General features: G+C 45.2%; 54 protein-coding genes, 4 tRNA genes and 1 pseudogene (2 of these 59 running past the window's edge). 36 read left to right on the top strand and 23 right to left on the bottom strand.

What is annotated here, in order from left to right; translation table 11 throughout:
- Both B9T34_RS09860 and B9T34_RS09850 read left to right on the top strand, forming a co-directional pair.
- Positions 1 to 613 carry the 3' portion of a transglutaminase-like domain-containing protein gene (locus B9T34_RS09860; protein WP_086212982.1) on the top strand. The gene continues 185 nt to the left of window position 1, outside the view, so only the last 613 of its 798 coding nucleotides appear in the window; its start codon lies beyond the left edge, outside the window; the stop codon is at positions 611 to 613.
- Between the two features lie 224 nt (positions 614 to 837).
- Complete coding sequence (locus tag B9T34_RS09850) at positions 838 to 1,953, top strand: HPP family protein (protein ID WP_086212980.1); 1,116 nt, start codon at positions 838 to 840, stop codon at positions 1,951 to 1,953.
- Between the two features lie 74 nt (positions 1,954 to 2,027).
- On the opposite strand, the gene B9T34_RS09845 is transcribed toward B9T34_RS09850, so the two are convergent.
- The gene (locus tag B9T34_RS09845) at positions 2,028 to 2,288 is read right to left on the bottom strand and encodes a PspC domain-containing protein (protein WP_086212979.1); all 261 of its coding nucleotides are present in this window, start codon (positions 2,286 to 2,288) and stop codon (positions 2,028 to 2,030) included.
- Between the two features lie 333 nt (positions 2,289 to 2,621).
- Here B9T34_RS09845 and B9T34_RS09840 point away from each other — a divergent pair, with 333 nt between their 5' ends.
- A complete protein-coding gene (locus B9T34_RS09840; RefSeq protein ID WP_228147436.1) occupies positions 2,622 to 3,278 on the top strand; it encodes a hypothetical protein in 657 nt (218 codons plus the stop codon).
- Positions 3,279 to 3,384: 106 nt separating this feature from the next.
- Here the strand turns inward: B9T34_RS09840 and B9T34_RS09835 are convergent.
- From B9T34_RS09835 to B9T34_RS09810, 6 genes are all read right to left on the bottom strand, one after another.
- A tRNA-Lys gene (locus B9T34_RS09835) sits at positions 3,385 to 3,460 on the bottom strand.
- 259 nt (positions 3,461 to 3,719) lie between these two features.
- Positions 3,720 to 3,795 (bottom strand) — tRNA-Lys (locus tag B9T34_RS09830).
- A gap of 48 nt (positions 3,796 to 3,843) precedes the next feature.
- Positions 3,844 to 3,919: transfer RNA gene (locus tag B9T34_RS09825), tRNA-Lys, on the bottom strand.
- A gap of 20 nt (positions 3,920 to 3,939) precedes the next feature.
- Positions 3,940 to 4,015: transfer RNA gene (locus B9T34_RS09820), tRNA-Lys, on the bottom strand.
- 131 nt (positions 4,016 to 4,146) lie between these two features.
- On the bottom strand, positions 4,147 to 5,988 hold the full coding sequence (locus tag B9T34_RS09815) for a long-chain-acyl-CoA synthetase (protein ID WP_086212977.1): 1,842 nt from the start codon (positions 5,986 to 5,988) through the stop codon (positions 4,147 to 4,149).
- A gap of 182 nt (positions 5,989 to 6,170) precedes the next feature.
- Positions 6,171 to 9,506 carry an Rne/Rng family ribonuclease gene (locus B9T34_RS09810; RefSeq protein ID WP_086212976.1) on the bottom strand — a complete coding sequence of 1,112 codons (3,336 nt, stop codon included), beginning with the start codon at positions 9,504 to 9,506 and terminating at the stop codon, positions 6,171 to 6,173.
- Between the two features lie 758 nt (positions 9,507 to 10,264).
- Between B9T34_RS09810 and B9T34_RS09800 the strand changes: the two genes are divergently transcribed.
- The 7 genes from B9T34_RS09800 to B9T34_RS09770 all read left to right on the top strand — a co-directional run bounded on the left by B9T34_RS09800 (position 10,265) and on the right by B9T34_RS09770 (position 18,172).
- The gene (locus B9T34_RS09800; RefSeq protein ID WP_086212975.1) at positions 10,265 to 11,224 is read left to right on the top strand and encodes an RluA family pseudouridine synthase; all 960 of its coding nucleotides are present in this window, start codon (positions 10,265 to 10,267) and stop codon (positions 11,222 to 11,224) included.
- 96 nt (positions 11,225 to 11,320) lie between these two features.
- Positions 11,321 to 11,989 (top strand): HAD-IA family hydrolase, encoded by a 669-nt coding sequence (locus B9T34_RS09795; RefSeq protein WP_086212974.1) that lies wholly within the window; start codon positions 11,321 to 11,323, stop codon positions 11,987 to 11,989.
- A gap of 506 nt (positions 11,990 to 12,495) precedes the next feature.
- Positions 12,496 to 13,293 carry a fumarylacetoacetate hydrolase family protein gene (locus B9T34_RS09790; RefSeq protein WP_086212973.1) on the top strand — a complete coding sequence of 266 codons (798 nt, stop codon included), beginning with the start codon at positions 12,496 to 12,498 and terminating at the stop codon, positions 13,291 to 13,293.
- Between the two features lie 36 nt (positions 13,294 to 13,329).
- A complete protein-coding gene (locus B9T34_RS09785) occupies positions 13,330 to 14,226 on the top strand; it encodes an acetaldehyde dehydrogenase (acetylating) (protein WP_086212972.1) in 897 nt (298 codons plus the stop codon).
- 11 nt (positions 14,227 to 14,237) lie between these two features.
- A complete protein-coding gene (gene dmpG / locus B9T34_RS09780) occupies positions 14,238 to 15,257 on the top strand; it encodes a 4-hydroxy-2-oxovalerate aldolase (protein WP_086212971.1) in 1,020 nt (339 codons plus the stop codon).
- Between the two features lie 507 nt (positions 15,258 to 15,764).
- Complete coding sequence (locus B9T34_RS09775) at positions 15,765 to 17,006, top strand: OprD family outer membrane porin (RefSeq protein ID WP_086212970.1); 1,242 nt, start codon at positions 15,765 to 15,767, stop codon at positions 17,004 to 17,006.
- Positions 17,007 to 17,311: 305 nt separating this feature from the next.
- Positions 17,312 to 18,172, top strand: coding sequence for an alpha/beta fold hydrolase (locus tag B9T34_RS09770; RefSeq protein ID WP_086212969.1), 861 nt, complete (start codon positions 17,312 to 17,314; stop codon positions 18,170 to 18,172).
- 64 nt (positions 18,173 to 18,236) lie between these two features.
- Here B9T34_RS09770 and B9T34_RS09765 read toward each other — a convergent pair whose 3' ends face one another.
- Positions 18,237 to 18,908: a DUF1345 domain-containing protein gene (locus B9T34_RS09765; RefSeq protein WP_086212968.1), complete on the bottom strand. Its 672-nt coding sequence runs from the start codon at positions 18,906 to 18,908 to the stop codon at positions 18,237 to 18,239.
- 307 nt (positions 18,909 to 19,215) lie between these two features.
- Positions 19,216 to 20,121: a DNA-binding transcriptional regulator HcaR gene (gene hcaR / locus B9T34_RS09760; RefSeq protein ID WP_086212967.1), complete on the bottom strand. Its 906-nt coding sequence runs from the start codon at positions 20,119 to 20,121 to the stop codon at positions 19,216 to 19,218.
- Positions 20,122 to 20,400: 279 nt separating this feature from the next.
- Here hcaR and hcaE point away from each other — a divergent pair, with 279 nt between their 5' ends.
- The 12 genes from hcaE to B9T34_RS09700 all read left to right on the top strand — a co-directional run bounded on the left by hcaE (position 20,401) and on the right by B9T34_RS09700 (position 33,101).
- Entirely contained in the window at positions 20,401 to 21,768 is a 1,368-nt protein-coding gene (hcaE, locus tag B9T34_RS09755) for a 3-phenylpropionate/cinnamic acid dioxygenase subunit alpha (RefSeq protein ID WP_086212966.1), read from the top strand.
- Positions 21,765 to 22,283: a 3-phenylpropionate/cinnamic acid dioxygenase subunit beta gene (gene hcaF / locus B9T34_RS09750; protein ID WP_086212965.1), complete on the top strand. Its 519-nt coding sequence runs from the start codon at positions 21,765 to 21,767 to the stop codon at positions 22,281 to 22,283. Before hcaE ends, hcaF begins: the two co-directional genes overlap by 4 nt.
- Positions 22,283 to 22,609 carry a 3-phenylpropionate/cinnamic acid dioxygenase ferredoxin subunit gene (gene hcaC / locus B9T34_RS09745; RefSeq protein ID WP_086212964.1) on the top strand — a complete coding sequence of 109 codons (327 nt, stop codon included), beginning with the start codon at positions 22,283 to 22,285 and terminating at the stop codon, positions 22,607 to 22,609. The genes hcaF and hcaC overlap by 1 nt, the downstream gene beginning before the upstream one ends.
- 2 nt (positions 22,610 to 22,611) lie before the next feature.
- Positions 22,612 to 23,427 (top strand): 3-phenylpropionate-dihydrodiol/cinnamic acid-dihydrodiol dehydrogenase, encoded by an 816-nt coding sequence (hcaB, locus tag B9T34_RS09740; protein WP_086212963.1) that lies wholly within the window; start codon positions 22,612 to 22,614, stop codon positions 23,425 to 23,427.
- Between the two features lie 69 nt (positions 23,428 to 23,496).
- A complete protein-coding gene (locus tag B9T34_RS09735; RefSeq protein ID WP_086212962.1) occupies positions 23,497 to 24,459 on the top strand; it encodes a 3-carboxyethylcatechol 2,3-dioxygenase in 963 nt (320 codons plus the stop codon).
- A gap of 18 nt (positions 24,460 to 24,477) precedes the next feature.
- Positions 24,478 to 25,707 carry a 3-phenylpropionate/cinnamic acid dioxygenase ferredoxin--NAD(+) reductase subunit gene (hcaD, locus tag B9T34_RS09730; RefSeq protein ID WP_086212961.1) on the top strand — a complete coding sequence of 410 codons (1,230 nt, stop codon included), beginning with the start codon at positions 24,478 to 24,480 and terminating at the stop codon, positions 25,705 to 25,707.
- A gap of 313 nt (positions 25,708 to 26,020) precedes the next feature.
- Complete coding sequence (locus tag B9T34_RS09725) at positions 26,021 to 26,929, top strand: DMT family transporter (RefSeq protein WP_086212960.1); 909 nt, start codon at positions 26,021 to 26,023, stop codon at positions 26,927 to 26,929.
- A gap of 493 nt (positions 26,930 to 27,422) precedes the next feature.
- Positions 27,423 to 28,478: an MBL fold metallo-hydrolase gene (locus tag B9T34_RS09720; RefSeq protein WP_086212959.1), complete on the top strand. Its 1,056-nt coding sequence runs from the start codon at positions 27,423 to 27,425 to the stop codon at positions 28,476 to 28,478.
- A 508-nt stretch (positions 28,479 to 28,986) separates the two neighbouring features.
- Entirely contained in the window at positions 28,987 to 31,173 is a 2,187-nt protein-coding gene (gene katG / locus B9T34_RS09715) for a catalase/peroxidase HPI (RefSeq protein ID WP_086212958.1), read from the top strand.
- Between the two features lie 134 nt (positions 31,174 to 31,307).
- Entirely contained in the window at positions 31,308 to 32,207 is a 900-nt protein-coding gene (locus tag B9T34_RS09710; RefSeq protein ID WP_086212957.1) for a multidrug effflux MFS transporter, read from the top strand.
- Positions 32,161 to 32,505, top strand: a complete 345-nt coding sequence (locus B9T34_RS09705; RefSeq protein ID WP_139841259.1) for a hypothetical protein — start codon at positions 32,161 to 32,163, stop codon at positions 32,503 to 32,505. The genes B9T34_RS09710 and B9T34_RS09705 overlap by 47 nt, the downstream gene beginning before the upstream one ends.
- 8 nt (positions 32,506 to 32,513) lie before the next feature.
- Positions 32,514 to 33,101 (top strand): TetR/AcrR family transcriptional regulator, encoded by a 588-nt coding sequence (locus tag B9T34_RS09700; protein ID WP_086212955.1) that lies wholly within the window; start codon positions 32,514 to 32,516, stop codon positions 33,099 to 33,101.
- A gap of 18 nt (positions 33,102 to 33,119) precedes the next feature.
- On the opposite strand, the pseudogene B9T34_RS19230 reads toward B9T34_RS09700, so the two are convergent.
- Positions 33,120 to 33,710: pseudogene (locus tag B9T34_RS19230) on the bottom strand (TetR/AcrR family transcriptional regulator).
- A 92-nt stretch (positions 33,711 to 33,802) separates the two neighbouring features.
- Here B9T34_RS19230 and B9T34_RS09690 point away from each other — a divergent pair.
- The 4 genes from B9T34_RS09690 to B9T34_RS09675 all read left to right on the top strand — a co-directional run bounded on the left by B9T34_RS09690 (position 33,803) and on the right by B9T34_RS09675 (position 37,525).
- On the top strand, positions 33,803 to 35,464 hold the full coding sequence (locus B9T34_RS09690) for an acyl-CoA dehydrogenase family protein (protein ID WP_086212954.1): 1,662 nt from the start codon (positions 33,803 to 33,805) through the stop codon (positions 35,462 to 35,464).
- Positions 35,465 to 35,576: 112 nt separating this feature from the next.
- Positions 35,577 to 36,407, top strand: coding sequence for an AraC family transcriptional regulator (locus B9T34_RS09685; RefSeq protein ID WP_086212953.1), 831 nt, complete (start codon positions 35,577 to 35,579; stop codon positions 36,405 to 36,407).
- 50 nt (positions 36,408 to 36,457) lie between these two features.
- A complete protein-coding gene (locus tag B9T34_RS09680) occupies positions 36,458 to 37,075 on the top strand; it encodes a LysE family translocator (RefSeq protein ID WP_086212952.1) in 618 nt (205 codons plus the stop codon).
- 270 nt (positions 37,076 to 37,345) lie between these two features.
- Positions 37,346 to 37,525, top strand: a complete 180-nt coding sequence (locus B9T34_RS09675; protein WP_086212951.1) for a hypothetical protein — start codon at positions 37,346 to 37,348, stop codon at positions 37,523 to 37,525.
- 57 nt (positions 37,526 to 37,582) lie between these two features.
- Here the strand turns inward: B9T34_RS09675 and B9T34_RS09670 are convergent, their stop codons facing one another.
- The 3 genes from B9T34_RS09670 to B9T34_RS09660 all read right to left on the bottom strand — a co-directional run bounded on the left by B9T34_RS09670 (position 37,583) and on the right by B9T34_RS09660 (position 41,010).
- Positions 37,583 to 38,032: a hypothetical protein gene (locus B9T34_RS09670; protein ID WP_086212950.1), complete on the bottom strand. Its 450-nt coding sequence runs from the start codon at positions 38,030 to 38,032 to the stop codon at positions 37,583 to 37,585.
- Positions 38,033 to 38,135: 103 nt separating this feature from the next.
- Entirely contained in the window at positions 38,136 to 40,433 is a 2,298-nt protein-coding gene (gene ptsP / locus B9T34_RS09665) for a phosphoenolpyruvate--protein phosphotransferase (protein WP_086212949.1), read from the bottom strand.
- A gap of 97 nt (positions 40,434 to 40,530) precedes the next feature.
- Entirely contained in the window at positions 40,531 to 41,010 is a 480-nt protein-coding gene (locus B9T34_RS09660) for an RNA pyrophosphohydrolase (RefSeq protein WP_086212948.1), read from the bottom strand.
- Between the two features lie 183 nt (positions 41,011 to 41,193).
- Between B9T34_RS09660 and B9T34_RS09655 the strand changes: the two genes are divergently transcribed.
- Positions 41,194 to 41,844 (top strand): HAD family hydrolase, encoded by a 651-nt coding sequence (locus B9T34_RS09655; protein WP_086212947.1) that lies wholly within the window; start codon positions 41,194 to 41,196, stop codon positions 41,842 to 41,844.
- Positions 41,845 to 41,872: 28 nt separating this feature from the next.
- Here B9T34_RS09655 and B9T34_RS19140 read toward each other — a convergent pair whose 3' ends face one another.
- Entirely contained in the window at positions 41,873 to 41,998 is a 126-nt protein-coding gene (locus B9T34_RS19140) for a hypothetical protein (RefSeq protein ID WP_265733481.1), read from the bottom strand.
- 26 nt (positions 41,999 to 42,024) lie between these two features.
- On the opposite strand from B9T34_RS19140, the gene B9T34_RS09650 reads away from it, so the two are divergent.
- A complete protein-coding gene (locus tag B9T34_RS09650) occupies positions 42,025 to 42,495 on the top strand; it encodes a DUF2628 domain-containing protein (RefSeq protein ID WP_086212946.1) in 471 nt (156 codons plus the stop codon).
- Between the two features lie 99 nt (positions 42,496 to 42,594).
- Positions 42,595 to 42,837, top strand: coding sequence for a DUF2789 family protein (locus B9T34_RS09645; RefSeq protein WP_086212945.1), 243 nt, complete (start codon positions 42,595 to 42,597; stop codon positions 42,835 to 42,837).
- A gap of 94 nt (positions 42,838 to 42,931) precedes the next feature.
- On the opposite strand, the gene B9T34_RS09640 is transcribed toward B9T34_RS09645, so the two are convergent.
- Positions 42,932 to 43,795 (bottom strand): LysR family transcriptional regulator, encoded by an 864-nt coding sequence (locus B9T34_RS09640; protein ID WP_086212944.1) that lies wholly within the window; start codon positions 43,793 to 43,795, stop codon positions 42,932 to 42,934.
- Between the two features lie 367 nt (positions 43,796 to 44,162).
- On the bottom strand, positions 44,163 to 44,399 hold the full coding sequence (locus B9T34_RS09635) for a DUF2061 domain-containing protein (protein ID WP_086212943.1): 237 nt from the start codon (positions 44,397 to 44,399) through the stop codon (positions 44,163 to 44,165).
- 170 nt (positions 44,400 to 44,569) lie between these two features.
- Here B9T34_RS09635 and B9T34_RS09630 point away from each other — a divergent pair, with 170 nt between their 5' ends.
- The 5 genes from B9T34_RS09630 (at position 44,570) to leuB (ending at position 49,117) form a co-directional block, all read left to right on the top strand.
- On the top strand, positions 44,570 to 44,761 hold the full coding sequence (locus B9T34_RS09630; RefSeq protein WP_086212942.1) for a hypothetical protein: 192 nt from the start codon (positions 44,570 to 44,572) through the stop codon (positions 44,759 to 44,761).
- Positions 44,762 to 45,126: 365 nt separating this feature from the next.
- A complete protein-coding gene (gene leuC, locus B9T34_RS09625) occupies positions 45,127 to 46,575 on the top strand; it encodes a 3-isopropylmalate dehydratase large subunit (RefSeq protein WP_086212941.1) in 1,449 nt (482 codons plus the stop codon).
- A gap of 99 nt (positions 46,576 to 46,674) precedes the next feature.
- Positions 46,675 to 47,325, top strand: a complete 651-nt coding sequence (gene leuD, locus B9T34_RS09620) for a 3-isopropylmalate dehydratase small subunit (protein WP_086212940.1) — start codon at positions 46,675 to 46,677, stop codon at positions 47,323 to 47,325.
- A gap of 103 nt (positions 47,326 to 47,428) precedes the next feature.
- Positions 47,429 to 47,995 (top strand): hypothetical protein, encoded by a 567-nt coding sequence (locus B9T34_RS09615; RefSeq protein WP_086212939.1) that lies wholly within the window; start codon positions 47,429 to 47,431, stop codon positions 47,993 to 47,995.
- Positions 47,996 to 48,037: 42 nt separating this feature from the next.
- On the top strand, positions 48,038 to 49,117 hold the full coding sequence (gene leuB, locus B9T34_RS09610) for a 3-isopropylmalate dehydrogenase (protein ID WP_086212938.1): 1,080 nt from the start codon (positions 48,038 to 48,040) through the stop codon (positions 49,115 to 49,117).
- A gap of 79 nt (positions 49,118 to 49,196) precedes the next feature.
- On the opposite strand, the gene B9T34_RS09605 is transcribed toward leuB, so the two are convergent.
- A complete protein-coding gene (locus tag B9T34_RS09605) occupies positions 49,197 to 49,601 on the bottom strand; it encodes a hypothetical protein (protein ID WP_086212937.1) in 405 nt (134 codons plus the stop codon).
- A gap of 297 nt (positions 49,602 to 49,898) precedes the next feature.
- Between B9T34_RS09605 and B9T34_RS09600 the strand changes: the two genes are divergently transcribed.
- Positions 49,899 to 50,255 (top strand): lysozyme inhibitor LprI family protein, encoded by a 357-nt coding sequence (locus B9T34_RS09600; protein WP_086212936.1) that lies wholly within the window; start codon positions 49,899 to 49,901, stop codon positions 50,253 to 50,255.
- Between the two features lie 201 nt (positions 50,256 to 50,456).
- Here the strand turns inward: B9T34_RS09600 and B9T34_RS09595 are convergent, their stop codons facing one another.
- Together B9T34_RS09595 and infA are read right to left on the bottom strand one after the other, a co-directional pair.
- Positions 50,457 to 50,846, bottom strand: a complete 390-nt coding sequence (locus tag B9T34_RS09595; RefSeq protein WP_086212935.1) for a hypothetical protein — start codon at positions 50,844 to 50,846, stop codon at positions 50,457 to 50,459.
- A gap of 141 nt (positions 50,847 to 50,987) precedes the next feature.
- Positions 50,988 to 51,209, bottom strand: a complete 222-nt coding sequence (infA, locus tag B9T34_RS09590) for a translation initiation factor IF-1 (RefSeq protein WP_004692529.1) — start codon at positions 51,207 to 51,209, stop codon at positions 50,988 to 50,990.
- Positions 51,210 to 51,440: 231 nt separating this feature from the next.
- Here infA and B9T34_RS09585 point away from each other — a divergent pair, with 231 nt between their 5' ends.
- On the top strand, positions 51,441 to 52,448 hold the full coding sequence (locus tag B9T34_RS09585) for an AraC family transcriptional regulator (protein WP_086212934.1): 1,008 nt from the start codon (positions 51,441 to 51,443) through the stop codon (positions 52,446 to 52,448).
- A 146-nt stretch (positions 52,449 to 52,594) separates the two neighbouring features.
- On the opposite strand, the gene truA is transcribed toward B9T34_RS09585, so the two are convergent.
- The 4 genes from truA to B9T34_RS09565 form a co-directional block, all read right to left on the bottom strand.
- Complete coding sequence (gene truA / locus B9T34_RS09580; protein ID WP_086212933.1) at positions 52,595 to 53,392, bottom strand: tRNA pseudouridine(38-40) synthase TruA; 798 nt, start codon at positions 53,390 to 53,392, stop codon at positions 52,595 to 52,597.
- Positions 53,393 to 53,411: 19 nt separating this feature from the next.
- Positions 53,412 to 54,374 (bottom strand): asparaginase domain-containing protein, encoded by a 963-nt coding sequence (locus B9T34_RS09575; RefSeq protein ID WP_086212932.1) that lies wholly within the window; start codon positions 54,372 to 54,374, stop codon positions 53,412 to 53,414.
- Positions 54,375 to 54,422: 48 nt separating this feature from the next.
- Entirely contained in the window at positions 54,423 to 55,874 is a 1,452-nt protein-coding gene (locus B9T34_RS09570) for a fimbrial protein FimV (RefSeq protein ID WP_086212931.1), read from the bottom strand.
- A 64-nt stretch (positions 55,875 to 55,938) separates the two neighbouring features.
- Positions 55,939 to 57,089 carry the 3' portion of a hypothetical protein gene (locus tag B9T34_RS09565; RefSeq protein WP_086213002.1) on the bottom strand. It continues 250 nt past the right edge of the window, so 1,151 of the gene's 1,401 nt are visible here — the last part of the coding sequence; the start codon falls outside the window, past its right edge — the gene reads right to left on this strand; it ends in the stop codon at positions 55,939 to 55,941.

The raw sequence follows: 57,089 nt of genomic DNA, 5'->3' as shown, positions 1-57,089 counted from the left end.
ACACACAGCGCCTTGTGAGTTTTTTGAAGTGCATTATCAGGCCACGGTTGAACGCCATGATATAGCCATACACCTGCAATCCTGCGGTGAAGTGGCCATTCGAGATATTCCTGATGCGGTATTGCCTTATCTTTTGGCCAGCCGGTATTGTAATTCTGACCAGTTAGAAAATATGGCAATGCGCTCTTTTGCATGGATAGAAGCGGGCTATGCGCGGGTTAAAGCGATTGAACAGTGGATTTTTAATAATATTGCCTATATTTCGGGAAGTTCAAATCAATTCACTACGGCAACCGATACCTTAATTCAGCGTGCAGGCGTATGTCGGGATTTTGCGCATTTAGGGATCGCCTTATGCCGCGCGCTGGGAATTCCTGCACGCATTGTGGTGGGCTACGTCAAGATCGAAAATTTTAACCCCGACTTTCATGCTGTATTTGAAGCATATTTGGAGGGCGGCTGGAGGGTATTTGATCCGACTCGCTTGGCGCCCACCGAAAACCTGATCCGTATCGCAACCGGTGTTGATGCTGGAGGTGTGGCATTCGCAACCTTTTATGGAGACTTGGAATTGCTGCAGATTGAACCGAGGATTAGTTATCAAAGTGCGTAGGCCTGAGGCTTAGAGCTGAAAAATGCAGCTTAAACGCCAGTGCATTGCTTTTAGAGATCAGCGGGAAATAGATGTGTGCTCTGATCTCAGCTTTGATCCGTGGAAATGGCGGGCAATCTGTCTAACTATATTCTTTATGCTTAAAACATATAAAATAAATATACCTTATAAAATGCTTCAATCTATAATTGCAGCAGCTCTCAAAACAACAAATCAGGTAAACCGTGTTTAATGTCAAAGCTGACTGGCTCTACAAGCTTAAACCCAACTTTAAAGTACTGCCGCTCAAGGAGCGCTTGCTCTGCGGCTTAGGCGCATTTATTGGTTTAACCTTGTCTTCCTTTATTAGCTGGCTGGCTTTGGGAGATCTCAACGCTTGGTATATTGCTCCAATGGGCGCGTCATCAGTACTGCTATTTGCTGTACCTGCCAGTCCTTTGGCTCAGCCGTGGAATATGGTGGTGGGCAATAGTGTAGCAGGGGTGATTGGCGTGACTTGCGCACTGTTTATTCCAAATTTGACAGAAGCATTCAGTGTTGCCGTGGCGCTGGCCATTATCCTGATGATGACTACAGACTCATTGCATCCGCCCAGTGGAGCAGTGGCGATTACTGCCGTTTTAGGCGGGCCTGCGGTACGTGATTTGGGCTACTTCTTTGTTCTCTATCCCGTTATGCTGAACTCGTTATTACTCATGTTTGCCGCAATTGCATATAACCGCGCTATGGGTAAAACCTATCCGCAAAAAGCACAGCTGAACAGCCGCAGTGCAGAGCCAACACCCACGCAAAAAGTCACGATTCAGCCTGCAGATATTCAGCATGCGCTCGCACAGCAAACTCAGCTGTTGGATATTAGCCAATACGATCTGCAAAAGATTATTTTGGATGCGCAGGTGCTGGCCAATGCCCGTGCGGTCAATACATTCAGCTGCCGTGACATTATGACGCAGCATGTAATTTCGCTGCGTGCAGAAGATGACATTCAGTCTGCGCTGGAAAAATTTAAGCAGGTCAATTTAATGAGTCTGCCTGTGGTCACAGACTTAGAGCGTTTGGTGGGCACTCTGGCGCTGTCTGATGTGGTGGAGTGGTTTAAACGCGCTGCAGATCCGAAAGCGTCATGGGAAGAGCATGTCTATCAAATTATGGATCATCAAGTGGTGACGGTGCAGCCAGATCATCCCATTCAAGATTTAGTGCCTTATTTTGTCGAACGCTCTTTTAATTATATTCCTGTCGTCGAACAGCAGCGTTTGATTGGTATGATTAGCCGTGCAGATATGATTGCGGCGCTCAATCAGCAGCTGATTCAAATGCAAAGCGGACAAAAACTGTAGGCAAAAAAAAAGCTGCAGTATTTTGGGGAAGTACTGCAGCGACCAAAATAGGTCTAAGGGATAGTCAGATCCAATTAACTTAAGGGATCATCATTTACAGTGCGCACAGGGTTTTTATACCCCGCCATGTTCATCTGCGCTGGATTTTGCTTTGGCATGACCAGCCATAGAATGAGATAAACCAAAATCCCTGGAAATGCCGCGCTCATGCAAGAAATGATCACAAAAATAACGCGCAGCAAGGTCACATTCCAACCAAAACGTTCAGCAATACCGCCCATTACACCCGCAATCATATTCGAGCGGTTAGAGCGGTATAAACCAACATTGGCCATTTAAGTCTCCTTAAAATCAAAATAGGGCAGAGTCAAAATATTTGCCTCTTGAAAATAAAATGGTGATGCATCCCGCCTTTTAAAGGGTGAAATGCCAAAAAAAAGTAAAAATATGTAAAGCCAGATTAAAAATGCAGGCAGAGCTTATTAAAATGCTGTCCGCAGCAGCGCTGCATGTTTTTAAAGATAATAATGAGATATAGGAATATGTTTTATGAATAGCGGTATATAACAGATAATATCGCTGTTTAAACAATCAAGATACAGTTCTTTGGCGGTCAAAGACCTAAGCGGTAACGGTAAATGATGGATTATGCTGTAAAAAAGAATTTTATGGACGCTATAAATTGGGTTGCGCTGTGTGCAGGCGGGCTGCTTGCAGGCTGCAGTCAGCCGCCCGAATCAGCGGAGGCTCAAAAAGCCCCAGCATCAGACGCGGCATCGGCGGCCAAAGTCAGTGAGGCGCCTGTTTCAGAAGCGGCTGTGCATGGCCAGCGTTTAACTGAAGTTGCAGGACAGGCGACTTTGGCGACACAGCAGCTGAACTTAGACAACCCACTTCCAGAACAAGCCAAAGTATATGCCGGCCGTTACCATGCCAGCATTCCCTGTGATGACGGTTTTATTCCTTGCAAGGAAGGAACGGCGGAATTTATTTTAAATTTATTGCCAGATGGCACGGTGCACCGCAGCATCATTCATTACGGAAAAATTTTTGCAGACAAGCCAGTCACGCAAGAGGGCAATACCACCTATAGAAAAGATATGTGGTCGCTGGATGAAGCCAATCATGAAATTATTGTGCATAGAAAAGAAGGCGTGATTTTCTATTACCATATTCAGGGTAAAAATCATTTGGTGATGGACGTGGCGCGTATTAGTAATGATACGGTTGGCGCAAATAAAGAGATGTTTAAAAATGGCTATCCAAAGCCGGCCAAAGCGTATGTGCTGACTCGCGCTGAAGATGAAAAACTGAAAAATAAATAAAAATTAAAAAACAAATAGTTAGAGCGAGGTGATTGGAAGAAAGCCATTTTGCAGGACTATTTAAAAGCTTAAATTAAGAGATTAAATTATAACCATCCAATAAATTTGGTGGGTTGTGTGGGGTTCGAACCCACGACCAATAGATTAAGAGTCTACTGCTCTACCAGCTGAGCTAACAACCCTGAGAAAATTTAAAAATAACATTTTAAAATTTTTGCAAGACAAGCGAAGCGCGTAGTTTTGAATACGAGGGAATATTTGTCATCTAAATTTTTTCAGGTCAAATACTTAATCTAGCAAGACAAGAATAATATTTCGCAACATTGGTATAGCAAACAACGAGAATGGCGAATCAAAACCAGAGGGTATTGGCTTGTCTTGGTCGGAACTTGCAGGTTTCATCTTCTTCGCATGCTGGAAGAAAGAAGCCCTAAGAAAGAATGGTGGGTCGTCCGCGACTCGAACGCGGGACCAATAGATTAAAAGTCTACTGCTCTACCAACTGAGCTAACGACCCTTAGGGGGTATTTCTAAATTGTATTCTAAAACTGGCGCTTTAGAAAGATGGTGGGTCGTCCGCGACTCGAACGCGGGACCAATAGATTAAAAGTCTACTGCTCTACCAACTGAGCTAACGACCCATCAAGGATATCAGAGAAAATGGTGGGTCGTCCGCGACTCGAACGCGGGACCAATAGATTAAAAGTCTACTGCTCTACCAACTGAGCTAACGACCCATCTCTCTTGATGGAGCGTATTGTAGCAAGATCTCATTTTAGCGCAAGTAAAAAAACATAAACTTGCTTTTGTTTGATTATAAATACAACAAAATTGCCTGTCTTATTGATAAAACAGGCAATTGTTCAGCTTAGAAACGGTATTGATAGGCTTGAATGCTGGCATAAATATCCGCTGTCAGATCACAATAAGCATCTGTGCTTGGCAGTAAGATCAAAATGCGCTCATCCGTTTTGCTTGGATCAAAGGCCTGTTCTTTTAGCTTATTCTTTTGGTATTTAAAGGTACCTGTGGTTTCGACTTTTTTCTGAACGCGCAGGAATACAGGCACTGCATATGCAGGCAAGTTCTTTTTAAATTCGGCAGCCATCTGTTTGCAGTCTGCCTCATTCAGCATTTCATGATCGCCCAGAGTAATGGCAGCCATGCCTGCGCGGCCATTGGTATTTGGGATTTCTACGCCGTATACCACTGCTTCAGCAATTTTACTGTATTCACTGACGATGTTTTCGACTTCGGTGGTCGATACGTTTTCACCTTTCCAGCGGAAAGTATCGCCTAAACGGTCAACAAACTGCGCATGGCGGAAACCAATGTCACGTACCAAATCGCCCGTATTGAAGTATGAATCACCTTTTTTAAACATGTCTTTGATGATGACGGATTTGTTTTTTTCTGCATCGGTATAGCCGTCAAATGGTGAGCGGCGGGTAATTTTACCGACCAGCAAGCCGACTTCGCCTTTTTTCACTTTAATGCACCAGCCTTTTTTATCGCGGACAGGTTCATTTTTGTCTTTATCAAACTGAATGATGGCAAATGGCGTTGGAGAGAAGCCTACGGTATTGTCAAAGTTGAAGACATTGCTGAAACCGACATTGCCTTCGCTCGATGCATACAGCTCAAGGACTTCTTCTACGCCAAAGCGTTCTTTGAATTTGTCCCAAATATTCGGGCGCATGCCGTTGCCGATCATCTTTGTCACACGGTGGCCTTTTTCTAAAGGCGACGCTGGCGCATCCATTAAATAGCGGCACAGTTCGCCGACATAGCCAATGGCGGAAGCATCAAACTTCTGCACATCTTTCCAGAAAGAGGATGTAGAAAATTTGCGGCGCAGCGCTAAGGTTGAAGCGCCTGCAATCACGCCGCACCAGCACACCACAGTACCTGTCGCGTGATACAGCGGCAAAGTCACGTACATTACGTCTTTTTCATTTAAATTCAGCACGTGGCCATATGTACCATAAGCCAGCGTCCAGCGGCTGTTGGTAAAAATCACGGCTTTGGGTAAGCCGGTGGTGCCTGAAGTGTAAATATAAAACAGCCCGTCTTTACCCTTTACGCTTTGTGTAGTTGCAGGGTTGAACGAAGGGAAATCTTGAATGAGCTTCGCTAAGTTGCCAAAGCCTTGCGGTGCATTGCCAGCATCTTGGCGGGTGGCTTGGTCTGCAAACCAATGAAAGCGCTCGGCAGGTAAATTTAAATCATTGCGGATTTCATCTACAGCTGCACGGCATTCCTCTCCAGCAATCAGCGCAATAGGTTTAACAAGATTCACACTGTGCACCAGCACTTTGCCGGTTTGGGCGGTATTGACCAGCGCTGCAGTCACGCCAATCTTGGCCAAAGCCACAATGGTGGCGACCAGCTCGGCGCGGTTCTCAATGATGACTGCAATGACATCGCCTTTTTGCGCGCCAATAGACAGGTAATAATGCGCTATTTGGTTGGCCCATGCATTAAGCTGGTTATAGGTGTATTTCTGGTCTTCAAACAGCAGGGCGTTGCCATTTGGATTGCGGTGCACGGCTCTTTCAAAAGCGATGCCTAAGCCTGCAGAGGTATTTGGGGTGCGTAAATAGGCTTGTTTAAGACCACTTAACAGGTTTGGCACTTTACTGATAAATCCAGGCAGTTTCGCTGCAACATCAGCAATTCCAATGAGGTCGTGTTGTTTAGTTTGACTCATGATAATCCTATTTATTTTTCGCCGTCCAATGCGGTGTCTTTCTGTGCAAAAAAATTGCATTGATTGCATACTGGTTTTTAATCGTTTCGTTCTAGTGCAATCAACCTAATCTGACAAAAGTATCAAAAAAAATCCAGTCACCGAAATGACTGGATTTTTTTAATCACATGCAATTGAGCGAATTATGACTCAGATGCAGTGTTGGTTTTTTTCGGCGGACGGCCGCGCGGACGGCGCGGGCGGGCAGGTTTATCACCTTCAGCTTTGGCCTGCTCTGCAGAATCTTCTTCAGAATTTTCCGTATTTTCAGGTGTTTGAGCTTCAGTTGCAGTTTCTGTAGCTTCCGCAGCCACTTCTGGCTGCTCTGCTTCCACAGTTGCTGCAGGCTGTTCTGCTTCTACAGGCAATTCTGCTTGTACAGGGGCAGTGACTTCAGTTTGAACTGTAGGTTCATTTTCCTGTACAGGTGTTGCTGCAATAGTTTCAGCAGCGGTTTCTGCTGGAACTTCTGTTTTAGGCTCTTCAGCATGTGCTTTCTTCGCCTGTTCCAACGCTTGTTTTGCTAAACGGCGGCGTTCACGCGGGTCATTGGCAACACGGCTTTCTGACACAGGTTTTGGCGGCGTTAAGTCTAAGACTGGCGCAGGTTCTGCTTGAGGCGCCGCTTTCGCAATTTCAACATCACGAGTGACTGGCTTTTTCTCTACAGGCGCTTCAGCTGCAGGAGCAATTAAAGTGGCTGCATATTCTTCCGTGAATTTTTGCAATGCACGGTTGAATGTTGGAATTAAGCCAAATTGCTCAATCAGTACAGAGCAGTCTTCGCCATACACATGCTTAATCAAGCTGCTTACTGTGTATTGACCCAGCGTTGGCACTTGAGACGGTGCAACTTTTGGCGCTGCAGTTTGTTGAGCTTGCGCTGCACGCTGCTGGCGGCGGCGCTGGCGCGGATCATTGCTGGCGCGCTTCACTGACTCTTGAGGCTTCTGCTCTTCCTGTTTTTGAACAGGGGTTGCTGCAGGCGCTTTCGCTTCCTGAGCTGCTGGTGCATGAGCTTTAGCAGGTTTTTCAGTTTTCACTGGCGCTGCTGCAGGCTGTGGCTGTGCTTCAGATGCCAAGGCAATGATTTCACTTTGCGCTTGATCAACGTTAACAACCAAAGCAGTCGGCATGATCTCTTGACGCGGCGCGTCAATCGTTTCAACTTTCGGCTGGCGTGACGGTGCAGCTTGTGCAGCAGGAGCTTCTTGCGGTGCAGTAGCCTGTTCATTCAATACGCTTTGATCGCGGTGGCGATTTGGGCGGTTTGGACGCTGGCTGTTGCGGTCGCGACGCGGTACAGCATTTTGCTGCTGTTCGTTGTTCTGAACATCTTGCTGCTGCGGCTCATTGCTGTGCTGGCGGCGTGAATTGCGTTTATTGTCACGCGCTTCTTGGCGCTGTTCTTGGCGTGATACCTGAACAACTTCCTCATGCACTTGGCTTACATTGTCTTGAGGCGCTTGTTCACGCGGCTCTTTGTGCTTATTGCGCTGCGGCTTTTTGTTGCCGTTATTTTGGCGAGGCGCTTTTTCGTCTTTTTCTGCAGGTTTATCTGCATCACGGCTGTCTGCTTTTTGCGCAACAGTAGACGGCGTCAAATAAGCATTGTTTGCAGGAGCAATCGCAGCAGGCGCTGGCGCTGCTGAAACTTGACCCATTTGACCGCGGCTGACTGCACCGCCATTCACCATTTGTTCAATGGCTGCAGCTGCGTTGTTTGCAGTGCGTGATTGGTCAACAGTTGCTGCCTGTTTTTGAACAAACAGATTTTCTAGCCATGCGCATGGGCTTGCCGAAGCTTGCGCAGGCGCAGCTTGAACGGCTTGCTGCTGAGGCGCTGCTGCCGCTGTATGCTTATTGTTGTTGTGCTTTCTCTGGCCTTTATCTTGAGGCTGAGCAGGGGCTTGAGCCGGCTGATCACCTTCTAAATGCCATTCAGCAGATTCATAGCCCAGTTCTTTTTCGCTAGAGCGTGTTGCTTCTGTACGCTCGTAACTTGTTGGCGCAAAGCCTTCTGGATTGTACGAAATTTCGTAATGCGGTGTTTCTAAATGCGGGTGAGGCAATACAGTCACACGCACATTAGAGGTTTGCTCAAGGTAAACCAAGCTGTGGCGCTTTTCATTCAATAAGAATGCGGCGATTTCGACCGGCACTTCAACTTGAACTTCGCCATGACGCTCACGAAGTGCAATCTCTTCTACTTTACGCATAATGGAAAGTGATAAAGAACGCAGGTCGCGAACCATGCCTGTGCCATGACAGCGCGGGCAAACATAGCCAGTCGCTTCTTCAAGAGAAGGGCGTAAGCGCTGACGGCTCATTTCCATTAACCCAAAGCGTGACAGCTGGCCAAATTGAATGCGCGCGCGGTCGCTTTGAGTCGCTTCACGAAGTTTCGCTTCAACCATGCGCTGATTGCGGTCTTTGGTCATGTCGATAAAGTCGATCACAACCAAGCCGCCGATGTCGCGTAAACGCAATTGGCGGGCAATTTCTTCTGCTGCTTCCAGGTTGGTATTGAGCGCTGTTTCTTCAACGTCATGACCGCGGGTAGATTTTGCAGAGTTGATGTCGATGGACACCAAAGCTTCAGTTTGGTCGATCACGATCGATCCGCCAGAAGGAAGTTTAACTTCACGTTCGTAAGCAGTTTGAATTTGGCTTTCGACACCGAAATGAGCAAACAAAGGCTCATTTAAAGTATAGGTTTTCAGCTTGTCAATTTGACGCGGCATTACAGCTTTAACAAAGTTATACGCTTCGTTATACGCCTGCTCTGAGTCAATCAGGATTTCAGCAACATCGTCACGCAGGTAGTCGCGGATTGCGCGCGTCACTACGCCAGCTTCTTGATGCACCAGCATAGGAGATGGGCCAGAGCTTGCAGTGCTTTGGATTTGTCCCCAAAGGTCCAGCAAGTGCTGCAGATCCAGCTGAAGCTCTTCTTGAGAACGGCCGATGCCTGCAGTGCGGACAATCACGCTCATGCCGCGAGGCACGCTTAAAGATGCCAGCATTTCTTTCAGCTCGTCACGAACTGAACCTGAAATCTGACGGCTGATGCCGCCGCCTTTCGGGTTATTTGGCATTAAAACTAAATAACGGCCAGCCAGCGAGATAAATGTAGATAAAGCCGCACCTTTATTGCCGCGTTCTTCTTTTTCCACTTGAACCAAAAGCTCAGTGCCTTCAGTGATCAATTCACGGATATTGGAAGTTTGGCGAGGATCGGCTTTGAAATATGAATTGGCAATTTCCCGCATAGACAGGAAGCCTTGACGGCCAGCGCCATATTCTACAAAGACAGCTTCTAATGAAGGCTCTACGCGAGTCACGTGGCCTTTATAGATATTCGATTTTTTTTGTTCACGGGTACGATTCTCTAAGTCGAAATCGTAAAGACGCTGACCAGTGACAAGTGCAACGCGAATTTCTTCGGCATGTGTTGCATTAATCAACATACGTTTCATGGGTGTAACACCTAATAGTGATACACAGCAAAGCATCGCTATACACGCAGCAGACATCAGACATCATGGATCAACTGCTCAGACTGCAAAAACATATTGTGTTCTGAGCTTTTACCGGCCTTTTTTGATGGGCTTCGGTTTGTGATTCACGTATTGATGATGGCAATACGGCTTCAATCTTTAAACGATTAAAGTCACCTGAGCCATTCACTGGCGGACAAGCGGTGCATTGGATGTGAGTAACTTTCACTGTCACATTGCTCGAAGATCATCTCTTCATATGTAATGAAGATGTCTTGATACGGAATTATCATCGTACCTTTGCAAACTGTGCAGATCCAATGCATCAAGCGCTGTAGCCTGAATGCGGCATCAGGGTGCGACTAATCTGATGTGTATCAGTTTACGTTTAAAAGCCAAGCAAGTTGGCATCATATTTTTTTGGGGCAAGCTGCTTTTGCATCTTATTAGATGCAATTAAACGCAACAGCTTGCAGTTTTGCCGATATAATAAGCCTTCGGCGTCGGCATAATTCTTTGGGGACCTTCCCGTTTAATGTGAGTGCTATAGCGTTTGGCTGTATTCAGAAAATCTGAAACTAACCTACTTTTACTCACTTACGATGGTTTCCGTGCGCTGACTATATCAAACCTTGCATCATCTGCCTATGGGCTAAGCTTATGTTTCTTGTGTAAAGCATAGCCTAAATGATCAGTTTTTAATCAATTTCGGTATTTTTTTAGGTCACAGTAACTGTATGAATTCTACACAGCAATGGCAAAGCGTCACTTGGTTTGAAGTGGATGAGCATCAAGCCGGTCAGCGTATTGATAATTTCCTGTTTAGCCGTTTAAAAGGTGTGCCAAAAAGCCGCATTTACCGTTTAATCCGTGAAAGCCAAGTGCGCGTGAATAAAAAGCGTGTAAAAGCGGAAACCAAATTGAATATTGGCGACCAAGTCCGTGTAGCGCCAATCCGCTACGAACAAAAAGAAGAGGCGCCTGTATCTGATAAAGTGGCGCAGAGCCTACTTAGCCGTGTGGTCTATGAAGATGAAGGCCTGATGGTGGTGAATAAGCCGTCTGGCATTGCTGTGCATGGCGGCAGCGGTGTGGCCTATGGCCTGATTGAAGGCTTGCGCGCTGCAACGGGCAAAAAATACCTAGAGCTGATTCACCGTATTGACCGTGATACTTCCGGCTTGGTGATGATCTCGAAAAAACGCAGCGTGCTGAAAAGCCTGCAGGACATGCTGCGTGAGCATAAAATTCAAAAAACCTATGCGGCTGTCGTTAAAGGTCAAGTCAGCTTGGATAAGCAGCTGATTGATCAGCCTTTGCTGCGCTATGAGCTGGCCAATGGCGAACGCCGCGTTCGAGTGTCTAAAGACGGAAAAGAATCTCGAACGCAGTGGAATGTACAGGAGCGCTTTATGCACGCTACGTTGGTGTATGCTTCGCCGCTGTCAGGACGTACGCATCAGATCCGTGTGCATGGCCTCAGCATTGGCCATCCGCTGGTGGGCGATGATAAATATGGCCACGAAACGGATTATAAAGGCCCGAAACCGCGCCGCCTGTGCCTGCATGCTATGCGTTTGGAAATTCCAGGTTATGCAGTGATCGAAGCGCCATTGCCGGAAGACATGCAAAGTCTGGTCGCGCAGCTGCGTGCGCAAAAAGCGGATAAGCCGGCTGTTCAGGATTCTGAAGATTAAGTTCTAAATTAACAGCAGATTACCTGTCCCTAACCCTCTCCTGAAAGGAGAGGGGATAGTATGTCTTTAAAGCCGAATAAAATATTGGAATGACCTATGAACAACCCTGTAGAACTCATCATATTTGACTGGGACGGAACACTTTATAATTCCGTGGGGCAAATTGTTGCGAGTTTACAGTTTGCTGCAGGGCGGTTTAATCAGCCTTTAAGCTATGACGATGCCAAAGGCAGTATTGGTTTGGGGCTGCCTGAAGTTGCGCAGCGTTTATTTCCACAGGTGCCTGAACTGCATCGTGAAATTTTACAATGCTATGCAGATCATTATGTGGCAAATTCAGCTGAGGATGCGTGGTTTGACGGTGTGGCGGACATGCTGTCTTCGCTGGCGGACGCAGGTTTGAAACTGGCAGTGGCGACAGGAAAAAGCCGTAAAGGGCTGGATCGAGTGCTTCAGCAGACGCAGAGCCAAAATCTATTTATTGCGACACGCGCAGCCAGTGAAACCCGTTCTAAACCTGATCCACTCATGCTGGCTGAAATTTTAGCGGAAACTTCGATCCATGCTGAGCGGGCCATTATGGTGGGTGATACCTCGTATGACTTGGAAATGGCGCAGAATATTGCCATGCCGCGGGTAGGTGTGAGTTATGGCGTACATAGTGTAACGACGCTTAATCATTTTCAGCCCTTATATATTGCGGATACTGTCAGTGCGCTGCAGGATTTTTTATTGCAGCAGGCTGTTTTACGTCAAGCGGTTTAAGAAAAAGCAATGTGTAAAGCTGTTTTAAGCTGCTAAGGCGGCTTAAAGTCCGCGCTTTAAACAGGTCGAAAAACTTGAAATATTTATACTGAAATGATCAAAATTAAAATAAATGTAAAAAATTGAACATAGATGTAAAATCATATATTGTATTTTAAAACAGCAAACGCTCTAATCTTTTAGTCGTAGGGCAGCGGTTTTTTGCAGGGAATGCAATTTAGTGTGAAAGGTTTTATTTGGCTGTTTTGAATGAATGATTTCTAGGTGGCTGTTTTTATAAAATAAAACCAAGCTAATTTATAGGAATTAGCTATTGCCCTAAATAAAATAAGTATTGGCATTCAGGCCCTAAAATCCCGATTCTAAACCCGTTTATACATATACGCGCCCGCCTGCAGCATCTATTGATTCCGCGTGATTTAATGGAAAAAACGTCTTCTGTTTAGAACGTTTTTTAGGCAGCATGGGCAGTATAAATCCATTTTTTGCAGTTTAAGGAAACATTGATGTCGAATTCTGCTGTTGTTGAATCAGTTGCGCAGGCTTTACGCAACGCTGAATTATCTAAAACTGCGGTTGCGCCAATCCGTCCAGAGTTAGGCGGCGAAAACGCTGATGTGGATATCGCTTATGCGGTGCAAGAAGTAAATACTGCGCGTGCATTGAAAGAAGGCCGCCGTTTAACAGGCCGTAAAATTGGTTTAACGTCGATTGCGGTACAAAAGCAATTGGGCGTAGATTCACCTGACTTCGGCATGCTGTTTGCAGATATGGCATATGGCGACGGTGAAGCAATTCCTGCCGGCCTATTGATTCAGCCTAAAGTTGAAGCGGAAATCGCGCTGATCATTAATAAAGATTTAACGCAAGAAAAACACACTTATGCAGACATTATCAGCGCAACAGAATACGCGCTGCCTGCTGTTGAAGTTGTGGATAGCCGTATCGCAAATTGGAAAATCAGCCTGATTGACACTGTAGCGGATAATGCATCTTCTGCAGCATATGTGTTGGGTTCGCGTCCAGTAAAACTTGAAAACCTTGACCTTGTAAATTGCAAAATGACCATGACCCGTGCGGGTGAAGTGGTTTCTCAAGGTGTAGGCAAAGCGTGCTTGGCCAATCCATTGAATGCAGCTGTTTGGCTGGCGGATGAAATGGTGCGCCGCGGCCGTCCTTTGCTTGCTGGCGACATTATTTTAACTGGCGCATTAGGCCCAATGGTTGTAGCAAACCCAGGCGATGAATTCGTTGTTGAAATTGAAGGTTTTGGTTCTGTAACAGCTGCTTTCGCTGCTGAATAAGACCCAGCCTGATCAGAATTTTTAGAGAGTACGTTAATGAAAAAGATTAAATGTGCAATGATCGGTCCAGGTAATATTGGTACTGATTTGCTTTACAAACTTCAACGCAGCGAATGGTTAGAGCCAGTTTGGATGGTGGGTATTGACCCGACTTCTGAAGGTCTTGCCCGCGCTGCTAAAATGGGTTTGAAAACAACTGCAGAAGGCGTTGACGGTTTACTTCCTCACGTGATTGCAGATGACATCAAAATTGCATTTGATGCAACTTCAGCTTATGTACATGCTGAAAACAGCCGCAAGCTGAACGAGCTTGGCGTGTTAATGATTGACTTAACACCAGCGGCTATTGGTCCATTCTGCGTACCGCCTGTAAACCTTGAAGCATTGCTTACTGCTGGCGAAGTGCCAAACGTAAACATGGTGACATGTGGCGGTCAGGCAACGATTCCTATGGTTGCTGCAGTTTCTCGCGTTCAGCCTGTTGAATACGGTGAAATCATTGCAACGGTATCGACTAAATCTGTAGGTCCGGGCACGCGTAAGAACATTGACGAATTCACGCGTACAACTGCGGGTGCAATTGAGAAAGTGGGCGGCGCGAAACAAGGTAAAGCAATCATCATTATCAATCCGGCTGAGCCGCCATTGATGATGCGTGATACTGTTCACTGCCTGGTTGAAGGTGAGCCGGATCAAGCCGCGATTACAGAATCTGTGCACGCGATGATTAAAGAAGTTCAAAAATATGTACCGGGCTACAAGCTTGTAAACGGTCCTGTTTTTGATGGTAACCGTGTGTCTATCTACCTAGAAGTAGAAGGTTTAGGTGATTTCCTGCCGAAATACGCAGGCAACCTTGACATTATGACTGCAGCAGCTGCGCGTACCGCAGAAATGTTTGCAGAACACGTTTTTGCAAAAGCTGAAGCTTAAGGAGCAGCCACATGTCTAAGATTATTGTTCATGATATGACTTTGCGTGATGGTATGCACCCACAGCGCCATCAAACCACTGTTGAGCAAATGATTGCCATTTCAACAGCACTTGATGATGCAGGCGTACCTTTAATCGAAGTGACTCACGGTGACGGCCTTGGCGGTTCATCTGTAAACTACGGTTTTGCTGCCGCAACTGACGAAGAATACTTGTCTGCTGTTGTGCCGCGCATGAAAAATGCAAAAATTTCTGCATTGCTTTTGCCTGGTATCGGTACGGTTGACCATTTGAAAATGGCGCATGAAATTGGTGTTTCTACCATTCGTGTTGCAACGCACTGTACAGAAGCGGATTGTTCAGAACAGCATATTACTGCTGCGCGTAAATTAGAAATGGACACTGTTGGTTTCTTGATGCTTGCGCACATGGCAACGCCTGAAAAATTGCTTGAAGAAGCAAACAAGATGGTGTCTTACGGTGCAAACTGTATCTATGTCACAGACTCTGCTGGCTATATGCTTCCTCAAGATGTACTTGACCGTGTAGGTCACTTACGTCAGCACTTGGATTCAAGCATTGAACTAGGTTTCCACGGCCACCACAACTTAGGCATGGGTGTTTCTAACACTGTTGCTGCCGTTCAAGCAGGTGCGGTACGTGTTGACTTAGCATCTGCTGGTTTGGGTGCTGGTGCTGGTAATACACCGCTTGAGTTGTTCATTGCAGTTGCAAACCGCATGCAAATGGACACAGGCGTTGACTTGTTTAAAGTACAAGATATTGCTGAAGACCTTGTTATTCCAATGATGCACAACCCGATCCGTGCCGATCGTGATGCTGCAACACTTGGTTATGCAGGTGTTTACTCTTCATTCTTGTTGTTTGCTAAACGTGCTGAAGCGAAATATGGCGTTTCTGCTCGTGAAATTCTGATGGAATTGGGCCGCCGCGGTACAGTTGGCGGTCAGGAAGACATGATTGAAGACTTGGCATTGACCATGTCTAAAGCGAAAGAAGCAAATGCTTAATTTAATTTAAGTATCTGTTTAGAAGAAAGCGTCCGAAAGGGCGCTTTTTTTATGGCTGTGGAGCGGCGTAAAATATGTTCCAAAGGCTTAATTTATAAGAGGTTAGGGGCTTTTTGTGAAAGTTTTGCTGAGTTTTTAGCTCTCTGCGCTATTTTATTTATAGTTATCAGATATGGTATGATATCCAATATATATTAATATATTCAAAAGCTTAGCTTGAGAAAAGAGCCACTTAAACATAAAAGCGATCAGTATTTTCCGTTTGTCGGTAATTGGATTATTATTTTTAAATAAATAGTTTAAAAACAATGTTTTATGGTTTTGTTGATCGCTTGTTGATGTGATTTGCTTAGTGCTGAAAGTTATTAAGAAAAATTTAAGATTTTGTTCAAAGTTCCAAAAAAACTGATTAAGTACAGATCAGTTAATACTGTTGTCGGATTTATCAAAAAAGCATAGTTCAGCATGATGAGTCCATAGCTTAATCTGATCATTAGGAATTCAGCCATGCGTCGTCAAAATTTATGGATAGCGATTCTTGCTTCGACAGCAACTTTAGGGACAACTGCATCTTATGCAGCGTTTATTGACGATAGTCAGGTTCAACTGAAACTTAGAAACTTTTACTTAGACCGTCAAATTGAAGAGACTCCAAGTAAAAACTGGGGTTCATGGTCACAAGGCATTACGCTGGATGCGAAATCTGGCTATGCAGATATTGGCGGCGGCATTCAAGTTGGCGCAGACCTTTTGGTGCAGCATGCATTCAAATTGAATGGCCGTGACAAAAATCCTGATTTTATCTTGCCGCATGACGGTAAAGAGTCGAAGGACAACTTTGGTAAAGTGGGTGCGACTTTAAAAGCTAAAGTTTCACAAACTGAATTGAAGGTAGGTGAGTTGTTACCTGTATCTCCAGTTTTGGTCTTTGATCCATCACGCCAGCTGATGACCACTTACAGCGGTGCATGGCTAGAGTCGAAAGATCTAAAAGATACCAAACTGACCTTGGCTTATATTGACGGCATTAACAACCGTTATGACAATCAGTTCCGTGATTTAACGAAATTCGCTCCGCCTGCCTACGACAACGGCAAAACATCTGACGGTATGTATATCGCAGGTGTGGATCACCAGTTTACGCCTGAAGTTGGCGGCAGCTACTGGTATGCCGATGTGCAAGATATCTATCAGCAGCATTATGTGGGCGCAAGCTACAAAACCAAACTGGGTGAAAAAGCCAAATTAGACAGCTTTGTGCGTTACTTTGACAACTCAGAGTCTGGTGACAAGCTGTATGGCAAAATTGATAACCAAGCGCTGTCTGTAGGCGCGAAAGTAAATTATGGCGCGCATACTGTTGGTTTGGGCTATCAGCAAATGTTTGGCGACAGCGCATTCCCGACATTGGGCGGCTGGGTGCCACAGCCATACCTCGTGAACTGGGGTGTAGCGACATTTACCAATCCAGATGAAAAATCATGGGGCTTTACGTATGGCTATGATTTCTCTGAACTGGGCGCGAAAGGCTTGAATGCAACTGCTGTGTACTTCACAGGTTCAGATGCTAAATTTGCTGGTAAAACCAATCAGGGTTCAGATGAATTGAATTTGATCGTCAACTATACGGTTCCAGAAGGCAAGCTAAAAGGCTTGGGCTTCCAGGCGATGTATATCGATGCAAACTTCGACTACAAGTCGGATCTGGAAGAGTACCGTGTAGCAACGACCTATACCTATAAGTTCTAAGTTTTAATCCTTATTCTTAAGTAAACACTCCAGAGCAGCCTCAAACGGCTGCTCTTTTGCTTTTGGATTATTTAAATTTGAAATACCTGATGGAAAATAGGGAAATAAGTTTGGCTAAAGATAAATAAAACAATGAGTTAAATTATATATAAATTGTTGTATATGATCGTAAATATGTATCAGTTATCGGCGCGATAGCGGTTAATATGAAGATGTATAAAAGTCTAAAATCTTAATCCACTTGGCGTTTCAATCTGCACAATAGATGGTAACGCGCAGGCGCTTACGCTGTACGAGGAGTATGTATGAGCACAGTTCAAATCCCTGACTACACAACGGATTCATTCTTCGGCTTAGAAGATAAATGGATTGAAACAGCTGAAGGTGAGTTAACTCACTATCACGAAATTGGTGAAGGAACGCCTATCCTATTTTTGCATGGTTCTGGTACAGGTGTATCTGCTGCTGCAAACTGGTGGTTGAACTTGCCGCAAATTGGCGAGCAAGCGCGCTGTATCGCAATTGATACGATTGGTTATGGCCAATCTGTTGTTGCACCAGGTACTGCTTACGGTATCCGTGCTTGGGTTGACCATGCAGTACGTACACTTGATGCTCTTGGTATCGAAAAAACTTGGTTAGTGGGTAACTCTTTGGGTGGCTGGTTGGCCTTCCAAATGGCGATTGATTATCCAGAACGTATTTTAGGTATCGTTTCTATGGGTACAGGTGGTGCGGTTCAAACTGCAGCACTTAAAGCGCATGCAAACCCAGTTTTGACAGTAGAAGGGATTAAGAAAACTTTATCTATGTTTGTAGTGAACAAAGACTTGATCACTGATGAACTGGTAAAAGTACGCTTTGACTCAGCTGCAAATGACTATGCATCTGACCGTTTGATGGACGTTGTTGGCGCGCGTGACCGTGACCGCTTCGAATTCCCATTAGACTTCGATAAAATGAAAGATATTACCGTGCCTGTGCTTCTTATTCACGGTACGCAAGACGTGGTAATTCCAGTTTCACGTACTTGGGACATTCTGAACATTGTTCCAAATGCTGATGCGCACATTTTCAGCCAATGCGGCCATTGGTCTCAAGTTGAAAAATCTGACGAATTCAACACAGTAATCAAAAACTATTTAGCGGTACATGGCGTTAAATAATTCAGATTGCGGATGAAAAAAGGATGGCTTAAAGCCATCTTTTTTTTGTTTTGATGGGGCATATCTAAATAAAGCCGGCAGCGACATTAATGCTGATGGCTAAAATTGTGGTGTTGAAGCCATAAGCCAGCAGTATGTGCAAGATATTCAGTGTGCGCATAGCGCGGCTGGTAATGGAGACATCAGCTGTTTGTGCTGACGTGCCAATCACATAGCTGAAATACAAAAAATCAGGATAGGTGGGCTGAGGTGTTTTGGGAAATTCCAGTCCGCCTTCTTTAGATTCTTCGACAGCCAAATAAAAGTCATGCGCATAATGTATGGCAAAAACTGTGTGCATAAACAGCCACGCGCAGAGTATGGTTAAAAATGACAGCGCCAAATGCGCAAAGCGCAGGTGTGGATTGTGCTGCGGCAGATTGACCTCAACCACAATCGCGATAAAGCACATCACTAAAGTAATGAAGACTAAAAAGAGAATAAGCCATTTACTGGCATCCTGCTGCTGCGCGCGTTCTAAAATATGGCTGTGGTCGGCCCGCCAAAGGCGTAGCATGGTGAAAATCAGGTAACAGGAAACAGCGGCATTCCAGCTGATGAGCAGGCATGTCGACCAAGGCCACGCGCTGAAGCTGCGCAGGGCGCTATATAAAATAAGCGTAGCGGCAAATGAAATAAAAAAATATGGGCGGTATTGCAAGCCAGCTTTTATGCGGGAAAATGGCTGAAAATTCATCAGAACTCCCTGTATTTTTTGTATATTGCGCCAATCAATAATGTGTAGGCTTTAAGCCATAATTTAAGCTGAATGGCATGGGCTTATTAGACTTAAGTTGTAATTTTAATGAAAAACAAAAAATATTATGAGTCGCTAAATGAAAATTTATAAGTTATTTCCCATTAAGCCATCTTCACTTATAGATAAATTGTGTAAGACTTAAGTCGAGTATGGCGATAAAAAACACAAATCAGGCGAAAAAAAAGCGCCATTATTTTTTAAGTAAATAATGGCGCTGATTTTTATGCAGGCTTTGCGCAGGAATTTAGTCCTGATCGCGTGCAATATTTAGGTAAAAGACTTTGGTCAGTAGCTCCATAAACTTTTGCACGGCGGTTGATGTGCTGTTTTTACGGTAGCTGACATACAAGTCTAAATAGGGCAATTCAATATCCAGCGGGCGGATGACTGTATTGCTCATGGTTAAAGGCGCAATATAGCCTGGCAGAATGGTGCAGCCTAAGCCCATGCCGATGGAGTTGATATTGAATAGAATATTGTCCGCTTTTTGCACAATATTGAACTCAATATTATTGGCCTTGGCAAAGTCCAGAATCGTGTTGTGCAGCGTCATAGACTGTTCAGCTGCTGGAATAATGAAGTCAATTCCATTCAGCGCTTTCACAGGAATGCGCTCATGCTTTGCCAAAGGATGATCTTTCGGCAGCAGGAAAATCAGCGGTTCACGCAGCACAAATTGGCTTTCAATTTCTTCATTATGGAAATTGTGGCGGGTAAAAGTGACGTCCAGTTCGCCTTTTTTCAGCAGTTTCATTTGCTCAACGTTGTTCAGGCTCAGCAATTCAATCTTTAAGTCAGGATTCTGCACCCGCAGATTTGGCAGTACATACGGGAAAATTTTCATTTCCGCCACGGGTACAAAGCCGATGCGCAGCATCTGCTGTTTGGCCTGAGACACCTGACGCGCCATAGCAACGGCTTTGTCCGCTTGCGCTAAAGTTAAACGGGCTTGTTCTAGAAAGACGGCGCCTTCTTCGGTCAGTTCTACTTTGCGCTTTGTGCGGTGAAGCAGTTTAACCCCAACATCTTCTTCCAAGTCTTTAATTTGCTGACTGAGAGAGGGTTGAGCGGTATACAGTTTAAGCGCAGCTTTACTGAAATTGAGTTCTTCAGCAACAGTAATGAAGTAGCGTAAGTGTCGTAATTCCATATATTCAGCCTAGGAGTAATCCAAAAAATGTCTTACTATGGGTTTGCAGCAGTATAATCTATAAACAACTATGGCGTGAAGATGATTTTGATATTTAGAAAATAAATGGTCCTAAGCCTTGCATTGGTGTTTTAATATAAATTATAGCTATGCTAATAAGTTCTCAAAACTATTAATTAAAACAAAAAAAATATTTCCCCAAAACCCGCCAAAAACTCATCATCGTTGAAAGTTGAATCTATTTGTTTGTGACCCCACGGTTGTCGCAGGAGAACTTTCATGAGTGGAAAAATTGATGTGCGCGAAATCGACGTTTTAGTCGATGCACAAAATGGACGTATCACGCCATCTATCTATACCGACCCGGACCTTTACGAGCTTGAGCTTGAGCGTGTCTTCGGCCGTACTTGGCTGTTCCTTTGCCATGAAAGTCAAATTCCTAAGGCAGGCGATTTCTTCAATACCTACATGGGTGAAGATCCGATTATTGTGGCGCGTCAAAAAGACGGCTCAATCAAAGCATTCTTAAACCAATGCCGTCACCGCTCTATGCGTGTGAGCTTTGCTGACTGCGGTAATACACGCGCATTCACTTGCCCATACCACGGCTGGTCTTACGGTATTGACGGTTCATTAAAAGACATCCCGCTTGAAGACCGTGCTTTCCCGCATGGCGCTTGCAAAGAGCAATGGGGCCTTGTGGAAGTGAACCGTGTTAAATCTTATAAAGGTTTAATCTTCGGCTGTTGGGATGAATCTACTCCAGATCTAGAAGAATACATGGGCGACATCGCTTGGTATTTAGATGGCGTAGTTGACCGTCGTCCAGGCGGCACAGAAATCATCGGCGGCGTGCATAAGTGGGAAATCGAGTGTAACTGGAAATTTGCAGCTGAACAGTTTGCATCTGACCAATACCACGCATTGTTCTCGCATGCTTCTGCGATCCAAGTATTGGGCGCAAAACCAGATGACGAAGGCTCTAAAAAATTAGGCGCAGCGCAAACTGCCCGCCCAGTATGGGAAACGGCTAAAGACGCGATCCAATACGGTTCACGGGGCCATGGTTCAGGTTTCTTCTTTACAGAAAAACCAGATGCGAACGTATGGGTTGACGGCGAAGTTGCAAACTACTTCCGTGAAACTTACGAAGAAGTAAAAGAGCGTTTAGGCGAAGTTCGCGCTTTACGTCTTGCTGGCCACAACACGATGTTCCCAACCATGTCATGGTTGAACGGTACAGCAACACTTCGTGTATGGCACCCGCGCGGTCCAAACAAAACTGAAGTTTGGGCATTCTGTATTGCAGATGCTGAAGCGTCTCAAGAAGTGAAAGAAGCATTTGAGCGCTCTGCGACTCGTGCATTCGGTCCAGCTGGTTTCCTAGAGCAAGATGACTCTGAGAACTGGATTGAGATCCAAAAAGTTCTACGTGGTTACAAAGCGCGTAAAAATCCACTCATTATGGAAATGGGTAAAGGCAACGAGAAAGTGCGTGAAGACGGCATTCCAGGCATTACCAATTACATTTTCTCTGAAACTGCAGCGCGCGGCATGTACCGCCGCTGGGCAGATTTATTGATCCATGAAAAATGGGAAGACGTGGAAAAAGCAGCTGATGAATATGAGAAGGAGCTTATGAAATGAGTCAGATCAGTTTAGAACTTCATCATCAAATTAGTCAGTTTCTCTATCGTGAAGCAAAATTGCTTGACGATTGGAAGTTCCGCGATTGGTTAGATACGTTGGCGGAAGATATCTCTTATACGCTGCGTACAACACCAAACGCTCAAACGCGTGACCGCCGCCGTTCAGTTGAACCGCCTACAACTTGGGTGTTCAACGATACGAAAGATCTTTTAGAGCGCCGTGTTGCCCGCCTTGAAACAGGTATGGCATGGGCGGAAGAGCCTCCGTCTCGTACAACGCACATGGTTTCAAATGTGATTGTTGAAGCGTCGGAAGTGGAAGGCGAGTATGACGTTTATGTCACTTACCTGCTGTACCGTACTCAAAAAGAGAAAGATGTCACTATCTATTGCGGCAAGCGTCACGACAAACTCCGTAAAGTCGACTCTGAGCTGGGTTTCCAGATCTTTAACCGTAAGATCATCCTAGACCAAGTGACTTATAACTCACACAACCTGAGCGTGTTCTTCTAATGAATAAGATTTTTGTTTGCCAAGTTGAAGATTTAGACGAAGGCGAAGCATTGAAAGTGGACTGCGGCGTAAACGGCATCGAAGCGCTTGCAGTATTCAACAACGGCGGTGAGTTCTTTGCAATGAATGACCGCTGCTCACACGGCAACGCGTCTATGTCTGAAGGCTATCTTGAAGACGACGGCACAGTAGAATGCCCATTGCATTCAGCGCGTTTCTGTTTGAAAACTGGCGAAGCGCTTTGCTTGCCAGCAACTGATCCAATTAAAACTTTCCCAGTGATTGTGGAAGATGGTCAGTTATTTGTTGAGATGGCAGGAGAGTAATCATGGGTTGGCTACAAGGCGAAGTTGCGCTAATTACTGGCGGCGGTTCTGGCTTAGGCTGGGCGCTGGTTGAACGTTTCATTGAAGAAGGCGCGCAAGTTGCCGTACTTCAGCGTTCTAAAGCAAAAGTGGATGCATTAAATGAACACTTTGGCGGTAAAGTTCTTGCGATCGAAGGCGATGTAGCCAGCTATGAAGACAATGTCCGCGCTGTAAATGCAACGCTGGAACGTTTTGGCAAGCTGGATTGCTTTGTCGGCAATGCTGGTATTTGGGATCACTATGCTGATATCGTCAATACGTCTGGTGAGCAGCTGGAAAAAGCCTTTGATGAGATTATGGGGATTAATACCAAATCGTTAATCTTGGGCGCGAAAGCTGCATTAAATGCATTGATAGCTTCTGAAGGTTCTATCATATTTACTTTGTCTAATTCGGCACTGTACTCTGCTGGCGGGGGCCCTGTATACACGGCATCTAAGCATGCTGGTGTGGGTATTATGAAAGAATTGGCATATGAACTTGCGCCTAAAGTACGAGTGAATGCTGTTGCACCGTCGGGTATGAATGTCAATATTAAAGGCGCTGCGTCTTTAGGTCAGGAAAATCTGGGCTTATTAGATGCCCGTGATCCTGAAAAAATTGGACGCGGCATGCCGCTTGGCTTCTTGCCAGAACCTGAAGATATGACTGGTTCATACGTGCTTTTGGCTTCTCGTCAAAACAACCGTCCGCTGACTGGCGTTTTAATTAATGCAGAATGCGGTCTTGGCATCCGCGGCTTACGTCAGCCGCGCGCTGGTTTCTTTGATGAGTAAAAACCGCCTTCAAGCGTAATGGATTATACTTGGCAGCCTTATGGCTGCCTTCCGTTTAGGAGTCACCCCATGGCCGTTAAACTTATTTGTGCATCGCATAGCCCTCTAATGGAATTCGCTTCTCCGCAAGAGAAACGTAAAGAGGTTAAAGTCCGTGAGGCTTTTGCTCAGCTTGCTGCCGAAGTTGCAGCATACAATCCAACATTGATTATTACTTTTGGTCCAGACCATTTTAATGGTTTCTTCTATGACCTGATGCCGAGTTTCTGCGTGGGTATCCGCGCGACAGCAGCAGGCGATTGGGACTACGGTAAAGTCGACAATAAAATTGATGTGCCTGAAGATACTGCGCTGAGCTTGGTTCGCCGCGTATTGGATGAAGGTGTGGATGTTGCATATTCTTACCGTATGCAGGCCGACCATGGCGTAACGCAGCCTCTGCATTTCTTATGCGGCGGCAAACTTGATCGTTACCCGACGATTCCAATTTTCATTAATGGCGCAGCTGCGCCAATGCCGACCACAAAGCGCACCATTGCTTTAGGCCGCGCTGTAGGCCAGTTTATTCAATCATTGAACTTGGAAAATGAACGCGTGCTTATTTTAGGTACAGGCGGTCTTTCACATGATCCGCCTACACCGCAAATGGGCGCTGTACCTCCAGAAGTGGAAGAATTCCTGATTGCAGGCCGCAACCCGACTGAAGAAGCGCGCAATGCGCGTCAGGCGAAAATTATTGCTGTCGGTCAAAAACTGGCGGCGGGTGATACCTCTGTTGCAGTACCGCTCAGTCCTGAGTGGGATATTGCCTTGCTTGAAAAATTCAAGAATGCAGACTTTGCCGCTTTAGAAGCGATGACCGAAGCTGAAATCCGCCGTGATGGCGGCCGCGGCGGTCAAGAAGTGCGTTCTTGGATGGCAGCTTTTGCTGCGATGCATGAAGTGGGTGAGTATGAAATGACAACTCACTGCTATGAAGACATTAGCGAGTGGATTGCGGGCTTTGGCATCGTATCTGCTGAATTGAAATAATTGTAAGAGTTTAAGCACATGAGCAACATCGAAACCATCGTCATAGTAGGTGCGGGTCAAGCAGGTGCAAGCGCGATTTTAGAACTTCGCGGCAATAAATACGAAGGCAAAATCATCTTGATTGGTGATGAAACGCATCTTCCGTATGAACGTCCGCCTTTGTCTAAAGACGTGATCTTAAAGCCTGAAGACACCAAAATCGAAATTCTGTCAGAAGAAAAGCTGGCAGATCTTGGCGTAGAAACAATTCGCGGCAATGGCGTGGCGAAAATCAATGCCGAAGCCAAAAATGTTGAATTGCAAAATGGTGATGTTATTGCTTATGACAAATTGCTTCTTGCAACAGGCGGTGCAGCGCGCCGTTTGCCAAACTTTGATGCATTGGGCAAGCATGTGTACACCCTGCGCAACCTTGAGGATTCACAAGCCTTAGTCCCTGTGCTGCAGGCGGGTCAACGCATTATTTTGATCGGCGGCGGTGTGATTGGTCTTGAGCTTGCATCGAGCGCACGCTTCAAAGAATGCCAAGTGACTGTGATTGAAATGGGTCCAATGGTGATGGGCCGTTCATCTCCACGCGTATTGAGCGAGTTCCTGCTTGAACAGCAGCGCTTAGCGGGTGTAGATGTGCGCCTGTCTACATCTATTGCGGACTGCAAGCTGGATGGCGAAGAAATCGTTGTGACTTTAGGTGACGGCGAAGAATTGCGTGCAGATGCTGTGGTTTACGGCATCGGTATTGTGCCGAATGCTCAGCTTGCGGTTGAAGCAGGCTTAGAAGTTGATCTTGCAATTAAAGTGAATGACAATTGTCAAACCTCTAATGCAGACATCTATGCCGCTGGCGATGTCGCAACTCAGCTGCGTGACTGCGGCAATCACCGCCGTGTAGAAACGTGGGAAAATGCCAACCTGCAGGCGGGCATCTTTGCGCGCCATGTAATGGGTGCAGAGCATCCGACACCAAACCCAGCATGGTTCTGGACAGATCAGCTTGAAATCAACTATCAATTTGTTGGGGACATGGCTGCGGCAGAATGGCAAGTGCGCGGTGAAATCAATCCTGTGCTTCGCGCTGAATCCTCGTTTGTATTGTTTGGCGTGACAGATGATGTGATTGTTGGCGGCATTACGGTTAATGCAGCCAAAGAAATGCGTCACCTTAAAAAGCTGATTAGCAAGAACGCAGCGTTTGAAGCAGATAAGTATTTGGATCTGAGTCAAGATCTTCGTAAGCTTGTGAAATAACTTTGCGTTATTTATGAGTTTACAAAAGGGCAGACCTTGGGCAACCTAGGTCTGCTTTTTTTATGAATGTTAAAAACATAAAAGACTTGCTTGAGAATCAAAAAACCTCAAATTTTGTGTCATGGGTAACTGCTCGCGCGCAGGTGAAGCCTCACTTTTGAGAGATCAAAAGTGACAAAAATCTTTCGATAAGCTGAAGATATATCCCTATATCTCAGCTTATCGGCGGCATCCATGCCGCTACGCGGAATAGATTTTGGGTGGACTTTATGTGCTGCAATGCTTCTGAATTTATATTGCGATAGAACCATTTATGAACTCTAATTCCTCTCCCATGATCGTCACGGCAAGTATTTATGCTTTGCTGGTGTTGATCTGGGCAGCCACGCCGCTGGCGATTGTCTGGAGTGTGGCGGAAGTGCATCCAATGTGGGTGCTGATAATCCGCTATTTTGGGGCATCCGTGATTGCGCTGTTTTTACTGGGCCTGATGCGTGATCCTTTGCCTTTTGATCGCGTATCTATGCAAAGCTATGTGGCGGGCAGTTTAAATTTAATTGGCGCGCAGCTGTTTATTTATTTGGCGGCCAATTATTTAACCTCTGGATTAATGGCGCTGATTTTTGGTTTTTCACCTTTAATTGCGGGACTGATCGGCCATGTGATTTTAAGAACGCACAAATTGATCGGTCTGCAGTGGCTGGGCATGGCCGTCGCGGTCAGCGGTTTGAGCTTTGTGTTTATTGACTCTGCCGACAGTAAAGTCAACCCATGGGGTGTGGTGCTGATGATCATCAGCATGGTGTCGTATATCAGCTCCATTTTCTGGGTCAAACAGATTAATGCGCCGCTGAAACCCATGTCGCAAGCTACGGGTTCATTGATCGTTTCTGCGCTGGCATCCTTAATATTGATTCCATTTATCTGGCCGCATTTCCCAACGCAGATGCCGAGCAGCAATGCGCTGATTGGATTCCTGTTTACCATGATTTTATCATCTATTGTGGCGATGCTTTGCTATTTCTGGCTGATCAAGCGTTTGGCTGCTTCCACTGTATCTTTAAGCAATGTGGTGACCCCTGTGATTGCGCTGATCTTAGGGGCCACATTGAACCATGAGCATATCAGCTCAAATGCAGTCGCGGGCATTGCTGTAGTGATGCTGGGTATTGTGATGTACTTTTGGAGAGAATGGCGCGCGCAATATTTTTCAAAACTCTAGCGTGTATTGTTCTCTTAAAAAGGAAGCTGAGGCTTCCTTTTTTGCATATTGGCAGCAGCGCGATCTACTTGGATTGTATAAATGATGTTCCACATGGAACATTTTTAGAGCTAAAGCAGCATAATAAATGCCAACTGCACATCAAATATGCAAAGCGATATTGAAATACAACAAAAATAAACCTTTGTACTTCAATGTATTGGTTAATATAAGCAGCCCAATAAGCCGAAGCTGGTCGCACTTTGCCATCACTTATGTTTTTATAAGCCCCGTATTGGTTCAGCATTAGGTGCAATACTGCTGCTGAAAGCGATATTGGCAAGTTGTGCTGATGGCTGAACAATTTTCCTGTATCTATCTGGTGCAGCAATTTTGCAGCCAAAATTACCTAAAACTATGGGCTTAGGGCATTAGGCCGTTTGGATGAACAAAAGCAGTTTTGCTGTGATTGTTTTGTGTTTTGATCAAAAATTTTAAAGAACTTTGAATATCCATGACGCACGATTCGGAACAAAAGCATTTTGAATTGCCTGCAGAGGCAAGCTGGTCACATACATGGCGCCAGCCTGTATTTGATTTTCTGGCATCTGAGCACTTTAATGGTGAACGCTTTTTTAATTTAGCCCGTCCGCCTGAAGGCCGAAGCCGTGCAGATTTATTCAAATGGCTGCTGAAGCGCCGCTCCAATACGTGGGGCGTGAACCGCAAGCAGGAATATGCCGCGTTCCATCAATCATCCAGATCTTTACCGCATGAACGCCCGAATGCCAGTTTAGACGATTGGCAGGTCTGGTTTGTCGGCCATGCCACAGTGCTGATTCAAATCGGCCCTTACAACCTGCTGACCGATCCTGTTTGGGCGGAATATGCCGGCCCAAGCAATGGCAGAGGTCCGCGCCGCGCGTGTCCTGCAGGCATTGCGCTGGAAGAGTTGCCGCCGATTGATGCTGTGCTTTTAAGCCATAATCATTATGATCATATGGATTTAGCCACACTGAAATGGCTGCATGAACGGTTTGAAATGCCCATTTATACAGGGCTGGGCAACAGCTATTATTTGCCTGAACATTTTCAAGTTTTTGAGCTGGACTGGTGGCAGTCAGCTTTGCTGGGTGATTTGAAGCTGGTTTATACCCCAGCTCAGCATAGTTCAGGCCGTGGTTTGCGTGATCAGAACCGCGCTTTATGGGGCGGCTTTTCTGTATTAAATGGCAAGGACCACTGTTTCTTTGCAGGTGACAGCGGTTATGGCCCGCATTTTAAAGCCATACATGCCAAATTTGGCGCACCGCGTATTGCTTTGCTGCCAATTGGCGCTTATGAACCGCGCCAGCTGATGCGCTATATGCACATGAACCCTGAAGATGCATTTCAGGCGCATAAAGATATGCATGCCAAATGCTCTTTGGGTATTCATTACCGCACTTTTCAGTTGACGGATGAAAGCCGTGAGCAGCCTGAGCTTGATTTGCAGAAAGCGCGCAGTAAATCTTCTAAACTGATGAATCCGTTTATCTGCATACGTGAAGGCAAGCGTCTGACAGTGTAGTCAGGCGCGGATAAATCAATATCTTGGCAAGCACGACGCCAAATCTCATATCATCTAAATGGAGTCTCGTTTTCCATTTCAGTGCATGTCCAATTTTCTTCAAAATTTTGCAGTTAGCCATTTTGCAATTGATTGTGCGTATGGAATGCAAGTGCAGGCATTTCCCTAAAAACCATACATAACAGTGTCAAAAAAGATCGCTTTCATTTGCCCCTTCTAGGGATAAAAAAATTAAGATCATCAATCAGCTCAACAGATTTAGGATGAGCTATATATACGGTTTTTATAGAATATATTTTTAAAAAATCAATAAAAGCAGGGCATTCGCAAAGTAAATAAAATTGTAAAAATTAAGCATTTATTTTTTAAAGGCAATATGGGAATATCCGATTGTTTACATTCGTAAAAGTTACTTCATATTGTCGCCAAAAACAGCTAAGTTAATGGTGAAGTAAAAAAGATTTATACGGTTCAGCATACTCACTTCATAATTATTTGGAGCCATAAAATGACACAGAATTCGCAAGCATCAGGTTGCCCATTTCATCAAGCAGGTGGACAGACCAGCGTAGCCAGCACAAATAATGCAACTTGGTGGCCAAATGCACTTAACCTTGACATCCTTTCTCAGCACGATAAAAAAATTAACCCCATGGACCCAGACTTTGATTATGCAGCCGCATTCAAGTCATTGGATTTAGAAGCCGTAAAACAAGACCTGCGTGAACTCATCAACAGCAGCCAAGACTGGTGGCCTTCCGATTATGGCAGCTATATCGGCATGTTCGTGCGTACGGCATGGCACTTGGCGGGTTCTTACCGTAAACAGGATGGCCGCGGCGGCGCCAATACCGGCAACCAGCGTTTTGCGCCGCTGAACAGCTGGCCTGATAACGTCAATACGGATAAAGGCCGCCGTCTGCTTTGGCCAATTAAACGCAAATACGGCAACAAAATTTCTTGGGGCGATTTAATTGTTCTCGCTGGTACTGTTGCCTATGACGTTGCTGGCTTGAAAACTTTTGGTTTTGGCGGCGGCCGTTTAGACATTTGGGCGCCGGAAAAAGACATTTACTGGGGTGAAGAACGTCAATGGCTTGCGCCAACCAAAGAGCGCTATGCCAGTGATGCAGACCGTTCATCTTTAGAGAATCCGTTGGCTGCTGTGCAAATGGGTTTGATCTATGTGAACCCTGAAGGTGTGGACGGCGTACAAGATCCACTGCGTACAGCGCAAGATATGCGTGTGACCTTTGACCGCATGGGGATGGATGATGAAGAAACTGTTGCCTTAACAGTGGGAGGCCATACGGTGGGTAAATCTCACGGTAATGGTAAAGCAGAAAACCTAGGCGCAGATGTAGAAGGCGCAGATGTTGAGTTCCAAGGCTTAGGCTGGCATAACTCTGAAGGCACGGGCAATGGGCCAAATACTATGGTCAGCGGCTTGGAAGGCGCGTGGACGACCCACCCAACCAAATGGGATAACGAGTTCCTTTATCTGCTGTTCACGTATGAGTGGGAAAAAACCCTCAGCCCAGCAGGCGCGAAACAATGGGAACCTGTGAACATCAAAGAGGAAGACAAACCTGTAGATGCGCACAATCCAAATGTTCGCCGCAACCCGATGATGACAGATGCCGATATGGCGCTGAAATTCGATCCAGCTTACCGAGCGATTGCAGAGCGTTTCTATCACAACCCTGCGGAGCTTGATGCTGCCTTTGCCCGCGCTTGGTTTAAATTGACGCACCGTGACATGGGGCCAAAAACCCGTTACTTAGGTGCAGACGTTCCAGCCGAAGATTTAATCTGGCAAGATCCAACCCCTCAAGGCAATACCCTGTCTGACGCAGACGTTGCGACTTTAAAAGCAAAACTGTTAAACAGCGGTTTATCTTCTGCAGAATTGATTGCTACAGCATGGGACAGCGCACGTACTTTCCGTGGTTCTGACTACCGCGGCGGCGCAAACGGCGCGCGTATCCGCCTTGCTCCGCAAAAAGACTGGGCAGGCAATGAGCCTGCGCGTTTAGCCAAAGTTTTAGCAAAACTTGAAGAGATTAAAGCATCTTCAGCAGTTCAAGTCAGCCTTGCAGACTTGATCGTTTTAGGCGGCACAGCTGCAATTGAACAAGCTGCGCATGCAGCAGGTGTGGATGTGAGTGTTCCATTCCTTTCAGGCCGCGGTGATGCGTCTCAGGAACAAACTGATGCGTATTCATTTGAAGACTTTGAACCGAAAGCAGACGGCTTCCGTAACTTTGTCAAACAGGATTATGTGGTTCAGCCTGAAGAGCTGCTGCTTGACCGCGCGCAATTGCTCGGTTTAACAGCGCCAGAAATGACAGTGCTGGTAGGCGGTTTACGCGTACTGGGTGCAAACTTTGGTGGCTCTAAACACGGTGTATTCACGGACAAAGCTGGCGTATTAAGCAATGACTTCTTTGTCACTTTGACGGATATGAACTACAACTGGAAACCAACGGGCAAAAACTCGTACAGCATTGTTGATCGTGCAACAGGCGCAGAAAAATACACGGCTACGCGTGTAGATCTTGTGTTTGGCTCTAACTCAATTCTGCGTTCTTATGCAGAAGTGTATGCGCAAGATGACAACAAAGCGAAGTTTGTAAAAGACTTTGTAGCTGCATGGACCAAAGTGATGAATGCAGACCGTTTTGATGTGAAATAATTTGCATTGAGATGTAAAAAAACCGCCTGAAAGGGCGGTTTTTTTTATTGTGACTGAAGAGAATAATTCTTGAACAAAATGGCACAATAAATTAAACTACCTACCGTTCGGTAGTTTAATTATTTTGGATTAATATGCCTATTCCCTTCAAGACCATAATTTCTCTTGCCTTGGTCGTCGCTTTAGGTCCCGCAGGCATCGATATGTATTTAGCATCTATGCCGGATATGGCACAAGAGCTCAATACAACCTATGCGGCAACACAAATCACCTTATCTGTATTTCTGATTTTTATGGGAGTCGGACAGCTCTTTTTTGGACCAATTTCAGATGCTTTGGGCCGTAAAGTACCTTTGATGGTCGGGCTTACGGCGTATGTTTTGGCATCATTATGGGCTGCATTAGCAACATCAATAGAAAGTTTGATTTTTGCGCGTGTTTTTCAGGGCTTGGGCGCAGCCATGGCGGTCGTGATTATCATGAGCATGGTTCGTGATTTAGTTGATGATCTTGCTGCAACACAGTTATATGCGCTGCTGAATACAATTGTTGCACTTGGTCCCATCGTCGCTCCTGCAATTGGTGGCTTGATTGGGACAGCTTACGGATGGCGAGGTGTAATGGTTGCTTTGATGACCATGAGTGCATTGGTCTTATTGAATAGTATTTGGAATATCCAAGAGACATTAGCAAAAGAAAATCGTATTCAGCTCAATTTGAAAACGGTATGTCAGAACTACTGGAATATTCTAAAAAATAAATTTTTCCTGTGTAATTTATTTGCATTATCAGCGGTCTACTTTTTCTTATTTGCATATATTGGTGGCTCTTCATTTGTATATCAAAATGATTTTGGTTTAAGTGTTGGGCAATTTGGACTTGTATTTGGTTTAACCAGCATTAGCTTGGTGATTGGTGCATCAGCTTCAGCTTTACTGGTGAAAAAAAATCTCGGAGCTTCATTTAGCAATATTGGGTGCTGTATTCATGATGCTCGGCAGTATGACCTGTCTTGTGATGTATTTTGTCAGTGACAGTATTATTGGCGTTGTCAGTGGGATTGCACTCGGATTATTTGGATTGGGCATTTTAGAAGTCGTCTTAATGGCCATTGCCATGAATTCACAAAAAACTGCTTTGGGCTCATGTGCCGCACTCTTAGGTGCATTTCCATTGCTATTGGCATCCATCGCAACCCCGATTGCAGGTCAGCTTGTGGAAATGAATACGTTCTATTGGCTGGTGTTTTTAGCAATCGTTGGACCAATTATTTTAGCTTTAGTTTTTTTCAGTGCCCGCAGTGCTAATATAAGGACTGCCGATACTGTTTAAAATGAAGCATGGAAAATAGAAAAACACGTACCAATTCAAAAAGCCGTATTATTGATGCCGCTTTTGAAAATTTTGTTGCTCATGGCTATGAAGGCGCATCATTAAGTGCGATTGCTGAAGCCGTGGGTATACGTAAAGCCTCTATTTACACCCATTTTGAAAGTAAAGATGTTTTATTTGATGTGTTATTCCTAAACGCTTTGGAAGCGGAGTCTCTCTTTGTCATTCAATGCTTTGATGAACATATAGATAACGTTTTACCAGGCGAAGTATATTGCCAAAAATTACAGGCGCGTTATTTAGAGAATATCCATTTAAGGTTTTTAATCCGAATGGCTTATGTCCCACCACAACATTTTAGCGCAATGATCTCAAGCGGATATATCGGTTATATTCAATTATTGACAGAAAAGCTACGTTTGGCATTTGCTCAATTTAATTTGAGTCATGAACAGCTTGAACTGTATTGTGATGCCTATTTGGGGATTGTCGATAGTTTGTGTGTAGAGCTGCTATATGGTGAGCAACTTTATGACCGCCGCTATAAAGCGATGTTTATGATGTATAAAAATATCTTGGATAAGCATTCTATATAAGTTGCTGAAATGGTGGTCTTAAAGCCTATTGGACTGTTTTATAAGTGTGAAAATCTGCCCAACCTCCTGTTTGAGGGGCAGCCAATCTTTAAACTCAGGCTCCATCAATAAAGTTTGCGGCACGAAGCCATAACACACCTTTTCAGATTTAAAGCCGTCGGCTTGAGCTGTTCCTCATCCTGTATAAACGCACCATCATGGCATAACTCTTACGGTAACTTTCAATATCCGAAATCTGCCGTTCCAATAAAAATACTTGCGCCCATAAAAATTACTGTGTTTGGATCTGCTCTAATTGAAAGCGGATCATTCACTTGAGATAGCGGTTTATTTCACCATCTGTGGATAACTCTATTTGCGTTTGTGCATAACTTTTCATCTGCTCAGCATGCTGTTTTACAAGCACATGTATGCTCAGGGCAATCAAATCTTCCTTCTTAGAAAAAATCATAAAAAGTGCCCAATCCTACTCTGTGGTTTCTCGAAGGGTTATTTATCCGTGATCTTTTCATGCAAAAGCCGAACAGCACTCTGCTGTAAGGCTTCTTATGTGACTTTGGCGAGTGCTTGATGCATCTTGCGCCGTACCTGTATCTCAGAATTTTTCATAAAAACATACTCGATAAAACCAAACATCCTGCAGCCATTTTTTGACTATACTGAAAGCAAACGGACATAAGAACAAGCAGGAAATATAGGCAATGAATACATTAGAACAGACATGGATGACGCATCAAATCAGCAATCAATTTGATGAGCTGGAAAACTACAACCTTTTTTCTAGTGATACAGTGTTGCATGAAATATTAAAACGCTGCGGCAGTCATGATCAGGCAATCTTATGTGAAATGGGCAAAGCAGCTGGCTCATCTGAATATTATCAATATGCAGATCTTGCCAATAAGCATACGCCAATTTTACATGCCTTCGATGCGCGCGGTCGACGTAAAGACTTTATTGAGTTTCATCCCGCATGGCATAAATGGATGGGCTTGAACCGCCAGTTTGATACCCATGCGCATCCTTTTAATCATCCTGAATCTTCTTCTAAATGGGTGGATTGGGCAGCGCGTTTTTATTTGGCGGGGCAGGTTGAATGCGGCAATTTGTGTCCAAACTCAATGACACTCGGCAGTATTCCTTTAATTCAGCGTGAGCCTGAACTGTGGGCAAAAATTGGCGATAAATTATTATCCACCGAATATGATGAACGTGATATGCCGATTGCGCAGAAAAAGTCGATTTGGCTCGGCATGGGCATGACCGAAAAACAGGGTGGTTCGGATGTGCGTACTAATGAAACTGTCGCAAGTCCTATTGCAGAATCAGGGCGTGGCAAAGCTTATTTGCTTACAGGACATAAGTGGTTCTTCTCTGCACCCATGTGTGATGCGCATTTGGTGGTGGCGAAAACCGAACAAGAGGGTTTGGCGTGTTTCTTTGTGCCGCGCTGGCTGGACGATAGCTCAAAGAACAGTATTCAAGTGCAGCGCCTGAAGGACAAAGTCGGCAACCGCAGCAACTCCAGTTCTGAAGTCGAATTTAAAAATGCATGGGGCCTGATGATTGGTGAGGCAGGACGCGGTATTCCAACCATCATCGAAATGGCGAATTACACCCGTCTCACCTGTTCAGTCGGTTCAAGCGCCATGCTGCGTCAGGCTTTGGTGCAGTGCATTGCCTATACCCGTCAGCGTAAAGCCTTTGGCAAACATTTGGCGGAACAGCCGCTCATGCAAGCAGTGCTGGCAGATCTGGCATTGGAAACTGAGGCCGCGACTCAGCTCAGTTTTCATTTGGCGCATTGCTATGAAAATGATGATGCTTTGTCCACCGCATGGAAACGCATCATGACCCCAGCTTCTAAGTTTTGGATCTGTAAGCGTGCAGTCGAACTGACGGGTGAGGCGATGGAAGTGTTTGGCGGCAATGGTTATGTTGATAATGGAATCATGGCGCGAATTTTTAAAGAAGCGCCAGTCAATACCATTTGGGAAGGGTCGGGCAATGTCATGTGCTTAGATGTGCTGCGCGCGATTGGCCGTGATCCTGAATCCATCGAAGTATTATTCAAAGATTTGGCTTCAACAGCGCTGGACGATGAAACCCTGAAAGTGGAATTGCAAAATTTATTTACATTGTTCCAGCAAGTACCTGATGATTTGCAGTTTATGGGGCGCAGTTTGGTCAGCCGATTGACCCTGTTGGCGCAAGCGGTGTTGTTAAAACGCTATTCGCCAAAATACGTGGCGGAAAGTTTTATTCAAACGCGTTATAGCCAATTTCATGGCCGCGTCGCAGGGATGATCGAGGCGAAACAGGTGGATGTAGCGCGCTTGTTGGAACGCGCTTTGCCGCAATAAATAGTAGGATGCAGCGTTAAATTCAGCTGGCAGCAAGCTTGACTCGAGGGTGGAGTAAGGCAATTATGGAAAATGAACTTTAATTGGTCTCACAGGCGGAGCAGTAGTAGGCATGGGAAATTGGGTCAATATACAGCGTGATGCCGATACAGGAATCGAACTGGTGCATGCCCATTTTAAGGGTTTCGCTTATGATCCACATTTTCACTCCAGTTACTTAATTGGCGTGACCGAATTGGGTAATCAGCAATTCCACTGCCGCAGAAAATTAGTGAATAGCCATCAGGGTCAAGTCTTTATGCTAGAACCTGAAGAAGTGCATGATGGCTATGCGCCTGAACCGTTAGGTTTTACCTATAAAATGCTGCATATTGACCAAGACTGGCTAAAACAGAAATATCAGGGATTATTTACTCAGCCTTTTGAACTGGAAGTAGCATCGACACTGAACTCGGATCCGCTGGTGGCGCAATTGGTCGATGCATCTTACCGTGCGATGAGCAATCAAGAACCGCAGTTGATGAAAGACAGTTATCTGGATCTGCTGCTGGAAAGGCTGGCGCATCAGAATTTATGGTCGGCCCGCGAAAATTCAATCTGTGCTCTGCCTGATATTGCCCTCAAAATTAAAGAGATTCTGCATGAAAATCTGTACACAGATTTAGATCTGAACACCTTGGCGCAGCTGGCTGGTGCAGACCGTTTTTTCATTAATCGCGTGTTTAAGCAAGCATTCAACTGCGCGCCGCATCAGTACCTTATTCGATTACGTTTGGATCAGGCGAAGATTTTATTGAAAGCTGGCATTCCAGCGTCTATGGTCGCCAACAGCCTATGCTTTGCGGACCAAAGCCATTTAGGTCGCTGGTTTAAACGCTGTTATGGTTTGACTTTGAGGCAATATCAAAGCGCCTGCACAAATGTTCTATCTTCTTCACGCTGAGATTTTCAAAATAGAGTTGCTCCCGCAGCTGAATATGTTTGGAAATTATAGTGGAAACGATATTGGCATTTTGCGCCTTTGCTTTTGTGGCTTTAATTACCCCTGGGCCAACCAATTTTTTAATTCTTAGTACCAGTCAGCAATTTGGCATCAATAAATCTTGTACACTGATTGCAGGTGCAAGCGTGGGCGCGGCACTTCTGGTATTACTGGTGGGACTGGGTTTGGGACAAAGCATCAGCTATAGCCCAGCACTGCAACTGATTTTGAGTGTGGCTGGAGGACTTTGGCTCACGGTTTTGGCTTGGAAAATTTTTCATGACCAGCCCAATTTGGCGAACATGCACCCGCAGGCGCAGCAGAAACATGGCTTTTGGGCAGGTTTTTTAATGCAACTGATAAATCCTAAATCATGGCTGATGGCTATTGCGGTGATGACCGTATATTTGGCGCAGACCGCTCAATATAGCCAGATGCTGGTCATTTTGACGCTGCTATTTATGTTGATTGCTTTTCCTTGCTTATTTGTTTGGGCATGGCTCGGGCAAATGTCGCAAAAGTGGCTTTCTAACCCCGGCCGTGTGGCGGCGTTTAATAAGGTTTTGGGCGTAATTTTATTGATTTCGGTGTGGCATCCCATTTTGAAACTGCTAATAGGCAGTGCTTAATCTGCATAAATGATTTTCTAGCAGCGTATTGAACAGCGGGTTATCCAGCCCGCTGCATGCAGATCAAGAGAACGATGTGTGAAAGATGTTTGATATTGGGAAACTATGTTTGTTATGCAATATAGACATTTGAGCATGCTGGCAGAAATGGGTTAATGTTCAGAAAATTCAGTCCATGTATTTTGATCATAAGGCTTGTAATTTGTGCAAAAAAGCCCAATATATGCATGACATCTAGTGGATGTTTAAACTGAAAAAGTGAGCAGCGCAATGGCCAAGAAAAAAGCCCTGCCTGAAGTTGAAGTTCGCAACTTTGTGGCAAAGCATATGAACGATTTTAACAAAAGCCAAACTTTTGTAGATCGAAAGAAAGACGCAAAACGCGGCTACAGAAAGCACAAAAAAGGGGGATACTCAAATGATTATCTCCCTTTTTTAATGGCCGCATAATTGCAGTCAAAGTCATTTTTTCTTGATAAACAAATCATTAAATAATTTATTTAAATCTTATTTTTTCAATTCTTTGGCAGAATTTTTCTGCTGCTGAGCCGCATCATCCATTTGATGGGCTGCTTTTTCAATTTGCTGTCCCAGTTTTTCAAAAAAAGATGGCGCATCGGACTGTTCATGTAATTGTTTAGCGCGATTGGCCGCCAGTACTGAAGGGTCATCCTTGCCTAAACGGCGCTGCTGTGCAGCTGTGATCTCAATCCCGAGCAGGATGGGTACGCTGGGGCGTACAGGAGAGTGCAGTGTTTTTTGAACGGCAGTTTTTCTGCTCAGCGGCAGCTTGGGTTGATTGCTCTGTTCTTGGCTTTGAGATGATCTGCTTTGCACAGCCTTGCTTTGGGGCACCTGCCGGCGGGTCTGCTGCGGTTTATCTTTGGTTGGCTTGAACAGTTTATTGCTGATAATAAAAATAACCACAGCAAAGAGCAGAAATAGAAAAAAATCCATACACACCTCGCCGGTTGGCTGTATATCATAGAGCTAATCACCGCTAAAAGCGGATGATGTGAGCCTTTAAATAAACCGCTGAAAATGCCGCCAGCAGCTCAGATTAAGCGCTGACAATACGGGTTGATGCTTTGACCATATCACCGAGGCCATGGGTTTTAAAGTAATATTCCATCCAGCTTTTGACGATCAGCGGATTGCTCATTTTCAGCACATGCGCCAGCAACTCCTGCGCATCGGTCATTGGCACATGGCAAATCGCTTTACGTACACGAAGGATGTTGCTCGAACTCATTGATAAAGTATTAAAGCCCATAGCCATCAGCAAGATAGCAGAAATCGGATCTCCAGCCATTTCACCGCAGATGCTGACCGGTTTGTCATATTTATGGCACTCATTCACTAAGCGTGTCAGCGCGCGCAGCACAGCAGGGTGCAGGTGTGAATAGACGTTTGCGACGCGAGGATTGTTGCGGTCCACTGCCAGCAGATATTGGGTTAAATCGTTGGAGCCGACCGAGAAGAAATCCACCAGCTCAGAAAATTCTTCAATCTGCAGCAAAATGCTGGGCACTTCTACCATAATGCCGATTTTCGGTTTGGTGATTTTGACCTGTTCTTCTTCCTGTACGGCTTGCCAGTCCCGGTCCAGCAAATACAGCGCTTCTTCAACTTCGCTGACACTGGTGACCATGGGCAATAAAATATGCAGGTTATTCAGGCCAATACTGGCTTTGAGCATGGCGCGGATTTGCGAAGAAAAAATTTCTGGGTGATCCAGTGTAAAGCGGATACCGCGCCAGCCGAGCGCAGAATTTTCTTCCTCAATAGAAAAATACGGCAGATCTTTGTCTGCGCCAATATCCAAGGTGCGCATCACCACAGGCTTGTTGGCAAAGTGGCTGAGCTGCTGACGGTAAATCAGGCGCTGCTCTTCTTCACCAGGGAAACGGTCGCGCAGCATGAATGGAATTTCAGAGCGGTACAGGCCCACACCTTTAGCGCCGCGCTGTACGCCGCGAACCACATCAATCATTAAACCCGTGTTGACATATAGTTTGACGGCAACGCCGTCAGGCGTAATGGCATCTTTGGTTTCGTACTGTTTTAAATCTTTGGCGAGTAATTCTTCTTCTTTTTGAATTTCTTTATAGCGGCTGCGCAGACGGCGCGGCGGATTGATAAAGACACGCCCTTGATGCGCATCAACAATCATTTCGACATCATCCAGTGTATTGATTGGCAGCTCAGTCACGCCAACAACCGTTGGAATGCCTAAGGCGCGCGCCACGATCACCATGTGCGAGTTCATCGCGCCTTCAGTGGTGACAATCGCAGCAATCTTATCAACAGGTAATTCAACCAGTGCTGCCGTGGAAATTTCATCGCCAATTAAAATGCTTTCATTGGTAATTTCGCGGTGGCTGGCATCCGCTTCCTGCAGATAGGCCAAGATGCGGCGGCCTAAATCTTTCAGATCGGAAACACGCTCGCGCAGATAGTCATCTTCCATTTGCGCAAACAGCGCAATGTGCTTATCAATGACATTGCGAACGGCGCCTTGCGCCCAATTGCCTTCACGGATTTCTTCTTTAATTTCTGCAGGTAGGGCATTTTCGTCCAGCATGCGCAGGAACACACTGAACAGTGCACGCTCTTCCGCCATTAAGGCATCCTGCATTTTGTCGTCTAAAGACTGAATCTCCTGACGTACAGAAGCCAGCGCATTGTCCAGCAGTTCTAATTCTTCACTGATGTCATCCGCTTCGCGGTCAGGCACTGCGGCCAGATCTGCAGGCGGATACAGAATCACGGCGCGCCCGAGGGCAATACCGCCAGAACCTGAAATCCCTTGAAAGGTTTTATAGGCAGGCAGATTGCTGGGCTTGCGGAAGACGTCAATATTACCCACGGCATGCGCATGCGCAATAACCCCTGAGAGCTGTGCACATAGTGTAACTAAGAAGGATTCAGCTGCCTCGCTGAAATCTTGCGACTCTTTATTCTGTACCACCAGAACGCCCATGACCTTGCGGCGGTACATGACCGGCACGCCAAGGAAGGAATTATAAATTTCTTCCCCAGTTTCTGGCAGGTACATGAAGCGTTCATGCTTAGAGGCATTGTCTAAGTTGACAATTTCTTCGCGCTGACCGACGAGGCCCACCAAGCCTTCACCTGTGTGCAAAGAAACATTGCCCACAGATTCGGCGTTTAAGCCTTTAGAGGCCATCAGCAGATAGCGGTGGTTGCGCTCATCCAGCAGATAAATAGAGCAGACATCAACATGCATGGCTTCAGCGACTTGCTTGACCATGATGTCTAATGACTCATGCAGGCTGGTGGACGCATTAATCTCTTGGACTATGCGTCGTAGGGTATCCAGCTGCATATTCGACATCGTGTCTGCTCCTATAATTGTTCCGAAAATTCGGTTAAATAGATCACTAATTTATAACAATAGTTCTCTCAAAAATCAGCATTTATCATGCAATTTTTTAAGGTTTTTGCGGCAGCTGGCTGCACAGCTCTGTCATCGCCTTGCGGTACACGTCGCGTTTAAAATTCACGACCTGACCCAGCGGATACCAATAGCTTACCCATTGCCATTGATCAAATTCAGGCGGATCAGATAAATCCAGCTGAATATGCTGTACCGAAGCCGTTAGTTTCAGTAAAAACCACTTTTGTTTTTGACCGATACATACCGGATCTGAATCCGGGCGTATATATCGATTTGGCAAACGGTAACGCAGCCAACCTTTAGTTTGCGCGATAACCTCGACATGTTCGGGCAATAAGCCAACTTCTTCTCTCAGTTCACGGAAAAGTGCCTGTTCGGGGGTTTCACCATACTGAATACCTCCTTGCGGAAATTGCCATGCATTGTGTCCAATGCGTTTTGCCCATAAAACTTGACCAGATTCGTTTGCCAAAATGATCCCGACATTGGGTCGGAAACCTTCTGAGTCGATCATTTGGCTACCTAAATATTGTGTAATTTATGACTTTGTTGCCGGGGATTGTTATTTCTGCATCCAACTCGGCTAAAGCAAAGTGTAAATAATGTTAAAATTGCTATGATCTTAACGAATTTCTATCGACTAGCGGAGATAGATTTACAAATTTTTTCTTAAATTTAAGCTTTTACGAGTATTTTCATGAAATTGGCGCTGTTTGACTTAGACCACACCTTATTAAATACAGACTCGGATCATTCATGGGGAGAGTTTTTGGTCAATGAAGGTTTGGTAGAACCAATCCGCCACCGCGCCATGAACGATAAATTTTATGAAGATTACAAAGCGGGCCAGCTCGATCCGATTGCCTATAACGAGTTCGTATTTGAATTTTTGACTGAGCATGACATGCCGTATTTGACTGAACTGCATCAGCTGTTTATGCAAAAAGTGATTCGTCCGCAAATGCGTCCCGAAGGCTTTAAAGCGATTCAGCGTCATAAGGATGCAGGCCATGCTTTGGTCGGCATTACCGCAACTTCAGATTTTATTACCGCGCCAATTTTCCGTGAGTTTGGCATTAGCGAAATTATTGCCACCAATGCTGAGCTGGCAGATGGAAAATATACGGGCAAAGTGATTAACATTCCGTGTTACCAAAAAGGCAAATTGGCGCGTTTGGATCAGTGGCTGGAAGGGCGCGAAGTGACTGAGTCTTGGGCGTATTCAGATTCAATCAATGACCGTTTTCTGCTGGAATATGCAGACCATGCCATTGCAGTGAATCCTGATGACCGTTTAGAGGCGCTATCGAAAGAGCAAGGCTGGGATATTCAGGACTGGTCAATCTGAATCAGCCAAAAAGCTCCGCAGGCTTTGCTTATTTTAAGTCGAGCATGGCATGTGGACTTGCTGAAATTTCAAAGAAGCAATTCATCGGCTTCGCGGGTTTTGGATATTGTCCAAATGCAGCATCCGCTGCACGCGCCCTGAAGCCAGACTTCATGACCCTAATCTTTTGAACCTTTAATTATGACGAATGAAAACGTATCTGCTCCGCATTCTGCAGCCGCATTGCTGGCCATGTTTATTGGTCCGAGAGCGCAGGCCTATAGCCAAGTTTCTCCACATCAGGCCTTTTCTTTCAGCTGGGCAGGGCTAATTTTTGGCGCATATTGGTTGCTATACCGTAAAATGTACGCCTACTTTTTCACACTGCTGGCATGCGGCTTCTTTGCGGGTCTGCTGATGCAGATTATTGGCTTAAGCTTGGCCTATGCATTGGCTGTGGCTTTAATACCCAATGTGATCTTGGGCTGTTTTGGCAAGCGTCTGTATATAGAGTTTGCTCAAAGCAAAGTCAAAGCCTATATGCAAAACCAGCAATACAGCGCGAAAGTCTTTGCTGAAGCTGGCGGCACGGCATTCAGTATGCCCATTCTATGGCTCTTCAGCCAGATTGGTTTGTATTTGATGCTCACGACGCCGTTTCTAAAATACTAAGTCAAAAGAACAGCAATTGAGTGCGGTTCACATCCATGCTATATCCTTATACAGAAAATATTTGCAGCGCAATCATGAGTAAATAATGAGGAGAAAAGCATGAGTGTACGTCCAAGAATGACCAATCTTTTTGAACAGCTGGGCTTAGATTCAAGTGAAGAGGCAATTGAGCTGTTTATTGCCACGCATCAGCTGAATGCAAAAACCAAAATTACCGAAGCAGATTATTGGTCGGATGGGCAGCGTCAGTTTTTAGCGGAAAAAATAAAATCAGATGGCAGCTGGGCAATTATTGTCGATCAGCTGAATGAATCTTTACATGAAGATTCGCTGGAGAATTAAGCTCAAAGCACTTTAAGTGAAGACAATTGGGCAGATCATTGGATCGTGCTAAAAAAACCGCCATCAAGGCGGTTTTTTTATGAAAGAGGTCATCTTAAAGCGATTTCATGCTGTCAACCAGCGCTTCAGCCGCTTTGGACTGAGTACGTCCAGGATGCCACACCATTCCCAGCTGGCGGTTCATCTCTAAATTGATATCCAGCTGTTTTAAGTCTTGATTCAGCAATGTTTTAGGCAGCACTGACCAGCCCAAGCCAATAGACACCAGCATGCGGATAGACTCCAGCGGGTTATTGCTCATGGTGATTTTAGGTTTCACCCCTTGCTTTTCAAACTCAGCCAAAGTGATTTGACTGGTGTAGGTTTGAGACGCCGGCAGCAAGCTTGGGTATTGGATGAGATCTTCAAGGCTTAGATTCTGTTCCTGCGCCAAAGGATGAAACGGTGATGCGACGAAAACCAAAGGATCGTTCCAAATGGTCACATACTTCAGGCGGTCATCCAGCTGCGGCGGAAGAGTGAGAAACGCCAGCTCTAAATCTCCAGCCAGCACTTGTTCGTGCGCCTGTTCAGAGTCGACAAAATGCACATCCAAAGTGACATCAGGATAATGCTGCACATAACTGCGCAGGTGGCTGGGCAAGTGGTGCAGGCCAAGGTGGTGGCTGGTGCCGATTTTCAGCTTGCCTTGCACCTGGCTTTGTTCATGGCTGAGCGTATTGTGAATATCGCCCAGCTCATTGAGCCAGCTTTTGACTTTGGGCAGCAGGGAATGCGCTGCATGGGTGGCTTGTACACCGCGCCCTGCAGATTCAAACAGTTTCACGCCGAAGTAATCTTCTAAACTGTGAATGCGCTTGGTGACTGCGGGCTGGGTAATAAAAAGCTGATCGGCAGCCAAAGAAATCGATCCTGTTTCCATGACTTTAACAAAGGCTTCAAAAGCTGCGAGATTCATCTTCAACTACCTATAAAGATTTTTTATGGTAATTTTATTATTCAGAAATTTTAAGAATTAATCAAAGGAAATGTTGTATCTTTTGATATAAATATACAACTTTATTCAGAATATGAATGCCAAAAAGACAGCAAAATTATGAAATGGATCATACAGATGTATGAGAGTGCATGCTGGAAAGGCAAAATATTTTATACAGGATTCAGTCTGAAATACGATGCTCAGGCTAGATGAGGCTTTATAAAAATAAGCATTTCACTTTAAACCAAAGCGCTGATGCTACGGTCAGCAAATCACATAAGAGCATTGAGTCAAAAGCAAAGCCGCCCGAAGGCGGTGATAGAGAAACGATGCTGGGCGTCTGCGGTTAAGGCGCTGTCTGCTCTGGCGCAGTACTTCTTTTACGCTCCCAGATTTTTTCGTGGAAGAAAAATGCAACGGCTTGCACAGTGGGTTCTATTAAGCTTAATGCAATCGCCATCGCTATACTGCCTGTTACAAAGTAGCCTACCAACATGGCGACAGTGATGTGCATAATGTAGTAACTGAAAGTCTTTTTTAAGGTTTTTTGGTTGCAGTCAACAAACTTTTGAATATTCGCCATGGTGGGTTCCTCTATCTTTGCTCTGGGCTTATTCAAATGATAATAAGTCTCATTTAAAAAGTAAAAGTGGAATTTGTATTATTTTGCATCGTTTTTTTAGATGCCGTGTCAAACCGCTAAAGAATAGGGGGAAGGGGCAATTAAAACTCTTTCCCATAAAGGTGAATGCAATGGATATTAAACATGTGAAATATCTTTTGGATATTTTTGAAGGTACTGTAGAACGCCGATGTGCGGTATATGAAATCGCCGATGATGAAGACGATGAAAATAAAGCTGCCGCAGAATGCGGTGCAGCCAAAGCTGAATTGATTCGGGCCATTGAGCAGCTGGCGAAGCATCAGGAAAACTCTTCGGCATAAATTGCAGCCTATAGCCCTTATTGATTGCAATGCTGCATAGCCTTAAACATATAAAGCACGGTTTTGATGCTGTGCGGGAAAGTTTTGCAATAAATTTTTGCTTAGAAAAACCTTTTAAAAAAGTTATAGACAGTGATCCTAATAAATAAATTGCGTTCTATGCAGATGAGGGTTGGTATCGTTTTCTCATCAGTTTTCAGCCGCTCTAAGGCTATAAAATCAGTAAGATCAGGACGCTTTTGCACACACGGATAGTCATTCTTAAAAGTTTTTAAATTAATAAAAATGATAAATTAGATTTATGTGAATACGTGGTTATAATCAATTTAATGACAGAATTACCCAGTCCAGTGGAGCATATCGACATGGCAGGCGAAACCCAAAAAGTACAAACAGAATCTGCAAAAACTTTGTATGACAAATTGTGGGATGACCACTTAGTAAAACAGCGTGATGACGGTTCAAGCCTATTATATATTGACCGTCATTTATTGCATGAAGTGACGTCTCCGCAAGCGTTTGAAGGTTTACTTTTAGCCGGCCGCAAGCCGTGGCGCTTAAGTGCAAACGTGGCAACGCCTGACCATAACGTACCGACTTCTAAACAGGAACGTTCAGAAGGTATTGCGGGTATTGAAGATGCCACTTCACGCATTCAAGTGCAGACTTTAGACGACAACTGCAAAACCTTTAATGTGGTGCAGTTTGACATCAATGATGTGCGTCAAGGGATTGCCCACGTTGTCGGTCCTGAACAAGGCTTAACATTGCCGGGCATGACGGTAGTGTGCGGTGACTCGCATACAGCGACACATGGCGCATTTGGCTGTTTGGCTCATGGTATTGGGACGTCTGAAGTTGAACATGTATTGGCAACGCAATGCTTAGTTCAAAAGAAAATGAAAAATATGCTGGTGCGTGTTGACGGCAAATTAGGTCAAGGCGTAACACCAAAAGATGTGGTTTTAGCCATCATTGGTAAAATCGGCACAGCTGGCGGTACAGGTCATGCCATTGAGTTTGGCGGTCAAGTATTCCGCGATATGTCCATTGAAGGCCGTATGACGGTCTGCAACATGGCAATTGAAGGCGGCGCGCGCGTGGGTATGGTCGCTGTCGATGACAAAACCATTGCATATGTGAAAGACCGTCCATATGCGCCGAAAGGCGAGCAATGGGATGCTGCAGTTGAATATTGGAATACTTTGGTTTCTGATGAAGGTGCGCATTTTGACACGGTAGTGGTTTTGCAAGGCGAAGAAATTGAACCGCAAGTGTCTTGGGGCACATCGCCTGAAATGGTGATTCCAGTGACGCAAGCCGTTCCGACATTAGAACAGGCCAAAGATGATGTGCAGCGCAATGACTGGACGCGCGCTTATCAATATATGGGCTTAAATGCGGGTCAGGCTTTGGCGGATATTCAGTTAGACCGCGTATTCATTGGTTCTTGCACCAACTCGCGTATTGAAGACATCCGTGAAGCGGCGGCTGTGGCGAAAGGCAAAAAAGTTGCGTCAAGCATTAAACAGGCGATGGTTGTCCCTGGTTCTGGCTTAGTGAAAGCGCAAGCGGAAGCGGAAGGCTTAGACAAAATTTTGATTGAAGCGGGCTTTGAATGGCGTGAGCCGGGCTGCTCAATGTGCTTGGCGATGAATGCAGATAAATTGCAGCCAGGTGAACATTGTGCTTCGACGTCGAACCGTAACTTCGAAGGACGTCAGGGCAATGGCGGCCGTACGCATTTGGTGAGCCCAGCGATGGCAGCCGCAGCGGCGATTGCAGGTCATTTTGTGGATGTGCGTACATTCTAGTTTAAGCCCTCATTCCAGCCTTCTCTTAAAGGGGGAAGGCGTTCCCTCTCCTTATCGGAGAGGCTTAGGGAGAGGTCACGGATTCAGTGAGAAATAAACATGAAAAAATATACCGTTGAACAAGGTATCGTTGCACCCTTAGACCGTGCCAATGTTGATACAGACTTAATTATTCCAAAACAGTTTTTGAAATCGATCAAACGTACTGGTTTTGGTGCAAACTTATTTGATGAATTGCGCTATTTAGATGAAGGCTTTTTGGGACAAGACAACTCAAAACGTCCTTTAAATAAAGATTTCACATTAAACCAGCCGCGTTATCAAGGTGCGAGCATTTTAATCTCTCGCGCTAACTTTGGCTGCGGTTCAAGCCGTGAGCATGCGCCTTGGGCATTGGAAGAATACGGTTTCCGTACTGTGATTGCGCCAAGTTATGCAGACATTTTCTTTAACAACAGCTTTAAAAACGGCATGTTGCCAGTGATCTTGTCTGAAGAGATTGTGGATCAGCTATTTAAAGAATGTGCGGCAACTGAAGGCTATCAGTTAACAATTGATTTAGAAGCGCAAGAAGTGCGTACGCCAAACGGTGAAGCTTTCAAATTTGAAGTCGATCCATTCCGCAAGCACTGCTTATTAAATGGTTTGGATGATATTGGTTTAACCTTGCAGGCAGCAGATGATATCCGCGCTTATGAAGAAAAAACCAAGCAGTCTCGCCCTTGGGTCTTTGCAGAAATCAAAGGCTAGGGATTGTCTGCATTGAGCTATAGTCATGCCGATGAAGACTTGTTACTATCTGTTAATAATTATAGTCACATATTGCCAGATATTGTCAGGTTGGATTCCGGTCATGAATAAGCTTCTAGGACGATTCGCTTTGCTCGGGGCTTTAACTGCTGCATTAGCGGCATGTCAAAGTATTGCAACTGTACAGCTGAAAAATGTCAAAGAGACAGCAAGCAGCAAAAATAATGCACAGATTTACTGTGCAGGCACGGAAGATTGCGCTTTTGAACGCTATGACCAAGTGAGGCTTTTAGATCTGTCTAAACAGCAATTGGACAAATCTGCGATCAAGTCCGGTCTTTTGCGCCTAAAAGAGGGTAAAACGCTGAAAGATGCGAATGCATTGTATCTTTCAGCACCTGCTGGACAGCATGAATTGGTCATTCGCTTTTATCCAATTTCCCATGATAAAGCGGAAAGCCTGCATGTCATTCACAAGTTCAATGCTCAGCAGCGCTATACCTTTAAAATGTACAGAAACCGCAGCAAGCAGCAAAGCAGCCTGCTGAACGTCTCTGCACCGGAACCACTGTGTGTGGATTTGGTGCAAGAACAAAAAACTATTCGACGTTTCTGCAAGCCGTACAATGTCCTGAATGGCCTTGGCGAGTTTGTAGAGAAAAAATTGTAAAAAACTTGTCGGTTTATACTGACTTCATAAATGGAATCCCTCATGTCAAAACAAATCTTGATTTTAGCCGGTGACGGCATTGGCCCAGAAATTGTAAAAGCTGCTGAGCAGGTGCTGACCCGTGTAAATGAAAAATTCAATTTAGATTTGACTTGGGAACAAGGCTTATTGGGCGGCGCAGCGATTGATGCGCACGGTGCGCCGTATCCAGATGTGACATCTGAACAGGCGAAAAAAGCCGATGCAATTTTGCTGGGTGCAGTAGGCGGACCAAAATGGGACACAATTGAACGTTCAATCCGTCCGGAACGCGGTTTGTTAAAACTGCGCAGCGAATTAAATTTATTTGCAAACTTGCGTCCTGCAATTTTATACCCGCAATTGGCGGATGCTTCGAGCTTAAAGCCTGAGATTGTATCTGGTCTAGATATTCTGATTGTGCGTGAATTGACAGGCGGTATTTATTTCGGTCAGCCGCGCGGTATCCGTGAATTGGAAAATGGCGAGAAGCAAGGCTTCAACACTGACGTATATGCAGAATCAGAAATCAAGCGCATTGCTAAAGTAGCGTTTGAAATGGCGAACTTGCGCGGCGGCAAAGTCTGTTCAGTAGACAAAGCGAACGTGCTTGAAGTGACTGAGCTGTGGAAACAGACGGTAACTGCGCTGAAAGAAGAACAGTACCCTGAAATCAATTTATCGCATATGTATGTGGATAACGCAGCAATGCAATTGGTGCGCGCACCGAAGCAGTTTGACGTGATTGTGACGTCTAACTTGTTTGGCGACATTTTATCTGACGAAGCAGCTATGTTGACAGGTTCAATCGGCATGCTGCCATCAGCATCGTTAGATGAAAACGGCAAAGGCATGTATGAGCCTTGCCACGGTTCTGCGCCAGATATCGCGGGTCAAAACTTGGCTAACCCATTGGCAACAATTCTGTCTGTTGCCATGATGCTTCGCTATACATTCCGTGAAGAAACGGCTGCGAAAGCAATTGAAGATGCGGTAGGCAATATATTGGATCAAGGTTTGCGTACTGCTGACATCATGTCTGAAGGCATGCAGAAAGTGGGTACAGTTGAAATGGGTCAAGCCGTTGTTGCTGCATTGAACTAAGTTCAGCTGAATCAAGAACGCAGTCTAAAGACTGCGTTTTTTTATGCCTGCTGTTTAAGCAGTGAAGAAGCTAGCCGGCTCAGCATGTGCGTCCAGTTAAATAAACCGCTTTGGCAATATTATGTTCCAGCTGAAAACGGATGACACAATTCAGGTTGACATCATAGCGGTCAGCGGCGGTGCTGGGAATAGGCACCGCTGAACCTGCGCCAACGCCCATAGCAGGATTTTGCGCCATAGGCACTGGGATGCTGATCGCCCGCGAAGCAGTGTAGGTGAGGGCTGAGCCGCTAAGGACAGGCTCACTGACTTGCTGGTAGCCGATACGGCCTAAATCCAGCGCATTGCGTATTTGATTGCTGCTCATGCCGACAAACTGCTGTAAATAGGCTTCGCGCTGAGATGAGCTCATGACTGGGCTGGACATGCAGCCAGAAAGGGCAGAAAGCGCCGAGATCAGCAGAAAAGAGAACTGAAGTTTCATTCGATTGCTCCAGCAAATAAATTCAGTTTAGGCAGAAGCAGGATATTTTATTGTTGTGTTCTGATACACGGTGTGCTTTGAGGCAAACCTCAAGTGTGTCAGAGAAAGATAAGCGTGTACTGCAATGGCCTGTGTTGAGAATCCGCAAGAATGCCCAATGGAATTTTTATCCTGCTGCAGGATAAGTGTTGAGTCTTGGTACACAGTGACAATTTTCTATTTTATCTGCAGTGGATTGACTTAGAATAATCGGACAGCGCCAGCATGATTGGGTATAGATGGTGCAGACAAGAATAAATAAAGGATGGGAAAAATGAAAAGAATCGTTCTGTTATTAGGCTGCTTGCGGATAACTGTGAGCAGGCACGAAATACCTATGATGATGTGTATTGCACGAATAAGCTGTATGCCAGCGCTGAAGCTGAGCTGAATAAAAACTATCAGCTCTTGCGCGGAAAGCTGTCTGAAAATCAGAAAAAAATTCTGAAAAAATCTCAGCTGGCATGGATTCATGAACGCGATGCGCAGTGTACAACAGATACAGGAATTGACGTGTCATGCCGTTTAAGTACAACGCAGGAACGTAATAATTGGCTCCGTGAGCGCCTCCGCGAATGCGTAGCCATTGGCTGTAAAACCAATATGCTGAACTAGTTTAGAGTGCTTCATGCAAGCCTGCTGGAGCCGCTTATTGGAAGCTTAAAAGCCATTTCATCAGTGGTTTTTTAAGCTTTGCTGAAATTGAGCGTGTACCCGCAATAGTACAGCTCTAAGCTAAATCATAAGGAATTATTTTTATTTGATCGCTGAGATCATTTGGCAGTCTGGAGCTGGGATTAACTTAATACAGCTGGATTAACATGCTTTGCCAACATACTCAATTGATTCAACCTGATTGTCACGCAGCATGAAATTGATTTGACATTTCATCTCAATATTTAGATTACCCTTGGATTGCATAGGATTAGTTGTACCCATTGCGATACTTGTACCTAAATTTGGTGTCCCCATTGGAATTGGCATATGGCGAATAATGGTATGGCTGAGTTTTTCTTGCGTTTGAATGGGAGCAGCCGAAATTTTAAAACCAAACTGATTCAAATTGAGCTGTTGCTGAACTTGATCTGCTGATTGCCCAATATAGTGCTGCAGTGATTGGTTGAGTTTGTTTTGACTGGTTGTGGCGCAGGCAATAGAAAGGATTGGTATAACCAAAATCATGGCTTTTATAGTGTTAATTTTCATTGTTATTTAGGTTTCAATGCATTGAATTTTTATGATTTTATAATGTAAATGAAAGCGGATTTTGAGTCAAATTTTCATCATTATTTTAAATTTGGATATAAAAAAGCCACATCATCTGTGGCTTTTCGCTTTCGCTAAAACTTAACGCGCACGGTAAGTGATACGACCCTTAGATAAGTCATAAGGTGTCATTTCTACTTTAACACTGTCGCCAGTCAAAATGCGGATATAGTGTTTACGCATTTTGCCAGAGATGTGAGCAATCACTTCATGTCCGTTTTCTAAACGTACACGGAACATAGTATTAGGAAGCGTCTCGGTGACAACGCCTTCGAACTCGATGAGTTCCTCTTTATTGGCCATAGCCTACCTGAATGAATAAATTGGAAAGGCGCAAATTATAGTCAATTTTTTTGCTAAAAACAAGCCGGAATGGGCGTCAGAATAATCATCTGTCAGTTAAATAGGCGAACATTGCGGTTAAATTTTTTCTACAAAAAAGCGCATAAGCATGTTGTCAGTTTGGTCAATCACAGTTAATCTAATTTGAATCTTTTTAGGTATAAATGAAGTACATACAAGGAAGGTTTTTGAGTGAGTCAGCTAACCGATGCATCCGTAGTACTGCGATTGGGTTACCAAGCGATTCGCAGAGCCGGTTTGCCAACAGAAGAAATATTAACGAAAGCTGGCGTTGCCTTGGGACAAGTCGAAGCCAATAACCGTACACCGTTAAATGCGCAATATGCATTTTGGGTCGCTGCTGAAGAAGTCAGCAAAGACTCTGATATTGGACTGCATTTGGGTGAGCATCTGCCGCTGTACCGCGGGCAGGTGATCGAGCATTTGTTTATTTCATCTGAAAATTTTGGCGAAGGGCTGAAACGCGCTTTGGCATATCAACGTTTAATCAGTGATGCGTTTCATGCCAAATTAGTGATTGAATATGACCGCTGCTATTTGACCAACGGTGAGCAGCCGTGGGCAGAAAATATTGTTAATCGGCATTTTTCAGAATGCGCGATGTCAGGCATTTTACGTTTTTTTAAATTTATTACTGAAGGCCGTTTTCAGCCTCTGTACATCGACTTCAACTTTAGTCAAGGCGCGCCGGATGATGAATATTTCCGTGTGTACGAATGTCCAGTCAGTTTAGGGCAGAAAGAAACACGTCTGTATTTTGATCCTAGCATTCTCGATTTCCCTTTATGGCAGGCAGAACCTGAACTGCTGCAGCTGCATGAACAGCTGGCGATTGAAAAATTGCAAGAATTGGCGCGCTATGATTTGGTTGGCGAAGTGCGCCGCGCTATTGGCTCTACGCTGGAGAGTGGGGAGACGACACTGGAAACCGTGGCTGCGCAGCTGAATATTACGCCGCGCCGCTTACGTACACAGCTGTCAGAAGCCAATACCAGCTTCCAGCAGATCCTTTCAGATTACCGCTGCCGTTTGGCGAAGAAATTGCTGGCCAATACCAGTGAAAGCGTTGAGCGCATTGTGTATCTCACAGGATTTTCAGAGCCGAGTACGTTCTACCGCGCCTTTAAGCGTTGGACCAATGAAACGCCGGTGGAATATAGAAAGCGCAAGCAGCGTTAAGGTTCTTCTTCGATAAAATCCTCCCCCAACCCCTCCTTTAACAAAGGAGGGGAGTTCCTCTTATTTTCAAAAGAGGGCTTTCTAAACCCAAGTTTAAGATGAGAGATTGCTCCTCCCTTTATGAATGGGAGGCTGGGAGGGATTTTTTACTCAGGCATATTCAGCCAATGCGGTCCAAGCGGCGCTTGAGGCAATTCATACTGCTGAGGATAATCGGCATGAATAAAGTATAGGCCGTCTGGCGGAGCAGTGACCCCAGCCGCTTTACGGTCTTCGGCTGCAAAAATCTCGTCAATATGCTCAATGTCATACATGCCCTGACCAATTTCCAGCAGGCATCCCATAATATTGCGCACCATATGATGTAAAAAGCCATCGGCTTGAATATCTAAAACCAAATAGCAGCCGTGGCGTATTAAACGGCAATGGCTAACATGGCGGACAGGCTGATTAGACTGGCAAGCGGCCGCTCGGAAGCTTTCAAAATTATGTGTGCCTTCAAATTTTTGTGCTGCTGCCATCATTTTATCTGCATCGAGCGAATAATAAATATGAGTGACTTGCTTGTGTAAGAGTGCTGGGCGCTGTGGATTGTTATATACCACATAGCGGTAACGCCGCGCCTGCGCTTTAAAGCGCGCGTGAAAATCTCGATCCATTTCCTTAATCCATTGGATGGAAATGTCTTTGGGCAAGATGCTGTTGGCACCCATGAGCCAGCCGCGAATAGGCCGAATTGCAGTGGTATCAAAATGCGCGACCATATTGGTGGCATGAACGCCGGCATCCGTACGGCCTGCGCCATGCAATGCAATGGGTTCATTGGCAATTTTGCTGAGGACTGTTTCTAGCGTTTCCTGCACGCTCGGTACACCGGGCTGCTGAGTTTGCCAGCCTCTGTACTGTACTCCGCAAAACTCTATTCCAACCGCAAAACGCTGCATATGTACCTCAGTGTGATCATTAATCTTGCCAATGCAGAAGCCATTGCTCTGCCGAATCGTATTGTAAATACATTTTTAAGGCTTTGGCATACAGATCTGCATGGCTGTGCCCATTGCTGACCAATATTTTCGCATCTGCCACCCATTGGCTGACGGCATAACGCTGATCTATGCCGCCAAAAGTGACTTGAGTGCTGAGAATAACGGCACAGCCTATTTGCTGCAGATCTTGCAAAATACTGATGATTTCAGGATTAACCGAAATATTGCCAGTGCCAAAGCCCTGCAGAATCAATACATGCGGCGGGTGGCTGGCAATGGCTTGCAGATTGCTGTGCAGCAGTTCTGGCGCAATAGGCTGCATCATGAGGCTCATGCAGTTGAACTGTTTGGCTTTTTCTATATGCCGCTCATTGATGGTGAATGCGGTCCAATCCGGCTGAAATGCTTCATCTATTTTTGTGCCGCTAAAAGCATTTAAAGCCGTGGTGTGCATTTTCAGTGCTGTGGAAGCATGAATCAGCTGATGATGGAATGCTAAATACACTCCCGCTGGCGCACTTAAGACAGCATCTAAGGCAAAGTTTAAATTGTCGATCGCATCGGTAAATTCGCGGCTGTCAGTACCTTGTGTATTCAGCAGGGGATATTGGCTCCCCGTGAGCGCAACATGCGCTGATTGGGCTATAAAACGCGATAATACCGCACTGGCATAGCTCAAGGTGTCTGTGCCGTGAATGATGACAAAATGCTGATACTGCTGCAGCTGCAATTGCTGAATTTGATCGAGCAGCTGCAGCCAATCATTTGCGGTGCAGGCGCTGCTGTCGCGAATCACCGCAGCCCTAAAGCAATCGATGTGAAGATGGACTGGCAGGATATGTTTTAATTGGGGGATAAACTGCTCAGCGGGCATCGGGCTAAGCGGTTCACCAATACAGCCAAAGGTGCCGCCCATATAGATTAAAGCTATTTTTTTCATAATAAAAAAGCAGTCAGGGATGACTGCTTTAGTTTAAAACGATTTTTATTAAGAAGCGATCTGATTGAGTAACAAATCAGCCTGCTGACGCTGCTCAGTCGAATACTCTGCTTCTCTTTCTGTGAGAAGTTCACGTGCAGCTGCGAATGCGCCAAGCTTAATGTATTGCTGCGCTAATTCAATATTGACCGTAATTTCGTTGCTTTCAGCCAGTTCAGGGAAGCTTTGAACCAAAGGATCACTGCTGTCCGCAGGCATTGCTGCAGGTGCGCTGACATTGGTGAGGTCAAAGCTGACACCGCTTGATATAGGTGCAGCTGGGATTTCTTCAGCAGGCGCTTGCGCTGCAGGTGTATCCAGTGAGCCTAAATCAAAATTCAGGGCAGGCGCTGCTTCTGACTTTACTTCAGCCGCAGGCGGTGTATCTAAAGAAAAAGAGAAATCTAAAGGTTTAATTTCTTCAGCTGCAGGCTCAGCTTGGGCAACTGAATCTAAATTCAGTGAAAAATCCAGCGGCTTAATTTCATCAGCTGCAGGCGCAGGCTGAGGTGTTGCTTCAGATTCGATTTTGACTTCAGGCGCAGTTTCTTCTACAGAGAATGAACCAAAATCAACTGACGGGGCCGCGTCCAATACTGGGACTTCTGGTTTAGCCTTTGGTACGCTGTCAAAAGACAGATTAAATTCTAAAGGTTTAATTTCATCAGTTGTAGGCTGAGAATGTAGATTATTAGCAGAAGCTTCCGAAGCGTTTTCTTTTGCAGATACTTGTGAAAAATCTACCGAAGGAGCTGAATCAGGTACTGATGTTTCAGGCTGGGCTTTTGGTGCAGTATCAAAAGATAGATTAAATTCTAGAGGCTTATCGGCTTCAGCAGTCTTAGGCTGAACTTTTTTAAAAGTTAAATCATTTTTTGACTCAGCCGCTGGAGACGCCATTAAGGCATCGAAGTCCGCAGTATTTTGAATCTTAGGCGCTGCTGCATTTTCATTATGCGTAATTGGGCTGACATGTGAAGTAATTTCTTCAGTCTTATTTTGTGACTGATCGTATTCCGTCTTTTTAGCTTCCGCTTGATCTAGAATGTCATCCAATTCTAATGAACGCACATGATTCAGCAGCTGGCTGATGGCGAATTCATCTTTTTGCAGAATGTGAATATCCAGCAGGTACAGATACAGTTCATGCTGCGAGTTGTCTTTTTTCAGCGCCTGATTGATTTGCGCTTCTGCAGAGAAGAAGTTGCGCTCTTGAATTAAAGCTTCAATTTTTTGACGGGTTTCAGCCGTAACCGATGAGGTCTGCTTTTTTTCAATAACAGCATTTTCTACGGCCTGCGTTTTATTTGGGGCAACCTTCGCTGATGAGCTCGCTTTTTTTGCCTTGCCTTTTTGTGTTGCCGTGGTTGCAGTCGATTTTTCAGAACCTTGTGCATCCTGGCGCTTTTTCAGCACAACCAAGACAATCAGCAAGATCACAAATGGAATCACATACAGCATGTTATTACCCCTTGAGGACAGAGCCCTAATTTGCTTGTCCTTTTAAATCATTCTATGTAACTTTTTAGTTGCTTGGCTTTTTCTCTGCCTGACGCGCTTTCAATTGCTGCTCCAGCTGCGCAAGGCGAGCATTTAATAATTGAATTCTATGATCCTTTTGATTTAGCGCCAATTCTAAATGGGTTACGTTTCTCTGTAATTTAACGGTTTTTTCCCGAGATGTCATAACTTTTAATGACAACTCTTTAGAAGTTTTATTTTTTTCCGTGTTTTGGTTTGCTGAATCTTGGGCTGAATCCTTGCTTTTCGCCGCAACGAGGCTCATTTCCGCATCATTCAGGCGGTATTTGGTCTTGCCTGACTGTGTTGAAGGCATTTTTTTCAAAGCTTCAGCAGAGATTTTTGGACGGTCTTTTGCAGGTGCAGCATGATTTAAATTCAAGGCTGCGCCGCGTTTCAGGCGGTTTGCATCACCATGAATGAACGCATGCTCATTGTTGGCTTTAATTTGCTTCATAACATCGCCAACAGAACGGCGCTCCTCAGCGGCAATGCGTGAAGCGATTCCCCATAAAGACTCATTTGAGCGCACGACATATTTTTGCGCTGCAGTTTTCTGAGCAGGTTTTGAGGTGGATGCAGACGGTGCTGGCTGTTTAGTTTCTGCTGGCGCAGATGGGGCAGGCGCTGCCGTTTGGCGCGCAGCCTGTTCAGCGGCAAACTTTTGCGCTAATGGATCGCTAGAGACTGCCTGAGCTGCCGCAGGCTCTTGAGGCGCTGTTTCGGCAGTATGTTCTGCAGCTGATGGAGCTGCAGCCGTCGTTTCAGAGACAGGCTGCGGTGTAATGACTGCAGTCATGACTGGAGCGCTGATCGGCGAGGGTGAGCTAGGTTCACTCATCAGCGGCGGTACGATTGTATTGAGCGGAAGCTTAGCTTCCTTTGTATTGCTTTCGGCCTGTTTGATCGGCGCAAATTGTGTGCTGACAGGCAGGTTTAAAGCGATGTCATTTTCATTGCTAATCACAATTGGAGCAAGTGTGCGCTCATTGCGTGCTGCGGTGTACTGCTGGCTGAGCGGAACAGTCCGCTTCAACGGCGTTTTAATTTGCTGCAGGCGCGATGAATTGCCTTCAGTCACTTTGACAATGATGTTTAATTCCGCATCAGTGAGCGGGCGTGATGAGGTAATCGTAATCACGCCAGAGCCTGAAC

The sequence above is a fragment of the Acinetobacter sp. ANC 3813 genome (assembly GCF_002135435.1).
GTDB lineage: Bacteria > Pseudomonadota > Gammaproteobacteria > Pseudomonadales > Moraxellaceae > Acinetobacter.
This window is presented reverse-complemented; position numbering and strand designations above follow the sequence as displayed.

What these genes read in the sequence shown, in the direction of transcription:
- B9T34_RS09845 (WP_086212979.1), bottom strand. Translation starts at nt 2,288, where the DNA reads ATGGCCAATGTTGGTTTATACCGCTCTAACCGCTCGAATATGATTGCG.
- B9T34_RS09840 (WP_228147436.1), top strand. Translation starts at nt 2,622, where the DNA reads ATGGACGCTATAAATTGGGTTGCGCTGTGTGCAGGCGGGCTGCTTGCA.
- B9T34_RS09815 (WP_086212977.1), bottom strand. Translation starts at nt 5,988, where the DNA reads ATGAGTCAAACTAAACAACACGACCTCATTGGAATTGCTGATGTTGCA.
- B9T34_RS09810 (WP_086212976.1), bottom strand. Translation starts at nt 9,506, where the DNA reads ATGAAACGTATGTTGATTAATGCAACACATGCCGAAGAAATTCGCGTT.
- B9T34_RS09800 (WP_086212975.1), top strand. Translation starts at nt 10,265, where the DNA reads ATGAATTCTACACAGCAATGGCAAAGCGTCACTTGGTTTGAAGTGGAT.
- B9T34_RS09795 (WP_086212974.1), top strand. Translation starts at nt 11,321, where the DNA reads ATGAACAACCCTGTAGAACTCATCATATTTGACTGGGACGGAACACTT.
- B9T34_RS09790 (WP_086212973.1), top strand. Translation starts at nt 12,496, where the DNA reads ATGTCGAATTCTGCTGTTGTTGAATCAGTTGCGCAGGCTTTACGCAAC.
- B9T34_RS09785 (WP_086212972.1), top strand. Translation starts at nt 13,330, where the DNA reads ATGAAAAAGATTAAATGTGCAATGATCGGTCCAGGTAATATTGGTACT.
- dmpG (WP_086212971.1), top strand. Translation starts at nt 14,238, where the DNA reads ATGTCTAAGATTATTGTTCATGATATGACTTTGCGTGATGGTATGCAC.
- B9T34_RS09775 (WP_086212970.1), top strand. Translation starts at nt 15,765, where the DNA reads ATGCGTCGTCAAAATTTATGGATAGCGATTCTTGCTTCGACAGCAACT.
- B9T34_RS09770 (WP_086212969.1), top strand. Translation starts at nt 17,312, where the DNA reads ATGAGCACAGTTCAAATCCCTGACTACACAACGGATTCATTCTTCGGC.
- B9T34_RS09765 (WP_086212968.1), bottom strand. Translation starts at nt 18,908, where the DNA reads ATGAATTTTCAGCCATTTTCCCGCATAAAAGCTGGCTTGCAATACCGC.
- hcaR (WP_086212967.1), bottom strand. Translation starts at nt 20,121, where the DNA reads ATGGAATTACGACACTTACGCTACTTCATTACTGTTGCTGAAGAACTC.
- hcaE (WP_086212966.1), top strand. Translation starts at nt 20,401, where the DNA reads ATGAGTGGAAAAATTGATGTGCGCGAAATCGACGTTTTAGTCGATGCA.
- hcaF (WP_086212965.1), top strand. Translation starts at nt 21,765, where the DNA reads ATGAGTCAGATCAGTTTAGAACTTCATCATCAAATTAGTCAGTTTCTC.
- hcaC (WP_086212964.1), top strand. Translation starts at nt 22,283, where the DNA reads ATGAATAAGATTTTTGTTTGCCAAGTTGAAGATTTAGACGAAGGCGAA.
- hcaB (WP_086212963.1), top strand. Translation starts at nt 22,612, where the DNA reads ATGGGTTGGCTACAAGGCGAAGTTGCGCTAATTACTGGCGGCGGTTCT.
- B9T34_RS09735 (WP_086212962.1), top strand. Translation starts at nt 23,497, where the DNA reads ATGGCCGTTAAACTTATTTGTGCATCGCATAGCCCTCTAATGGAATTC.
- hcaD (WP_086212961.1), top strand. Translation starts at nt 24,478, where the DNA reads ATGAGCAACATCGAAACCATCGTCATAGTAGGTGCGGGTCAAGCAGGT.
- B9T34_RS09725 (WP_086212960.1), top strand. Translation starts at nt 26,021, where the DNA reads ATGAACTCTAATTCCTCTCCCATGATCGTCACGGCAAGTATTTATGCT.
- B9T34_RS09720 (WP_086212959.1), top strand. Translation starts at nt 27,423, where the DNA reads ATGACGCACGATTCGGAACAAAAGCATTTTGAATTGCCTGCAGAGGCA.
- katG (WP_086212958.1), top strand. Translation starts at nt 28,987, where the DNA reads ATGACACAGAATTCGCAAGCATCAGGTTGCCCATTTCATCAAGCAGGT.
- B9T34_RS09710 (WP_086212957.1), top strand. Translation starts at nt 31,308, where the DNA reads ATGCCTATTCCCTTCAAGACCATAATTTCTCTTGCCTTGGTCGTCGCT.
- B9T34_RS09705 (WP_139841259.1), top strand. Translation starts at nt 32,161, where the DNA reads ATGATGCTCGGCAGTATGACCTGTCTTGTGATGTATTTTGTCAGTGAC.
- B9T34_RS09700 (WP_086212955.1), top strand. Translation starts at nt 32,514, where the DNA reads ATGGAAAATAGAAAAACACGTACCAATTCAAAAAGCCGTATTATTGAT.
- B9T34_RS09690 (WP_086212954.1), top strand. Translation starts at nt 33,803, where the DNA reads ATGAATACATTAGAACAGACATGGATGACGCATCAAATCAGCAATCAA.
- B9T34_RS09685 (WP_086212953.1), top strand. Translation starts at nt 35,577, where the DNA reads ATGGGAAATTGGGTCAATATACAGCGTGATGCCGATACAGGAATCGAA.
- B9T34_RS09675 (WP_086212951.1), top strand. Translation starts at nt 37,346, where the DNA reads ATGGCCAAGAAAAAAGCCCTGCCTGAAGTTGAAGTTCGCAACTTTGTG.
- B9T34_RS09670 (WP_086212950.1), bottom strand. Translation starts at nt 38,032, where the DNA reads ATGGATTTTTTTCTATTTCTGCTCTTTGCTGTGGTTATTTTTATTATC.
- ptsP (WP_086212949.1), bottom strand. Translation starts at nt 40,433, where the DNA reads ATGTCGAATATGCAGCTGGATACCCTACGACGCATAGTCCAAGAGATT.
- B9T34_RS09660 (WP_086212948.1), bottom strand. Translation starts at nt 41,010, where the DNA reads ATGATCGACTCAGAAGGTTTCCGACCCAATGTCGGGATCATTTTGGCA.
- B9T34_RS09655 (WP_086212947.1), top strand. Translation starts at nt 41,194, where the DNA reads ATGAAATTGGCGCTGTTTGACTTAGACCACACCTTATTAAATACAGAC.
- B9T34_RS19140 (WP_265733481.1), bottom strand. Translation starts at nt 41,998, where the DNA reads ATGAAGTCTGGCTTCAGGGCGCGTGCAGCGGATGCTGCATTTGGACAA.
- B9T34_RS09650 (WP_086212946.1), top strand. Translation starts at nt 42,025, where the DNA reads ATGACGAATGAAAACGTATCTGCTCCGCATTCTGCAGCCGCATTGCTG.
- B9T34_RS09645 (WP_086212945.1), top strand. Translation starts at nt 42,595, where the DNA reads ATGAGTGTACGTCCAAGAATGACCAATCTTTTTGAACAGCTGGGCTTA.
- B9T34_RS09640 (WP_086212944.1), bottom strand. Translation starts at nt 43,795, where the DNA reads ATGAATCTCGCAGCTTTTGAAGCCTTTGTTAAAGTCATGGAAACAGGA.
- B9T34_RS09635 (WP_086212943.1), bottom strand. Translation starts at nt 44,399, where the DNA reads ATGGCGAATATTCAAAAGTTTGTTGACTGCAACCAAAAAACCTTAAAA.
- B9T34_RS09630 (WP_086212942.1), top strand. Translation starts at nt 44,570, where the DNA reads ATGGATATTAAACATGTGAAATATCTTTTGGATATTTTTGAAGGTACT.
- leuC (WP_086212941.1), top strand. Translation starts at nt 45,127, where the DNA reads ATGGCAGGCGAAACCCAAAAAGTACAAACAGAATCTGCAAAAACTTTG.
- leuD (WP_086212940.1), top strand. Translation starts at nt 46,675, where the DNA reads ATGAAAAAATATACCGTTGAACAAGGTATCGTTGCACCCTTAGACCGT.
- B9T34_RS09615 (WP_086212939.1), top strand. Translation starts at nt 47,429, where the DNA reads ATGAATAAGCTTCTAGGACGATTCGCTTTGCTCGGGGCTTTAACTGCT.
- leuB (WP_086212938.1), top strand. Translation starts at nt 48,038, where the DNA reads ATGTCAAAACAAATCTTGATTTTAGCCGGTGACGGCATTGGCCCAGAA.
- B9T34_RS09605 (WP_086212937.1), bottom strand. Translation starts at nt 49,601, where the DNA reads ATGAAACTTCAGTTCTCTTTTCTGCTGATCTCGGCGCTTTCTGCCCTT.
- B9T34_RS09595 (WP_086212935.1), bottom strand. Translation starts at nt 50,846, where the DNA reads ATGAAAATTAACACTATAAAAGCCATGATTTTGGTTATACCAATCCTT.
- infA (WP_004692529.1), bottom strand. Translation starts at nt 51,209, where the DNA reads ATGGCCAATAAAGAGGAACTCATCGAGTTCGAAGGCGTTGTCACCGAG.
- truA (WP_086212933.1), bottom strand. Translation starts at nt 53,392, where the DNA reads ATGCAGCGTTTTGCGGTTGGAATAGAGTTTTGCGGAGTACAGTACAGA.
- B9T34_RS09575 (WP_086212932.1), bottom strand. Translation starts at nt 54,374, where the DNA reads ATGAAAAAAATAGCTTTAATCTATATGGGCGGCACCTTTGGCTGTATT.
- B9T34_RS09570 (WP_086212931.1), bottom strand. Translation starts at nt 55,874, where the DNA reads ATGCTGTATGTGATTCCATTTGTGATCTTGCTGATTGTCTTGGTTGTG.